Source organism: Rickettsia endosymbiont of Oedothorax gibbosus (assembly GCF_936269705.1).
Taxonomy (GTDB): domain Bacteria; phylum Pseudomonadota; class Alphaproteobacteria; order Rickettsiales; family Rickettsiaceae; genus Tisiphia.
The window spans coordinates 2,165,734-2,223,404 of the sequence record NZ_OW370493.1; the positions used below are offsets into that span (position 1 = coordinate 2,165,734).

Here is a 57,671-nt window from a genome sequence, read left to right on the forward strand (position 1 = left end):
TTTTTGAAAATTTAGATAAAAGATAATTGCTATGAGGCAGCATAAATAAAAATCTTTAAAGGTACGGTAGTGACTCAAGTGAAACATTACTATAATAGTAATAATCTCTGAGAGTCCTATACTGCAAACTACTTTACGCTTACGGTTAGGATTTGGTAATATATATTTATTTTGCTCCGTATCAAAATGCTTGCAAAAATCATCAATTAAGCAGAAAATTTCCGTAAGAGGGATCATAATATATTCTCCAATTTTGTTGTTATTATTCGAGAACTTTATAATCCCTCCCTTCTTACTTTTCAAATATTCTTTCTAACAAACTGGTTTGAAAGAAGGTTTTATTTTTACCATAGCTCACCACCAACAGTTTGTTTATGTTATTACATAATGCTTAGCATTTTGTTTGGTGCTTACGTCAAACTCAGGTTAATACCAATTGCAATAATTAACGCAGTGGTGTAAAATGGGTTTTTAACTGATAAAGGTACTCAAATGGCTAGGTTAATATTACCACAAGGTTTTCATGGTCATGATTTTATAAAAATGATGAAACATGAGCCGCATGGTCGAAATCGTATACGTTTATTGGCGATGTATCACCTTCAATTAGGCAAATCTTTAAAAGCCATATCTGAAATAGTGAAGTCACACTGGAAAACTGTGCAATCATGGCTCAGAAGATTTAGGAATCATGGTTTTGAAGGATTATTTGAATCACAAAGAAGCGGCGCCCCTAGGAAGATTAACACTATACAAGAGTCTGCTCTTTTTGATAAAATCAATACGCTCAGTGAAAGTAAAACTGGTGGGTATATAACTGGAAAGGAGCTACATATCATGTTACTTGAGGAATATGGTGCTAAATGCGCTTTAAAAACAGTCTACAATACTATGCACCGCCTTGGTTTTAGCTGGATTACTTCTCGTTCAATGCATCCAAAGTCAAATCAAGAGACTCAAAATACATATAAAAAAACTTCCCAGACATGTTAACAAAATTATTACCAAAAAATATCGATAGATGTAAAGTTGATATATGGTCTCAGGATGAAACTCGAGTTGGGCAACAAGGTAGCTTAACTCGTATATGGGCTAAGCGTGGCACTAGACCCCGTAAAGTTCGGCAACAGCAATTCATTTCAACATACGTCAATTCGGGATAAGGATATTGTGAACATGTAGATTAAAATCAAATTTTGTTGAAGGTTTATTTTTCTTTAATGAGTAAGCAACAAGAGTAGATAATATATGGACAAAGGCATTTATTGGTGATCTATGTCTAGTATGTTCAAGGTTCATTTTATTTTTTAGATAATCAAAAACTGTTTCAATTAAGTTACGCTTTCGAAGTAAGATTTTTTCTTTCAAATCCATTAATTTATTTTCCATATTCTTCTTAATTCCATGAATCATTTTTAAGCCTCTTTCATATAAATTTAAGAACAAATTTTGCTTAATATAACCTTTATCAGCTGCTATAATTCCAGTTAATCTTTTTGTTAACTCCGGTACTGGAACCCTATCATCTACATTGCCTTTGGTCACTTTTAATGCCATAAACTCCCCTTTATTATTGATTATTACATGTAATTTAAAACCATAAAAATACCCCATAGAGGATTTACTATGTTTGGCTAATCCTTTAAAAACTTTATTGCTATAACGCCTTTTATTGTGACAAGCTTTAATCGTTGTAGAGTCAATAAAATAAATACCTGTTTCCTCACCAAACAACAAATGAATCAACATATTTAGCGGTATGAATAATCGTGCCATTAATTCAACAAATCTATTATAACTCAAGGCTTTGGGAAAATCATCCTTATGCATGCACTCTATATAACTTTTATAGAAAAATTTAAAATTCTTAGCATAGGATGTATGAAACATAATTATTATTGTTAACATTTCACTTAGACTCATGCTACAACAGCGATTTCTTTGCTTATTTGATGGTAATAACTTTCTCTGTTCATACTCCAAATAAATTTTACAAAAATCATCTATAAAACTATATAATTCTGTGATATCTTTTTTCATGCCTGTAGTTTGTTTTTTTGTTTAAAAATATAAATACTGCAGGCACTCCTTTTTGACAATCCTTTTATCTATTACTATTTCATCTATATCTTATCCCGAACTGACGTAACATATATTTATGGAGCTGCTTGCCATGATACAGGAGAAGCTTTTGCATTAATTTTACCATATGCAAACACACAGGCAATGAATAAATTCTTAGAAGAGCTTTCTCGCAGTATTCAAGGCAACCGACATATAGCTTTACTAACGGATAATGCAGGTTGGCACACAGCCAAAAAACTAACTGTGCCAAGCAATATCACTTTGATACCGCTTCCGCCCTATGCACCGGAACTTAATGCAATGGAACAAGTTTGGGAATGGATCAAAAATCATTTCTTGTCTAACCAATGTTATGGTGTATATGAAGATATCGTCACTATGGCTTGTTACGCTTGGAATCAATTTGCTCATAATGTAGATTTAGTAAAATCAATTATGTATAGAGACTGGATAAACACACCGTGTTAATTATTGCAATTGGTATAACATAAATCAATCACAACACTGTCATCATTAGAATGCTTGATAAACTCAAATATGAAATATGATAAAGCGCTATAGAGATTATCAACCTCGTTATATAAATGTTTGTTACCTATACATCTATCAACTTTTTTTATTTTATGTTTTACTTTACTATCACCACTCAAGTTCCTGCCAATTGCACTCAAAGACAAATTCTGACTATATCGCAAGCCTTCTGCAACATCAAGTAACGCATTTAAACGATTATTATGTATAAAAGGACAATGTTCTTTTATTACTTCATTTAATACTGTTTTTACATCCATAACCTACTATCTCCATCATCATTAAATAATGAAGATATTCTATCAATTCTTGCTATTTTGCAACAATTTCGTGGGGATACATCAGATTGCGAGGAGACCGTAAGGTCGACGAAGCAATCCAGAAAAGTAATTAGAAATGGATTGCCACGCCACCTACGGTAGCTCGCAATGACAACTTTTCTACTTTATTTTCTTAAACTAACGCCTATGCGGTTCTTAGAGGACTTGCTCTCAGCAATGGGAGTGGGTTACTCGCCTATATAGTTTTGGTTATGTGGCAAAAATGTTATAAAAATTAGTTGATTTCTTTTTTATTAGCTATTAACCTATAATTTCAATAATTAGTTTTTAGGAAAATTTGATGTCTATAGATATTCTTGTTGTTGATGATGAAGCAGATATTAGAGATTTAGTCTCAGATATTTTAAAAGAAGAAGGATTTACTACTAAGACTGCTGCTAATAGTATTCAGGCTTTTAAAATACTCCAAGAAAGAACTCCAGCAGCAATTATTTTAGATATTTGGTTGCAGGGTAGTGAGCTTGATGGGCTTGGAATTTTGGAGATAGTAAAAAAACGTTATCCACTAATGCCTGTGATAGTTATTAGCGGGCATGGTAATATTGAAACTGCAGTAAATGCTATCAAAATGGGTGCCTATGATTATCTAGAAAAGCCATTTAGTCATGATAAGCTATTGATCTTATTAAAAAGAGCCTGTGAGACAACTAAGTTAAAGCGTGAGAATCTTGAACTAAAATCAAAAGTTATTGATAAAACTGAGCTTATAGGTAACTCTCACATTACAGGCAAACTTAAGTCTGATATTGAAAAAGCCGCTTTGGCAACTAGTAGAGTATTTATTCAAGGGCAAATTGGCAGCGGTAAAGAACTAGCTGCTCGATTAATTCATAAAAAATCAAAAAGGGCTAATACACCTTTTGTAACCTTTAGCCCAGTAGGTATGGAGCCTGACCGTATTCATCAAGAATTATTTAAAGGAATAGATAACCAGGATATTAGACGTCCTTCGATATTAGAAATAGCAAATAATGGCACTCTGTACATAGATGAAATTAGTGGTTTACCAATTTCGGCACAAGTACAATTACTTAAATTTTTGCAAGACCAAATGTTTCATAAGCCAGGAAGTAAAGCAATAAAACTAGATATACGGGTTATTGCTGCAACTTCTAAGATTGTACAAGAAGAGATAAGTAAAGGTGAACTCCTGGAGGATTTATATCATCGATTAAATGTTATTTCCCTAAAAATTCCATCTTTATATGATAGAAAAGATGATATGTCTGCATTAGTGAAGTATTTTGTTAAACAACTTTCTAAGTTTTCTGGTTTAAAAACACGTGAATTTTCTGATGAAACAATTGCAGCTTTTCAAGTTTATAGTTGGCCAGGTAATATAAGGCAATTACGTAATGTAATAGAGTGGACTTTAATTATGAATCCGCTATCTTCAAATAGTAATCAAACGATCAAACCAACTATGATACCACCAGAAATTTTAGTTACTGATTCTAGTTCTGCAAAGCAGGAAGATAATGTTGATATAATGATCATGCCGTTAAGAGAGGCAAGAGAGATTTTTGAAAGGCAGTATTTAGCTGCTCAGATGAATCGATTTAATAATAACATTTCTAAAACCTCAGCCTTTGTAGGTATGGAACGTTCAGCATTACATCGCAAATTGAAATTACTCAATTTACATATTCCTAGTAATAAATTTAATGACGAGGATTTTTATGACAATTATGAATAAAACAACTTTACCAAGCTCGATAGTGGATAACTATCTGTTAATTGCTAAAGTAATAATGGGGGTAGTAGCTCTTTTTGCTGGGGCACAAATTGTTATTCCTATCCAGCCAGTGCTGATATCCATGCAAACTGTGGTAATTAGTATTATTGCTTTTACTTACAGCCCTCGACTTAGTTTTGCTACAGTTTTAGCTTATATTACAATTGGCGTGGTAGGGCTACCAATATTTGCAGAGCTATCAAGTGGATTACATGTTTTGTTTGGTACAACAGGTGGCTATCTGATAGGATTTTTAATTGTAACTCCTGTGATGGGTATACTTAATAGTAAGTTTTCTAAAGAGTTTAATAACAAATTCTTAGGAGTGTTTTTTAGCTGTCTCATTGGTCACATTATAATTTTTTCTTTGGGAGTTGGTTGGTTAGCGACAATTATAGGATTTAAACAAGCTATTTATAGCGGATTTATAATACTTATACCAAGTGGCTTAGTAAAAATCCTAATATTTTCTTCTTTATATTATTACATAAAAGGCAGGAAGAATGTCTTATAAAATATTCAAATGCTTCAAATTATTTGAATATTTTATAGCTAATCTGATTAATATTACTCCAATCCTATGTCATTCCCACGTAGGAGGAAATCTAGACCCCACACTGAAGCAGGATGACATTAGTAACAGGGGTGGTATAGTCAATTCAGGAGAATTGAGTAGCAGAAGCGATGAAGCGACGCCTATAAGTAATAGGCAAGCATTGAGCGACAACATCACCAACTTCTTATCAATTGACTATATCATTTCCTCACTAATAGACATTAGTTTGCTACGGATAAATACTACTCGGATTAGCTATAAGCTAAAATCCTTGATTCTAGCTTCGCTTTTAGTCCTTACCGGATGTTCAGATTCTTCAAGAGATGAAAATGGTTTGTTATCTAATAGTCAAAGTCTCATTATTAGAAATTATATAGCAGAGCAGAATAAAAATAAGCTACCAGTAAATATTAAAAATAAATTTGGTGCAAATCTTAGGGGGTTAAAGTTAGTAGGTGTTAAACTAACAAATGAGGATCTTTCTGGTGTTGACTTAAGTTTTTGCGAAATATCACGGGTAGATTTTTCAGGAACAAATTTTGAGGATGCAATTTTAACAAAATCTATAATTCAAGAAAGTGATCTTTCTAATACTATATTAAAAAATATATCAGCTTATGGTGCAGATTTTCAAGCATCGATGTTTGAGAATACTCATTTGAGAAATAGTAATCTTATTCAATCAAATCTTGAGGACACTGACTTTGTCAAAGCTAATTTAGAAAATATTAATTTTGAAAATGCAAATCTTACTAGAGCTGTATTTGATGAGGCTATGATCAGTAATTCTAATTTTCAAAAAAGTAATTTAGCAAAAGGTAGTTTTAAAAAAGCAGTTATCTCAAATTCTATTTTTTATGGTACAGATTTACGGCAAATATTAGCTAATTACCTCAATATGACTAATTGTTATTGTGAATCTGTGGATCTAACTGGGGTGGACTTTACTGGAGCGGTGATTAGCAATTCAGATTTTACTCATGCTATTATTAATCAAGCTCAATTAAAAAATATAAAGCTTACTAACTCGTTATTTTCTTTCTCTTCCTTTCAGTCTGCAGATTTTGCCAATACAATTATTGAAAGTTGTAATTTTAAGAATAGCAATTTTAACAATGTACAATTAAAGCAAGTACAAATTCAAAATAGTGTGATGGATAATGCTCATTTTAATGACACTAACATAAAGGATTTATCAATAAAAAATTGCAATAGCATTTTGCTTAAGTTAAATAAAATTAATATTGATAATGTTGATATTGAGAATAGTAATCTTACTGGCATATTATTGAATAATAGCTATGTCAAGCAAGCAACTATTATTAATTCTGATTTGACCAATAGTGAATTAATAAACTCTAATTTCTCTGCTACTAAATTTAATACGGTAAATTTTACTAAAGCACTGATACAAAATACTGTTTTAAATGGGATAAAATTTGTTGATAGCCATTTTTATCAGATAGCTATAATAAATTCAGATTTATCAGAAGTCATTTTTGATAGTTCGCCAATCATAAACTCTCAATTAAATAATGTGAGATATAAAGATAATAATTTCATTAATTCAGATTTTAACAGAAATATTGTATTAAATGGGCAGGACTTTTATAAATTTAAATCAGTAAATACTATCTATTCTGTAAAAGATTTAGAACAGGTGAAAGACTTATCAAATATCAATTTACAAGGTTTAAATTTGTCAGGTCTGGCATTTAACCAAACTATTTTCTCAGGCTCTGTTCTTAAAGGTATCGATTTATCTAATGCTATAATCCAGAATTGTATATTACAAAATACTGATCTAACTATGGCAAATCTAAGTAATGCAGATTTTAGCAAATCATCTCTTATTGGGAGCAATTTAGAATCTGCTAAACTTTATAATACAAATTTTAATGATACTGATTTAACAAATGTTAATTTTATTAGAGCTTTTGTTAGTAAAATATCTTTAATTAATGCAAAGCTTGAAGGTACTAAAGGGCTTGAGGATAAAGAGCCGTAGCAAAAATATATAATAACTATAGTCAATTGATGAGAAATTGGTGAACCCTAGTGGATAATTTTCGAACCCAGATTTAGGTAATAATAATCGTTACACAGTGTTCTTATCATAGGTTTGCGTGGTGAGGCATTATTTTATTGTTCCCATCCTCTACACTATAGTACCCTACAATTTTGAGAAGATGAAGAAGAATGGTTGATTTAGAGTGGTGTGAAGTAGTATAAGGTAGGTATTTTTATAACAAAATGCATAATATAATACTTCAAGAATTGATTTTATATATAGACGGAAATAAATCAAGATTAAAATGTTTGTTTGGTATGGTAATTAGTTTGCTGACGGGCAGCTCAATTTATCAAAAAGGTTTAGCACTTGGTATTTTAGGTGATGCTAAAGCGACGTCAAAAACTCATAGAATTTATCGTTTTTTAAAAGATTTTAATTTTGATTATATGAAGGTTGGCTATTTGCTATTAAGCTTTTTTGCTTCAAAAAATTATGTCGTAGCAATGGATAGGACAAGTTGGAAATTTGGTAAATCCGATATTAATATTTTATTTTTAGTAATGGTAATTGGTAAAATATCGGTGCCAATATTCTGGAAGACTTTGTCGCATGGTGGCGGGTGTTCTGCAGAATTTATGAAGGAATTTTTACAGAAATTTATTAATAATTTTGGCGTTGAAAGAATAAAATATTTGCTTGCTGATAGAGAATTTATGAATAAAGAATGGTTAGACTTTCTGATAAATAACCATCTAAAGTTTGTTATTCCATTAAAAATGGATCATAAAATTCGTCTTACAAAAGGTTTAAGAACTTTAACCATTGAAAGAATATTTAGTGATGTTAAAGCCTTAGAGTATAGGGCTTGTAGTGGTATATTATGGAATAGAAAGGTTAATTTTACCGCATATAGAAATGATAAGAGCGAGCTGATGGTTCTGGTGTCTTCAATTGAAATAGAGCAAGATATTTTTGCTTTATATAAATTTCGTTGGAGTGTTAACGACTATTTTTGCACCTAAAAAGCGGTGGTTTTGATATTGAAAAAAGTCACATTGTAAAATTGGATAGATTTGAAAAATTATTAGTGATAACTGCTATTGCTTCAGCTTTAATAGTCAAAAATGGAATAATACAAAATGCCTTAAATCCCATCCGAATAAAACGGTACAAAACCATTGAAAGACAATTGTTTTCATTATTTACCTATGGCTTTGATCATATCAAAAATGCTTTTTATCAATCTACAACAGCCATAACGCAGCTAATATCCACATTATTAATACCTCCCAAACAAAAACTTTTTTCTATCCTAATACCATCTTTACAAAAATTGTAGGGTACTTATATCTTTAAATTATGATATAAGTAATGGTAAGAGGGTGATTTGAGGGGTACTTGATTGAGATAATCGAGCATAGAATAAGTACCCTCTTACAAAGTTTGCTTTGAACAAATTGCAGAAGGTGTTGGAAGTAGCAGCCTTGCACAATAAGACGAAGGAGATTATATCATGAGTAAAATAATAGGTCTAGATGTAAGTGGAAGTGTAATATAGTGAGTTGACATTGTTATAAAAAGGCGATACAATAATGTCATTATTAGCAACTATGAGTAATAGGATGACAACAAGAAGATATAGAATAATATATGAATCGTATGATCATAAGCAACCCACTACAACAATTTCAAGAGTAGAAGTACTTAATGGCGAGCTTAACGAACCAAGTAATTGTCTAGATTTTTCCATAGGTTTGGATAATCAAATTGCTTTAATTCAAGGAGTACAGGATATAGTTTTGCAGGAAAAGATTCAATTAATCCATAAACTAACAAAAGTTACTTGCCCTAAGTGTAAAATTAAAATGCATAAGACTGGTGTAAATAAATCTACTTTTCACGATGTTTTCACTGATCATAACATTGTAATACAGAGATTTAAATGCCATAATTGCGGATATGAAACGCACTCTACCGTCCGCACGTTATTGCAGGGAGTAATTTCTGGTGATTTAAAAAAAATACAAGCTACACTAGGTGCTACACATAGTTTTAGAGAAGGAGAGAAATTATTTGAATTATTTTCTGGTAAAGATCGGCAAATTAATAATCATAATCGTATTAAACAAGTTACAGAATCAGTTGGCAATGCTATTGAAGATATCAATGCTGATGAGAAGGAAATGCTCATTACTGAAGATGCTGTTGAACTAATATTAAATGTAGATGGAGGACATATAAAGACAACAGAGGATCAACGTAGTATGGAGGCTATGGTGGCTGTAGTTTACAAACCAGAATCTATAAAATCAAATAGTCAAGATACCAGGAATTATATTATAAGTAAGAATTGTGCAGCGTCAATTAAGGATGATCGTCAAAAACAAATTATAAGTTCTACTATTATTGCAGCATTGAAACAAGGCTTAAGCCCAAAAACACATATTACCGCACTATGTGATGGGGCGGCAAATTGCTGGAATATAGCAAAGGCACTAGAGCCTTTGTGTGCTAAAATAACTTATATTTTAGATTGGTTTCATTTGGGTATGAAATTTGAGAATATATCGTTACCAAAAAGGCTAAAAGAAGATCTGATGCATATCAAGTGGCATTTATGGAGAGGAGATGTGGAGAAGGCGATGATAAGATTTAAAGAAATATTAGCACTGACAAAAGAAGAACAGCATCATGATAGGATTAAAAAATTATCCCAATATGTTGATAATAATAAAGATAAAATTGTGGATTACTCAACAAGGAAGGATCAAGGGCTGATCTTTACTAGTAATCTTGCTGAATCAACTGTTGAGAGTTTAATCAATCAAAGATGTAAAGGGCAGCAACACATGAGATGGTCTAGAGAGGGGTTAAATCCTATTTTGCAATTAAGATCTATAATCCATAGTAATGATTGGTCTAGCAAATGGAAAACTGCGGTACTAAATGCTGCTTAATAATTCACTATATTACACTTCCAGAGGTATATGGTGGGCGATGGCAGACTCGAACTGCCGACATTCTCGGTGTAAACGAGATGCTCTACCAACTGAGCTAATCGCCCACTTCTTCAGCTTAAGGCAGATATTGCCCCATTTCCTCAGAAAAATCAAGTTATTTCTAAAATTATTTAATTTTTAAATAATAAAAATGTTAACCTGGATATTGCATGAAGGTGGTATTTATAAAAATAAAATGGCAATATCGCTTATAAGTGGTCATGGATATGTTAATTTTCACTTAAATTATGTCTAGATATGCAATTCTTCCTGATTTAAGATAGAATCCCCCCTTACCCCCATTTTTTATTGTACCGGGGACAGTACCATATCAATGGCATTCGGTTAAGCTGTTACCCCTCTTAAATTAAGAACTAACCTTATTAATTTTAGGTTATAGAGAAGCGAGTCCTTACATATTACGTCAATTCGGGATAAGGATATTGTGAACATGTAGATTAAAATCAAATTTTGTTGAAGGTTTATTTTTCTTTAATGAGTAAGCAACAAGAGTAGATAATATATGGACAAAGGCATTTATTGGTGATCTATGTCTAGTATGTTCAAGGTTCATTTTATTTTTTAGATAATCAAAAACTGTTTCAATTAAGTTACGCTTTCGAAGTAAGATTTTTTCTTTCAAATCCATTAATTTATTTTCCATATTCTTCTTAATTCCATGAATCATTTTTAAGCCTCTTTCATATAAATTTAAGAACAAATTTTGCTTAATATAACCTTTATCAGCTGCTATAATTCCAGTTAATCTTTTTGTTAACTCCGGTACTGGAACCCTATCATCTACATTGCCTTTGGTCACTTTTAATGCCATAAACTCCCCTTTATTATTGATTATTACATGTAATTTAAAACCATAAAAATACCCCATAGAGGATTTACTATGTTTGGCTAATCCTTTAAAAACTTTATTGCTATAACGCCTTTTATTGTGACAAGCTTTAATCGTTGTAGAGTCAATAAAATAAATACCTGTTTCCTCACCAAACAACAAATGAATCAACATATTTAGCGGTATGAATAATCGTGCCATTAATTCAACAAATCTATTATAACTCAAGGCTTTGGGAAAATCATCCTTATGCATGCACTCTATATAACTTTTATAGAAAAATTTAAAATTCTTAGCATAGGATGTATGAAACATAATTATTATTGTTAACATTTCACTTAGACTCATGCTACAACAGCGATTTCTTTGCTTATTTGATGGTAATAACTTTCTCTGTTCATACTCCAAATAAATTTTACAAAAATCATCTATAAAACTATATAATTCTGTGATATCTTTTTTCATGCCTGTAGTTTGTTTTTTTGTTTAAAAATATAAATACTGCAGGCACTCCTTTTTGACAATCCTTTTATCTATTACTATTTCATCTATATCTTATCCCGAACTGACGTATAATAGTAATAATCTCTGAGAGTCCTATACTGCAAACTACTTTACGCTTACGGTTAGGATTTGGTAATATATATTTATTTTGCTCCGTATCAAAATGCTTGCAAAAATCATCAATTAAGCAGAAAATCTCCGTAAGAGGGATCATAATATATTCTCCAATTTTGTTGTTATTATTCGAGAACTTTATAATCCCTCCCTTCTTACTTTTCAAATATTCTTTCTAACAAACTGGTTTGAAAGAAGGTTTTATTTTTACCATAGCTCACCACTATAATGGTTCCAATATTTTGGACAGAAAAATAAGAAAAATGAGATAGAATTCTTTAGCAAACAAGGAGAGCTAGAGATGAAAAAACAAGTAAGGCAATATAGTGCTGAGGAGAAAGCCAAAATTGTCATAGAAGCAATTAAGGGAGAGCTAACAATAGCCCAGATAACCAGTAAGTATGGTGTTCATGCAACACAGATAAGTAACTGGAAAAAACAAGGTCTTGAGTTGTTAGTACAAGGTTTTAAGAATAAAACACAGAGTGCTGATCCAAATCAGCAGGGGTTAATCAAGAATCTATATGAGCAAATTGGTCAGTTAAGCGTTGAGTGTGACTGGCTCAAAAAAAAATCTGCATTGTTTGGAATTAAAGGTTAGGTGTAATATGATAGAGCCTAATCATAATAAGTTAACAATTGTACAACAGTGTAAGTTATTGGATATTAGCAGGTCAACCTATTACTATCAACCTACTGGTATTAGTGAACAAGATATCAAGATTATGGCAATAATTGATGAGACCTATACTATGCATCCATATTATGGTATGCGGCGGATGGCTAAATATTTACAAGCCCAAGGTTTTTCGGTAGGTCGTAAAGCTGTTAGACGTTACTACAAGATAATGGGTCTTGAAGCTGTTTATCCTAAAATAAATTTAAGCAAGAGGAATCAAGTGCATAAAATATATCCTTATTTACTAAAAGGATTAGAAATAGTATTGCCAAACCAGGTTTGGAGTGCAGATATAACGTATATAAGACTGAGCCAAGGGTTCGTATATTTAGTAGCTATTATTGACTGGTATAGTCGTTATATTCTAAGTTGGCGAATCTCCATTAGTTTGGAAAGTGAATTTTGTGTAACAGCCCTTGAAGACGCTATAGAAAAATATGGTATGCCAAAAATATTTAATACCAATTGCAATAATTAACGCAGTGGTGTAAAATGGGTTTTTAACTGATAAAGGTACTCAAATGGCTAGGTTAATATTACCACAAGGTTTTCATGGTCATGATTTTATAAAAATGATGAAACATGAGCCGCATGGTCGAAATCGTATACGTTTATTGGCGATGTATCACCTTCAATTAGGCAAATCTTTAAAAGCCATATCTGAAATAGTGAAGTCACACTGGAAAACTGTGCAATCATGGCTCAGAAGATTTAGGAATCATGGTTTTGAAGGATTATTTGAATCACAAAGAAGCGGCGCCCCTAGGAAGATTAACACTATACAAGAGTCTGCTCTTTTTGATAAAATCAATACGCTCAGTGAAAGTAAAACTGGTGGGTATATAACTGGAAAGGAGCTACATATCATGTTACTTGAGGAATATGGTGCTAAATGCGCTTTAAAAACAGTCTACAATACTATGCACCGCCTTGGTTTTAGCTGGATTACTTCTCGTTCAATGCATCCAAAGTCAAATCAAGAGACTCAAAATACATATAAAAAAACTTCCCAGACATGTTAACAAAATTATTACCAAAAAATATCGATAGATGTAAAGTTGATATATGGTCTCAGGATGAAACTCGAGTTGGGCAACAAGGTAGCTTAACTCGTATATGGGCTAAGCGTGGCACTAGACCCCGTAAAGTTCGGCAACAGCAATTCATTTCAACATATATTTATGGAGCTGCTTGCCATGATACAGGAGAAGCTTTTGCATTAATTTTACCATATGCAAACACACAGGCAATGAATAAATTCTTAGAAGAGCTTTCTCGCAGTATTCAAGGCAACCGACATATAGCTTTACTAACGGATAATGCAGGTTGGCACACAGCCAAAAAACTAACTGTGCCAAGCAATATCACTTTGATACCGCTTCCGCCCTATGCACCGGAACTTAATGCAATGGAACAAGTTTGGGAATGGATCAAAAATCATTTCTTGTCTAACCAATGTTATGGTGTATATGAAGATATCGTCACTATGGCTTGTTACGCTTGGAATCAATTTGCTCATAATGTAGATTTAGTAAAATCAATTATGTATAGAGACTGGATAAACACACCGTGTTAATTATTGCAATTGGTATGATATACGGAAAAGCTATACTTTGCAGTAATTTATAAAAGAAGAAGAACCATCTTGGATAAAACTATTTTTTGGGTTATTGTTGTTGGCACTATTATAGTAACTTTGACTCTGATCTCTAATATATTGATGCCATTTTTTATAGCTGGGATAATATCATATATATTACAGCCTATAATCGATAATCTGTCGTTACGATATAAATTATCTAGAACTATAGTAGTTTCAGTAATTTCCTTTCTATTTTTTAGCATTTTTGCTATAGTAATTGTAGTGTTGCTGCCTATCATATATCAACAAACAACTTTGCTAATTAGTAAAATTCCAGCTTATAAAGATTATTTACAAACTGAATTAATACCTGTTATTACGGCAAAATTTTATTCAATAGATCCAGATATTGCTGATAATATAAAAAATTCTATTAGTAACTTTGTTAATGGTATATTTTTGTTGATCACAGGGCTTGCTAATAATATTTGGCATGTTACTATGGTAACAATCAATTTATTTGTGTTGATTTTATTAATACCACTTATATTATTTTATTTTTTACGAGATTGGTTAACAATGTCAGAAAATATAAACCTTTTACTACCTTTGAAAGGTAAAAAGAAAATTCTAAAAATATTATCAGCCATTAATACTTCCTTGTCTTCTTATATAAGGGGACAGCTAAATGTTTGTTTATTATTATCAATCTATTACGGAGTTTCTTTGTCGATTCTTGGTGTGGATTTAGGATTATTGTTAGGGGTTTTATCTGGTTTTTCAATAATTATACCATTTGTTGGCATCTTAATATCCTTTTCTCTTACCATGATTGTTAGTTATTTTGCTTTTGGTATGGTCAGTACCTTATTTTATATAATCATTATTTATTTGGTTGGCACAATAGTTGAAGGATATATTTTATCACCGAAAATTATAGGTGATAAGATCGGTCTACATCCTCTTTGGATAATATTTGCAGTTCTTGCATTAGGTAATATATTTGGTTTTTTGGGTATATTATTTGCTATACCAATTGCCAGTATAGTAAAAGTTTTGTTTTTAGCTGCTATCGATTTTTATAAATCTAGTAAGTTTTATAAGACTTAAAGATGAGAGATTCCCAGCAATATATATTACCATTATTTGGTAATGATCGATATGTTCTAGATAATTTTATTAATTCACCTTCTAATCAAATCGCATACAATTCAATAAAAAACTGGTCGAGAATTTGGGGCAGTAAACCCTATGAGTTTACAATTTTGCTTTATGGTCCTCCTTCTTCTGGTAAAACATATCTTAGTAAAATATGGCAAAATTTGTCGAATGCATTTTTTATAAAAAAAGATTCAGATATACTTAGTGCAGAGCATATTATGAAGTATAATGCTTTTATTATAGAAGATATAGAATTTTGGCAGGAAAGAAATATCCTCCATTGTTTTAATTTAATAAGTGAGTGTCGTAAATATTTGTTGATGACTACAGGAAGCTTAGCTAATAATTTTGCATTACAGGATTTATCATCAAGAGTCAATTCTGTTTTAAGATTAGAAATAAAACAGCCAGATGATGAATTGATGAGCAAATTAATTTTTAAGTATTTTTCTGATCAATCGGTTAAGGTATCTGACTGTGTAATTGAATATTTATTAATTAATTTACCACGGCAATTTGATCAAATAATCAAATTATTGGATGTAATAACGCACTATGCATTAGTTCGTAAGCAAGCTGTTACCATCTCTCTTATCAAACATGCACTTAAATAGGAAGTTGGGGTACTCAAATGATTTGAAGAATTGTTTTTTTGAAAATATAGGGACTCGCATACCATAGCACTATACAATTTTGCAAAAATGCTAAAGGTTGCTTGTTGATTATATGAATATACGTCAATTCGGGATAAGGATATTGTGAACATGTAGATTAAAATCAAATTTTGTTGAAGGTTTATTTTTCTTTAATGAGTAAGCAACAAGAGTAGATAATATATGGACAAAGGCATTTATTGGTGATCTATGTCTAGTATGTTCAAGGTTCATTTTATTTTTTAGATAATCAAAAACTGTTTCAATTAAGTTACGCTTTCGAAGTAAGATTTTTTCTTTCAAATCCATTAATTTATTTTCCATATTCTTCTTAATTCCATGAATCATTTTTAAGCCTCTTTCATATAAATTTAAGAACAAATTTTGCTTAATATAACCTTTATCAGCTGCTATAATTCCAGTTAATCTTTTTGTTAACTCCGGTACTGGAACCCTATCATCTACATTGCCTTTGGTCACTTTTAATGCCATAAACTCCCCTTTATTATTGATTATTACATGTAATTTAAAACCATAAAAATACCCCATAGAGGATTTACTATGTTTGGCTAATCCTTTAAAAACTTTATTGCTATAACGCCTTTTATTGTGACAAGCTTTAATCGTTGTAGAGTCAATAAAATAAATACCTGTTTCCTCACCAAACAACAAATGAATCAACATATTTAGCGGTATGAATAATCGTGCCATTAATTCAACAAATCTATTATAACTCAAGGCTTTGGGAAAATCATCCTTATGCATGCACTCTATATAACTTTTATAGAAAAATTTAAAATTCTTAGCATAGGATGTATGAAACATAATTATTATTGTTAACATTTCACTTAGAATCATGCTACAACAGCGATTTCTTTGCTTATTTGATGGTAATAACTTTCTCTGTTCATACTCCAAATAAATTTTACAAAAATCATCTATAAAACTATATAATTCTGTGATATCTTTTTTCATGCCTGTAGTTTGTTTTTTTGTTTAAAAATATAAATACTGCAGGCACTCCTTTTTGACAATCCTTTTATCTATTACTATTTCATCTATATCTTATCCCGAACTGACGTAATTTAGGTTGCATTTTTAATAAAAAAGTTGCTAAATAAGCAATAATATATTTGATTATCAGATAAATATTGTATATATTCATAAAGCATTTCCTTTTATGATTGGGTTTTTAGGGTTAATAACATTTTTCTTATATTCAACTTATACATATTGACAAGTGGTTGAATTTATATGTAAAATGGTTACGATTCCTAAAGTTTATCTTACTGAAAGAATTTATTAAATTTATTTGGTAAGACAAACAACTTTACTATAAGGGTTTTTTCCTGTCAAGAAAAAAACCGTTTTTCACGGATAAATTTATAAAAGATTATGTTTGATGGGTTGGTTTGAAAATATAAAGGATTTCCTTAATAAAAAAATGAAGGATGAAGGGCTAAAGGTAGGTCAACTAGCTGAGGCTGCAGATGTTCCTGAAACTACTATGAGGAAGATGCTAGATAATCGGCGTCCTGAGATAAAAAACATACTCAAACTAGCTGATTATTTTAAATGCTCTGTCAATGAATTATTGGGTAGAGAGGAATTTGACTCTGGGGGAAAACAACAATATGGTAAACTATCTCCTGAAGAATTAAGTGCTAATTTAAGGAGTTTTATCAATAAGGAGCTAGTCAAAAACGATTTAACTCAGTCTGAGTTAGGGAAAAAACTTGGTCTTAGTGAAGATGCATTACGTCCTTTTTTAAAAGAAGATGATACTCAAAAAATGCTATCTAGTGTTACATTGGTACTTCTTGCCGATTTTTTTAAAGTGTCTATTGATGGGATGATTGGTAGAACACCGAATCTCGCAAGAGAACAGCAGATAGAAAAACCTTTAGATAACATAAAAAACCTAAGTCCTGAAGTTCTAAAAGCCGCTCAACTTATCGGCAAATCTATCAAAAATGATATATCTAAGGTTTCGGCTGATGAAAAAGCTGCACCCCGCCATGTTAGCTCTGTAACTAAGAAACCGCATAGTGAAAGAAGCAGATAATTCTTTTGGGTAAATAGTAGGTTGTTTAATGCAAGAACGTATCCGTAATATTAGAGGACTATTTGCTAAGTATAAAATAGATGGATATATAGTACCATGTAACGATCAATATCTTAATGAGTATGTTCATGAAAGTGCTAAGCGACTGCAATATATAACTAACTTTAGCGGATCAAATGGTATTGCGGTGATTTGCAAAGGTAAGGCGGTATTTTTTACAGATGGTCGTTATCTAGAACAAAGTAAACATGAACTAGATCAAGAAATTTTTAAGATTTTTGATATTAAAGATTTAGCACATTTTCCTTGGGATGACTATTTATGTAATGATGGTATATTGGGATATGATTCGAAACTCTTTACTAATGTTAAGTTACAAACATTTGCTAAAATAAGATCCCGTTTACAGAAGATATCTGATAATTTAATAGACCAAATTTGGTATGATAAACCTGATCAGCCATCATCAAAAATATATATTCATGATGATAAATTTTCTGGTCAATCATATAGTAATAAAATTGCCATATGCCGCAATCTACTAACTAAATATTCCGCCGATACAATGATTGTTACTTCAACAGATTCAATATGCTGGTTATTAAATCTCAGAGCAAGTGACACTCCATATTCACCATTGATGCTCGCTATAGTTCTAATCACTCAAGACCAACTATATTTATTTACTAACCCGAATAGAGCTAATCAAGAAATTATGATTGCTCGCCCTGACATAACTATTTTATCGGAAGAAAAGTTTGCCGGTATATTAGGTCAAGCTAATAAGGTTCTCGTTGATGAAAATTTTGCCTCAAGTTACATTATGGATTTGCTCAATAATAAACTAGTAGAAAAAATTAACGACCCTTGTCAACTATCTAAAGCAATTAAGAATGATATTGAGATTAAACACACAGTTAATTTTCATATTAATGACGCGGTAGCACTATGTGAATTCTTGGCATATTTGTTTGAGCTACCAAATTTACAAGATCAAACTGAGTATGATTTAGGAGAAATATTAACCGAATTTAGATCTAAGCAAGATCAATATGTTACGAATAGTTTCCCAACTATATGTGGTTTTAAGGAAAATGGTGCGATAATTCATTACCGAGCAACAAGCCATCAAGCAAAAAAAATCTTAGGTAAAGGTATATTATTAATTGATTCTGGTGGACAATATAAAGGCTGTACCACTGATGTAACCAGAACCTTTGCTATAGGTGACCCTACCGAGGAACAAAAATTACGTTATACTCAAGTTCTTAAGGGACATATTGCTCTATCGATGATTAAGTTTCCGGTTAATATTACTACAGGAAGCCATTTAGATGTATTAGCTCGACAATTTTTGTGGAGGGACGGGCAAGATTACCCGCATGGTACAGGTCATGGGGTCGGTTGCTTTTTAAATGTCCATGAAGGACCACAAAATATTAATTTACGCAGTAACGTGATTTTACAACCAGGTATGATTGTGTCCAATGAGCCGGGTTACTATAAAATCAACGAATTTGGTATTAGAATAGAAAATTTGATGTATATCAGAAATAGCTTACAGGATGTAAATTATTTAGAGTTTGATACTCTTACTATGGTTCCTTATGCAAAGGAGTTAATAGATTATAAAATGCTAAACGAAGATGAAATACGTTATATAAAACAATATTATCAAAAAATTAAACAACAAGTTTATCCCCTACTGTCAATTAGAGGACAGCAATGGTTAGGCAATCAATTATTTTCATATATAAACTAGGTGACAAAAAAGTTTCTTGCTCTAAATATTGCATCTTGACCTTATTATAATGTAAAATTCTACATATAACGGTTAACATATTTATCTAATAAGGTTTTTATCATTTTTTGATAGGGAATATGATGTTTAGATGCTTGAGACTTAAAAAAATCAACACTTTCTTTACTTAAAGAAGTAGTAATTTTAACGGAATTATCTTTTAGGATTAAATTCTCAGGTGCTGGTAAGAAGTCATTTATTATTTTCACTTCTTTTATTTCACCATCACTATATTTTATTTTCTTTTTCATAAATCTTTTTTCCTTTTCTCCAATAACCCGCACCAAAAATCCTTATGATATAGTCAATTGATGAGAAGTTGGGAACGTTGTCACTCGTCGCTCGCCTATTACTTATAGGCGTCGCTCCATCGCATAAGCGTTAGTTTAAGAAAACAATAATTGAGAAACCGTCATTGCAATCTGATGTATCCCCACGAAATTGTTGCAAAATAGCAAGAATTGATAGAATATCTTCATTATTTAATGATGATGGAGATAGTAGGTTATGGATGTAAAAACAGTATTAAATGAAGTAATAAAAGAACATTGTCCTTTTATACATAATAATCGTTTAAATGCGTTACTTGATGTTGCAGAAGGCTTGCGATATAGTCAGAATTTGTCTTTGAGTGCAATTGGCAGGAACTTGAGTGGTGATAGTAAAGTAAAACATAAAATAAAAAAAGTTGATAGATGTATAGGTAACAAACATTTATATAATGAGGTTGATAATCTCTATAGTGCTTTATCATATTTCATATTTGAGTTTATCAAGCATTCTAATGATGACAGTGTTGTGATTGATTTATGTTATCTTAAAGATGATGGAAGTGTAATATAGTGAGTTGACATTGTTATAAAAAGGCGATACAATAATGTCATTATTAGCAACTATGAGTAATAGGATGACAACAAGAAGATATAGAATAATATATGAATCGTATGATCATAAGCAACCCACTACAACAATTTCAAGAGTAGAAGTACTTAATGGCGAGCTTAACGAACCAAGTAATTGTCTAGATTTTTCCATAGGTTTGGATAATCAAATTGCTTTAATTCAAGGAGTACAGGATATAGTTTTGCAGGAAAAGATTCAATTAATCCATAAACTAACAAAAGTTACTTGCCCTAAGTGTAAAATTAAAATGCATAAGACTGGTGTAAATAAATCTACTTTTCACGATGTTTTCACTGATCATAACATTGTAATACAGAGATTTAAATGCCATAATTGCGGATATGAAACGCACTCTACCGTCCGCACGTTATTGCAGGGAGTAATTTCTGGTGATTTAAAAAAAATACAAGCTACACTAGGTGCTACACATAGTTTTAGAGAAGGAGAGAAATTATTTGAATTATTTTCTGGTAAAGATCGGCAAATTAATAATCATAATCGTATTAAACAAGTTACAGAATCAGTTGGCAATGCTATTGAAGATATCAATGCTGATGAGAAGGAAATGCTCATTACTGAAGATGCTGTTGAACTAATATTAAATGTAGATGGAGGACATATAAAGACAACAGAGGATCAACGTAGTATGGAGGCTATGGTGGCTGTAGTTTACAAACCAGAATCTATAAAATCAAATAGTCAAGATACCAGGAATTATATTATAAGTAAGAATTGTGCAGCGTCAATTAAGGATGATCGTCAAAAACAAATTATAAGTTCTACTATTATTGCAGCATTGAAACAAGGCTTAAGCCCAAAAACACATATTACCGCACTATGTGATGGGGCGGCAAATTGCTGGAATATAGCAAAGGCACTAGAGCCTTTGTGTGCTAAAATAACTTATATTTTAGATTGGTTTCATTTGGGTATGAAATTTGAGAATATATCGTTACCAAAAAGGCTAAAAGAAGATCTGATGCATATCAAGTGGCATTTATGGAGAGGAGATGTGGAGAAGGCGATGATAAGATTTAAAGAAATATTAGCACTGACAAAAGAAGAACAGCATCATGATAGGATTAAAAAATTATCCCAATATGTTGATAATAATAAAGATAAAATTGTGGATTACTCAACAAGGAAGGATCAAGGGCTGATCTTTACTAGTAATCTTGCTGAATCAACTGTTGAGAGTTTAATCAATCAAAGATGTAAAGGGCAGCAACACATGAGATGGTCTAGAGAGGGGTTAAATCCTATTTTGCAATTAAGATCTATAATCCATAGTAATGATTGGTCTAGCAAATGGAAAACTGCGGTACTAAATGCTGCTTAATAATTCACTATATTACACTTCCTTAGCTGGACTGCTTGCCTATGTTTTTAAGCCTAATAAAATTTCTGTAGCTTTTGGAAAATTAAACAATCTCAACCTTCCTCTTACATCAAACTGAGGTTAAAATATAGCAGATTTTTATGTTACACTAATAGCTGTTTACATTATTTTTGCAAGATTGCTTATTTTTTTCATTTGCTTCAATACTCAACATATTTAAAATATGTTTAACTAACATAATTCTTGACTTATTATGTTTAATTAATGAACCTATAATAGGATTGAGTAATTTAGAATGTCGCATTAGATAAGGATCGCACTCAAAATGCACTCCACTTAAAATAGCCCTGCCCCTACCGAGTTTACACATTATAATAGCTGCCTTACAATCTTCATAATTAGCAATAATTTTTGTATTAGCTACATTTTGGGCATCTAAAAAATAGCCTCCTCCATTATAAAAAACCATAGAATCTTCAGAAAGATTAGGAGTATTTAAGATTATCCTAGCGGCTCTTGCTCCTTTATTTGAATTATAGTAATACTTACATAAGGCTGGACCTATAACACCCCCCTGATATATGGCAAGTTCTCGAGTGCTTACTACTTCTATGGGGGAAGATTTAGCAAATTCTAGGTAAGTACCACTATAATATGCTCCTGCACATATTCCGAGAAAACTACCACCTTGCATTAAATAGTTTTGTATATACTTATTGCCTTTGCCGTTAAGATGTTCCGCATAGCATCTATCTTTTCCTCCTGGAATAATAAGTAAACTAGTATTATCAATCCAATCTCCTCTTATAATTTCTTCTGCAGAAATATAACTTATATGATATTTTGTTGAAACATAATGAACAAAACTATTAAAGGTATGATACAAGCTTTCCTTCGATGTACCTAGCCCATTATAGATTCTGATTGATGGTATCATTAAATTTTTTTACTCAAACTAATAGCTATATTACACATTAACTTGATAATTTTATTAATTAGGGGGGCAAATACTACTTCATTACTACCTTGCACTAGAGCTATATCTTTATGCTCCATTTCATCAGACTGAAATTGCTTTATACTATCTAACAATTCTTTTTCTAAATTATTGGCTATATATCCTTCGAGATAATCTATTTGTTTTTGATAATGTTGTTCAATCGCTTCTTCTACACTTTGGGTTAACAACATGGCAGTTTTTGTTCCTATTAATATTGATCCACTACCAAGTACATAACCAATAATATGCCAAAATGGCATTAAGATCGTTGGTCTAACATTACCTTGTAATAACAAGTTAGTAAAGTAGCTTAAATGTACTTCTTCTTGCTGCATCATATGTTTTATTGTAGGATAGGTTTGATGGTTTCTGCAATAATTTAATTGCCCCTCATAAATTCGTTTTGCACCGTATTCTCCGGCGTGATCCACTCTAATAATTTCTTTGATGATATTTCTTGAATTGGTAAAATCGGGTCTTGCCATACGCCCTAGTTCATTTAAATAATGTTATTAAAATTTATTCTATCAAGAAATATAATACAGCAATCTATCAGTTCCTTAAAAGATAAATTTATATTTTATTGACAGTTTAGTGTCATTATTGTATAAGTAAATCTGTTCCTTTGTATTGGATATGAATTTATGAAACGCACATTTCAACCTAGCAATTTAGTAAGAAAAAGAAGGCATGGGTTTAAGGCAAGAATGGCAACTGTTGGTGGTAAAGAGATTTTAAGGAAGCGTCGGGCAAAAGGCAGAAAGAAGTTATCAGCATAGGCAGTGCTTATTTTATCTCTAAAAAATCAAAAAGAATTTGACCTAGTTAATAAGTTAGGCAAAAAGTTCTATAGTCCTTATTTTATCACAGTAATAGCAAAAGATTTTACTAAGCTTCTTACAAAATTAAATGCAAGGAATAATGCTGGTGGCAAGACTACCAATCAAACACGGCTATGTAAGAAATCTAGTGAGATTTTATTGCTTTTTGGCATAAAAGCCGGAAGAAAATTAGGAAAAGCTGTTATTCGCAATAAAATTAAGAGGCGTATCAGGCATTTAGTTAGGCTTCTAAGTAAAGAAACACAAATTAAACCCAATAACTGGGCAATGATAATTATTCCTAAGAAAGGTTTTGATCAAATTGAGTTTACAACCTTACTAAGCGAATTATACAGGATATTTTCAAAGGCATAATAGACTCGTGAGCGTTCACACTACTAACCTAAATTTCTCTATTACTAACCCATTGATAGGCAGTAGGATCACTAAATACTTGTCGTAAAAATTGATTGTTCATAGCATGGCTGGTTTTATAACCAGTGATGTTAGCTATTAGATACCCTCCTGTAGTATATAAATCTCCGAATAGATCAAGAAGTTTATGCCGCACGAATTCATCAGTATATCTAAGTCCATCGTGATTTATTATAATATCTTGATCTATACCTATAGCGTTATCAAGAGATGCCCCACGTGCCAGCCCTTTGCTTTTTAAATATTCAAGTTCATGGATAAATCCAAAAGTTCTAGCATCAGCAATATTATTTTTAAAAGATTCATTTTCTGAGAAGAGTAAATTTTGCTTGCCAATAGCTTTACTAGCAAAATCTATTGTCATATCAACTGTCATACTATGGGCAGGGCTACACACTAACTCGCAATCTTTGTGAATTGCCCTAATTTCTTTTAAGATTTTTAGGTATTTTTTTGGAGCATTTTGTAATTGTCGCCCAGCACATTCTATCATAAAAACAAAAGCTTTACTGCTACCATCCATTATTGGTACTTCAGAACCATCGATTTCAATTATTAAATTATCAATTCCACATCCCCAAAGAGCTGCCATTAAATGCTCTATAGTTGAAACGGAAATATTATGTTCATTTTTTATGGTAGTAGAGAAAGAAGTCTCTGAGACATTCAAACAACTAGCTTGAATAAAATTTATTTCTTGCCGCACATCAGTCCTGACAAAAACAATGCCAGTATTTTCTGCAGCTGGTCTTAAAGTCAACTGAGTAATGCTACCGGAATGAACGCCTACCCCATAACAACTTACAGGGTTTAGTATTGATACTTGCATTGATAAGTTCTACTTCTATTTTAGAAATTCAGGCTATTTTAATACCTTAACAGATTATATGCAAGTTACATTATGTTACAAAATATTACACTTATACTAGGCTCTGTGAACAAAATTTTAATTGTTTAGATTTTGAGTATTTTTAAGCGAAAATTAATAAGATTTTTGCCGGAATAGTTAGTTCTATTTCAAAAAAATCTTATAATTTGCAGCTAAAAAGAGTCGAAATCTAGTAATTTAAATTTTGTTCACAGAGCCTAGATAATCAAGGTTTTTGCAGAGCTTATAAATATAGTCAATTCAGGAGAATTTGGGGCTAGGAGCGATGGAGCGACACCTATAAGTAATTATAGTACCCTACAATTTTGAGAAGATGAAGAAGAATGGTTGATTTAGAGTGGTGTGAAGTAGTATAAGGTAGGTATTTTTATAACAAAATGCATAATATAATACTTCAAGAATTGATTTTATATATAGACGGAAATAAATCAAGATTAAAATGTTTGTTTGGTATGGTAATTAGTTTGCTGACGGGCAGCTCAATTTATCAAAAAGGTTTAGCACTTGGTATTTTAGGTGATGCTAAAGCGACGTCAAAAACTCATAGAATTTGGACCAGTGTTAAGAACAAGCTCTTTTGCCGCCACTTACAGTTCCTAAAAAAATAATGTTTACACTTTTTTATTGTTAGAGCAAAAAATATATTGCAAAATAATTGTAATATGAATAAAATCGAGTAAATCAATACCGACACTGTGATTTCTAGGAACAGATAAAAATGCAATATAATTTATCATTAGAGGATTTAAATTTATGCAAGAAAAAGAAAGGTCAATCAAATCAGTTAACTTTTGCAATAATGTTAGTGTATTTCAAAAAATACATACAATTTCCCTCTAATAAAGCTAACACAGTTTCGATGCAATTATTGTTACAGGTTGCCAAACATTTAGATATTGATCCAACACAAATTATTACATTTGACTGGGATACACGTACTGGAGAAAGGTATCGTCAGGATATCAGACAGTATTTAGGATATCGTGTAGCAAATGCCAAGGATATTACATTAATAATGAATTATCTTGTAGATGACTTGATACCGCGTCATTTCTCAGATTCAGTGCTACTTGAACAAATACGTACATATTTCATCAAAGATAGAATAGAAATTGTTAATACCAAACAATTAGAAAATTACATTTCGTTAGCTAAACAAAAATTTGAACAACAATTTTTTAGAAAAATATTTGATAATTTAAGTCAAGGAAATCTTCTTTTAATAGATCGCATTCTTAGTAAAAATAGTGATGAGGATAATAACATTATAGAATTATCAGAACTTAAAAAAGATATCTCTGGAGCTAAAATTAAGAATATTCAATGTGCCATAAATAAAATCAATTTACTAGGTCAAATCAAATTATCTGACTGCATAATAGAGTCAGTAGACAGAAAATTATTATTAAAATATTATGAACGTGTGATGGTTTTTGCACCTAGCAATATTCTAGATTTTGCCCCGACTATAAAATATGCCACCATGGCAATATTCTGTAGTGTAAGACTGGAGCTATTGTTGGATGCCTTAATAGATACCATGATTAAACTAATTAAAAAGATGCGAGCCGGAGCAGAGAAGCATGTAGACCGTCATATTCTTCAGGAAGTTAAGCGTGTTGACGGAAAGTTTGGTATTCTAGAAAAGTTGGCTATACTAAATGCAAAAAATCCTAAAAGCATTATTGAGGACAAAGTTTATCCGGTAGTGCCTCAGGAGAAGCTGGAAGAAGTAATTGAAGATCTACAACATCGTGGTAGTAAGTGGTATCAGGCTCAGGTGCGAGAAAAAATGCATACCACCTATGCTTATGGCAATAGAGGTAGTCTACTTGCGATAATAAGAATATTACAAATTTCTGAAGATCATATTGATTATCAACCTATCTTAAAGGCAATTCGTTTTATCAACCAATACTGGAATGAATCAGATTTAGCTTACTATATTAATATCCCACCAATCAATAGAGCTATCCCACAGAACTGGTATAGCATGATCTTTAAAATAGAAAAAGGTCAATTGCGAATAAATAAATATAATTATGAACTAGCCATATTAGAACAGATTAAAGAACTTCTTGGTTTTAAAGCTATTTGGGTTAATAAAAGTTACCGTTATAGAGATCCGAATAAGGACTTACCGAAGGACTTTATTGAGAAACGAGAATCATATTATGAGTTACTTGGGTTACCGCTAAAATTCGAGGAGTTCGTAGAAAAATTAAAGACTTCACTTACTAACAGCTTAGATGCATTAAATGCAAATATTCCTAATAATCAGTTTGTAAAGATCCAACAAAGTAAAGTTGGTAACAATATAAAGCTTACTCCCTTAGACTCACAGGATGAACCTGATAATATTATTAAGTTACAGCAAGAAATCAATAATAAGTGGTCAAGTATACACTTAATTGATATTTTAAAAGAGTGCGATCTAAGAATCAATTTTACTAAGGAACTTGAAACTGTTGGTAAAAGCAGCAATATCAATAGTTCTGATCTACAAAGAAGACTATTACTATGTATATTTGGCATTGGTAGCAACACCGGATTAAAAAGAATCAGCATTGCTAATGATAATGTTAATTATAGTGATTTACGTTATGTAAAAAAACGCCATATTAATGCTACAAACATTAGAAATGCTATTCGTACAATGGTTAATAACGTTTTAAAAACACGAAATCCTGATGTTTGGGGAGAGGCTACTACAACAGTGGCCTGTGACTCAACTCATCTGTTTGCTTGGGATCAAAATCTAATGAGCGAATGGCATTTTCGTTATGGTAAGAAAGGAGTAATGATTTATTGGCATGTTGACAAGAAATCATTATGTATTTACTCGCAGTTAAAGGATTGCACCTCATCAGAGGTAGGTAGCATGATAAAAGGCATTATTGACCATGATACGGACATGGACATGAATCGTGTATTTGTCGATACCCATGGACAAAGTGTAATAGGTTTTGCCGTGAGTTATTTACTAGATTTCTCCTTATGCCCGAGACTAAAGGCAATCAATAAGCAAAAATTGTATTACGTTGATTCTAGAGATAGAAATAAATATAAAAATATTTCAGAGATCCTAAAGGGAAGTATAAATTGGGAGTTATTAGAAGATAATTACGATGAGACTGTCAAACATATGGTTGCCCTAAAACTAGGAATAGTTACACCATCCGTATTAATCAAAAGATTTAGTAATAATAATTACGCTCATCCGGTATATAAGGCACTGGTAGAACTAGGCAAAGCCAATAAAACCATATTTTTGTGTAAATATTTATCCTCGGAAGAATTACGTATTGAAGTTAATGAAGGACTAAATATTGTTGAACGCCTTAATAATGTAATGGATTTTATTTTTTACGGTAAACTAGGTCACATTGCAACGAACAATATTGAAGATCAGGAATTATCGGTATTATGTTTACATCTGTTGCAGGTATGTATGGTTTATATCAATACCTTGATTATTCAACAAATATTATCACAGCCACATTGGCAGAACAGGTTTATGCCTGAAGACTATAGAGCATTAACACCGTTATTCTCAGGTCATATAAATCCTTATGGTCTTTTTCCGTTAGATTTTAATAAACGCTTGTTAATCGGGATAACTATTTAATTGCTTATTATGATATTAGAACGTACGCCAGTTAGAGAAAAAGCTAAATATTTTTGCAAACATCTGAAAAAAGAAAAGCCTGATTATAATTACTTAAGAGAATTATTCAGGCATATAAGAAAAAATCTTGATGTAGAAGTAAAGAGTGGTAAGGAAAGGAAGTTGCCGTATGTGCCTACGGAAGAGGAAATAAATAAATATTACAACACGGTATGGAAATCTAGAAATATGAAGCATATAGTAATGATTAAAACATTGCTTTATACCGGGGTGAGAGTTTCTGAGTTAGTAAATATAAAAATATCTGACATAGATTTAGATAATTGTCAGATAAAAGTTGTGCAAGGTAAGGGAAAGAAGGACAGAATAGTTCCGTTTCCTGATAGTTTTAAGGAAATATTAGCTGTTCATCTAGAAAATATGAAAAGAAATGATTCAAAATATTTATTTGAATCAAGTTTGAAGATGGCATATTCTGATCGAGGCATTAGAAAAATATTAATGAACTATACAAAAGAAGCGGGTATTGAGCATTCAATATCTCCTCATACATTAAGACATTTTCTTTTTACTTGGATGAAGAAAAAAGGCGTAGATGACGCATTAATTCAGCCATATTCAGGACATGAGAGTCGTCAATCATTGGAGATGTATTCAAAATTATCACTCGGAGATTGCCAATCTGAGTATGAAAAAAGGATTAAAGATTTTCCAATTTAATTCTAAGTGGCGGCAAAAGAGCTTGTTCTTAACACTAGTCCTATTTATCGTTTTTTAAAAGATTTTAATTTTGATTATATGAAGGTTGGCTATTTGCTATTAAGCTTTTTTGCTTCAAAAAATTATGTCGTAGCAATGGATAGGACAAGTTGGAAATTTGGTAAATCCGATATTAATATTTTATTTTTAGTAATGGTAATTGGTAAAATATCGGTGCCAATATTCTGGAAGACTTTGTCGCATGGTGGCGGGTGTTCTGCAGAATTTATGAAGGAATTTTTACAGAAATTTATTAATAATTTTGGCGTTGAAAGAATAAAATATTTGCTTGCTGATAGAGAATTTATGAATAAAGAATGGTTAGACTTTCTGATAAATAACCATCTAAAGTTTGTTATTCCATTAAAAATGGATCATAAAATTCGTCTTACAAAAGGTTTAAGAACTTTAACCATTGAAAGAATATTTAGTGATGTTAAAGCCTTAGAGTATAGGGCTTGTAGTGGTATATTATGGAATAGAAAGGTTAATTTTACCGCATATAGAAATGATAAGAGCGAGCTGATGGTTCTGGTGTCTTCAATTGAAATAGAGCAAGATATTTTTGCTTTATATAAATTTCGTTGGAGTGTTGAACGACTATTTTTGCACCTAAAAAGCGGTGGTTTTGATATTGAAAAAAGTCACATTGTAAAATTGGATAGATTTGAAAAATTATTAGTGATAACTGCTATTGCTTCAGCTTTAATAGTCAAAAATGGAATAATACAAAATGCCTTAAATCCCATCCGAATAAAACGGTACAAAACCATTGAAAGACAATTGTTTTCATTATTTACCTATGGCTTTGATCATATCAAAAATGCTTTTTATCAATCTACAACAGCCATAACGCAGCTAATATCCACATTATTAATACCTCCCAAACAAAAACTTTTTTCTATCCTAATACCATCTTTACAAAAATTGTAGGGTACTATGATAAGTAATAGGCGAGCATTGAGCGACGACGCCCCCAACTTCTCATCAATTGACTATATACTCTCAAAATTTGCTATTGTAATGTTTTTAATTGGTATTTAATACTAAGATTCAAAACCCCTCCACCAACAACTCCAACATAAATCTTAATATTATTCTTACCATTCCGTAAATGTGGCATCAGATTAAGTTGTGGTAACTTAGTTTTGTCATATATATCAGGAGCTTGCACAAAATCTTCTTTTTCATCAGTTTTAGAAATGTAAACAACACATTTATCAGCTTGATAATTTCTACATTCTATATGCTTAAACTCATACTTAGGAGGACCAGTATAAATAATTTTATCATTGACTTTAATCATTAAGTAATCATCATAATACGAATTAGCCTCACCTATTGTGAAAGAGGTTAGCATATTAGTATTGGGTACATCAATCTCATAATTTGCCCAATGTAATGTATCTGTTAGGTAGGCTGTAGAATTGTATGCACCACCAAGTACCAAGGTACCAACTTTAGTTGAAGTATCATAGCTATTTTTTACAGGAAAATTACTTTTAAAATCGTTTGTATATTTGAAACTAAGACCATTATTCTCTTTACAACCAACCCCCTCAGGTAATGCTTCAAAACCAACGCTTTTAGTAGCTATATTTAATAGGCAATAACGCTGCAGTGGTTTATTTGAATGAATTAATACCCAACCATCCCTGCAAGTACCTTGTGCCAAGTGACCTATTTCTGTATCTGGCTCACTTATGTTATCAGACTTCCATGTTGCATTACCACTAATATCAGTCGGGGTAGAAATTGCTTTGCATTTAGGGGCATCAATTGTGGTACAAAGACCCAATTCTTGGGATATTTTATCTCGAATTGCATTAGTCTTCTGATCGTATATAGGATAGCCCTTTTCCTTAGAGGCAAAATCGTAATGTTGTCCGGTATTTATCGGATATCCTTGTGATGAGGGTGGATAAATTCTATTATCAGTATCTACAGAGACTTTACATACTTCAACACCTTGTTTACGATTATTTACATAACAATGCACTCTATCACATTGATAAATTGTAATACCCTCCACAGTCTCTTTAGATTTACAATTAGTAGTACCTTTACATAGAGGAAGAAAGTTTTGATATTGGGTACTTTTTTCCTTAAATTTTAAGCAATCAATGGTATCTGATTCAAGTAGTTTTGCTAGCACACAATTAGTATTATTTACTCCAGGAATACATTTTTCTATATCTTTTAATTGTAAACAACCATGCGTTGCTCCTTGCAGATATTTACCATTTATATATTCAAGACCTTTCAAATATACCGCATCTGTAATAAGTTTTCCTTCAGTATCGTAAGGAGCCTTGTCGTTTTTGTATTCACCATATATTGTTAAAGGATTCATAGATTTTTTTCCAGAAAATGGCATAGCAGTATATGTAACTGGTGGAGTATTAGAAATATATGCCATGAAGGAAGTAAAATTATATCCTGCTAAATTTATTATTTCTTCTGTCTTTTGTGTCTCAGTTGAATATATCGACAATGGAGTAACAACAGTGCTAGTTAAATCAACCACTTTCCCTTCTTTGTCTAACACTTGGATTGACGCAACAAATTGAGGGGTATAATAGCTATTATTAGGGCAAATCACCTCAGGAATTACCCCACATTTTTGGGTTAAGATTTGGTAGCCATCTGTTACTCTTTTTTCACAGCCAATTAGCTGATCTCCTTCTATTACACAAATAGATTTTGGGTCACGACGAAAACTAGGTTCTAAATCAGTATTTCTAACAATTGATACAGCAAAAGACCGCTTCTTGTCATTATTATCATTGAGCTCAAAGAGTTTTTGTAGGGTTAATAAATTGTTACCATCCTGATTTTGCAACTTGGGAAATTCAATATTAGCATCGATAAACTCGCCAATATTGATCCCCCATATTTCTTGACAGGTAGTTTTATCTTTATCCTCTGCCTTCGTGCTGTTACAATCAGGTAAATCATCAACATAGTAACTACTTGGTGTAGAGTGATGGCCTATTCTTTGTGCGTATACTATCCTGAAGCCATCTTCGCAACCATTTTCAGTAACACTACATTTAAAGTCGATTTTTGTGTCAACACAAGGTTTTGTATCATTAAGAATACATTTTTTTATTGTATCGCGTTGAACAGTAGCAATATGTATTCCTTTGGCTGAAGAAAATGCCCCAAGATTGTTTATTACTACACATTTATCGGTTTTTGTAGGATTTTCTTTATTTTTACAAAGAGGTACCATATTGTCTAAACTAATACGCACGACATTATGAATAAGATTATTCCTTAATTTAGATACCACACATGGCTTGTCTGAAGATTGAACAAATAAATCATTTTTCTTCTTACTGCATACAGATTGGGTAGTGGGGGTAATAATTAATGGGGCTAATTTAGGGCAATATGGTGGCGGGAAAGGACCAAACGGTAATTCAACACAACCAAATTGATAGTTATCAACAGTGCTATTTAGCTTGCCCAATGCTTCTACTATAGTTCCTGCCGCTGTATATATCCATTTTTGCTCTAGAATATATCCTATCCATTTAACCATTTCTTTTATAACATCAAGACCAGGGGTATTTTCAGCACCCATTATATCTAATAACTTACCTAATAGTGCTGACATAGTTAGACTAGACTTAATGTCTATTAAAAATTTTAGAACTTTTGCAAGAGGGTGTAACTCATCTGTTTTATGAAGAGGTTGTCTTACTGGATTCCAATCCAAAACATCGGTGTGAACTCCAGTAGCTGAAACCAGATTTACTAAACCAGGATCACTATATGCACATAACTTTGGTCTATCAAAATTAAATTGTTTTCCATCATCTCCCATGAATAATTCGTCATCTTCTGTAAAACCAACATCATTCAAGTGTTTTCCAAGAGTATAACCAGGATCTGCTGGCGTTCCTTTTCTGTTAAGATGAGTTGGTGCTACTTCCGGGACGGCAATCCTAGCACAAATTCTGAGTAAAGGTAAGGCATAAGCCCCAGGCCATACTACACACTCACCATCCCAATTTAAAGTAGTGGATTGATTCCAGCAGGCAAATGCATTACAACTTTGAGTTCTTATACGAATCTTTGGGGCAAAATAAGAGCTTTCTTTTGTACGTTCTGCACAATGCCGCAGATAAAATCCAATCCAATTCTCAGGAGGATCAAATTGAACCAAGCAATTATCTACATCACGTCCATCCCGTCTATTCCATGGTGGACATAGAGGGTTTGGCTTTATTGTTCTTTTGATTGTTTTATTCCATATTTCATCTATCGTAGTGTAGCCACAATTGCAAGGATTCTTTAGACATTCTCCAACTGCTTCCCAAAATGCACAACTATTGCTTGAGTAAATCAACAAGAAAAATACTAAATAATATTTTTTGAACACCAAATTCCTCTTTCAACTAAATACGATTTAATGCTATATACAAAGGATTAATCCAATTATCAGGGTGTCCTGGATATTGTTGTAATATTTTTTGATATATTTTTAATTCCTCAGCTCTACAGGATAAAATCTTGATAATACCAATTAAGCTTCCTATACTTAATTCCACAGCAATAGATTGATCGTATTGGTTTATTAAGAACATTCTAGAAGTAATTGTAAATTTCGATAACTTCTTTATTTCTGATTCATTTAACCCTAAAATTTGCTCTAAATATTGCAATTTTATTTCTGATGGTAAAATAATTTTAGTGTCTGTTAAGTCTAACCAATTCTGTAACACCCTAGTTTTTATCGATTGCAAATAACTAAAATTAAAATTACTAACCATGATCCCATTATTTTTCATTAATCTATCAGAAATCATTTCTGATATGTTATCAAAATTTTCTGGTCTATACAAGGAATCAAGACTATCTATTACTAATATTTTTGGACTCTTCCCTGTAATAGTTAAATGATAATTAAAAGCATATATTAACCCTACACATAAACTATTATGCTTAGTTAAATTCATTGAGAATGCTTCTAAAAGTTTTCTATCCGTTGGATAAAAACGTTTAATAAAGGATTTTTCAGAAAAAGAATATAAATTAAATCCTATTATATTACCTTCGGATAAAGGAAATTTATCACTATCAAATATACTATCATATAATCCGCCTTCTGCATAATCTGTTAATTTTAGTTTAATTAACTCTCCACCTTCTATTGAAAAATCGATTATTTTTAAAATGGATGAAAAATTACGATCCTTATTATCTAAACTATGAATTTTATCGGCAAAAATTTCTAGAAAAGCTAATTCAATTTCGGTTAGAGGATAAAAAGAATGATTACAAATTATTTTAAGAAATTCAACAATAAAATGTCTTGATTCTAGAGTATCATCTAGTATAAATGGATTTATTAGATTTTTTTCCTTTTCAATCCAATGCCCTTCAATTGATTCAACAAAAATCTTTGAATCATTATTGTTGGAAAGATACAATATTGTTGGCTTATACTTAGTAGCTTCAGAAATCAAAAAATTTGTTAATACGGTCTTGCCAGTATTAGCTGTGCCAAAAATACAAACATTTCCTCTATTATTACTTTTAGCATGAAAATTCATAAAGTAAGGCGTTCCTTTTTCCGTTCTAAGCAAAGTTACCGCTTTACCCCATATGTTATTTTGGCTTCCAGTTGGAAAATTATGTAATGAAGCTAAGGCAGCTGTATTTTCAATAATTGTTGGGGCTAACCTTCTAATACAGGAAAAGTTGCCTGGGAGTTGTGCCCAAAATGTCGATTCTAAGTTTATATCTTCTCGTACATGAACAATTCCAATTTTAGCAAGTTCCCTAGACGCCTGGGCAATTGATTGATCCAATTTGTTCAAGTCTGATCCTATAATAGCAATGGAAATTTGTTGTTTACAAAATTGGTTTGGAATTGAAGCATCAAGATTCATTATCTTATCTATTCCTGTAATCTCAGCAAGCTTAGAGTCTTTACTAACTTGTAAAATATAGGCCTGTTCTTCAAATGCTTTAGATACTTCTTTTTTATCAACGAAATAAAATATTTCTGTTGCTATTAATTCTACAGGTAATTGTAGGAATCCATCAAGGGCATCTGATGATACTTCTTGATATTCCTTTATTGAAATAATGGATGCAAATTTTTTACCATGTTGACTTATTACTTCAATCTTATCATTACCAACTGCATATTGATTAGAGGCTAAAGCATTAGATAAATTGGCAATCGGCACTAAACAATATTCCTCGTTAAGATGGACTATTCTGCGATATAAAAACATCAGATCAGAGTAAGATTCCTCTCTTTCAAATCTTATTCCTAACTTTACTGCACCAAAACCTTGCAAATCCAAAAGTATTGTATCAACAGTACTATTTAGTATTTTAAAAACACTATCTAAGTAGTTATTTTGGTAATTGATAAGTTTATCGAAAGACAAAGAAGTTATTAAAGAGTTTAAGTCTTTAACTTTAATGTTATCAGAATCATAAATTATTGAAATATATAAAGTATTAACAAATTTATCATCCCAGTAATTCTTTTGTTGCCATAGATTGTGAATATTAGCTGGTAACAATTTATTGTACGGAGTTGTGTCATCTAAATTTGTCTTACGCCGTACCGTATGTATCCAGAATGCAAAACTTTTATTATGAACATTTTTCTTGATAGCATTACGCACTACCTCTCGTAAATTGAATAACTTATCACTAATATTTTCTGCATTAATACCATTTATTTGGATAGTTTGGAGTAGTTCCCCATTCTTAGTTAACAGAGTGTTTTCATTATAGTGACAAGCAATTGGAATAAAATTCTCTGCAGAATTATTATACAAATCCTTATCAATTTTCCTCGAATTGCTAGTTATTTTGAACACCAATGATACCTATTAAATAAACATATATTACTTACTCACCTTACGCATAACCCCCATGACAATTTAAAAATTCCAGAAAAATACAAGACGCTATTAGCGAGACCACGCAAGTAGGTCGTGGCAATCCACATTTATTAGATTGCTTCGTCGCTACTAAAGTAGCTTCTCGCAATGACGCCAAGCTATTTTATATGTGACTTTTAAATACCATGCGTAAGGTGACTTACTTATATTCTTTTGTTTTTAACATAACTATCTTAATCTCTCATACTTAACATTTAGCGGTATGTTAACATTTAGTAGCATGAATTCGCTCTAACCCACCCATATAACTCACTAAAACATCTGGAACCGTTATTGAGCCATCTGCATTCTGGTAATTTTCTAGAATTGCAATTATTGTTCTACCAATTGGTAAACCAGAACCATTTAACGTATGAGCAAAAGTAGTGTCGTTGCTACCAAATTCTTTATATCTAGCTTTCATCCTTCTAGCTTGGAAATCTCCACAATTAGAACAGCTTGAAATTTCACGATATAGATTCTGACCTGGCAACCATACTTCCAAATCATAGGTTTTCTGAGCAGTAAACCCCGTATCCCCAGTACAAAGCAACATAACTCTATATGGTAAATCAAGTTTTTTTAGAATAGTCTCAGCAGCATTAGTGATATATTCATGTTCACATTTAGATTCTTCTACAGTAGTTATTGTGACCAATTCAACTTTACCAAATTGATGCATACGTATCATACCTCTAGTATCCTTACCACTGCTCCCAGATTCCGATCTGTAACAGGGGGTATAAGCAACATAACGTATAGGTAATTCTTCTCTAGCTATTATAGTATCAGATACCATATTAACAAGAGGTACTTCGCCTGTTGGAATTAGCCTATAATTATTCACCGTTTCAAACGAATCTTCTGCAAATTTTGGCAATTGACCACTATTATACATAGCAACTGGTCGTACTAAAGATGGAGGAGATAATTCAATAAAACCAAATTCCTCAGTATGAGTATCAATCATAAAATTAATCAATGCCCGCTCTAGCTTTGCTAAATCTCCTTTGAGAGTGACAAATCTACTACCAGACATTTTAGCAGTACGTACAAAATCCATCATCCCTAAACTCTCACCAAGCTCAAAATGCTGCTTAGCTATTACTAGGGATGCCTTGGTGGTAATATCTCCAACTGTTCTAATCAGTTTATTCATACTTCCATCAGTACCGTATGGTACGTCATCCTCAGGAAGATTTGGCAGTACTTCCAGCATATCGTTGAGCTGATGATTACTATTTAACTTTAGAGTCAGTTCTTCTAATTTTTCATTTATATGATCCACATCACGCTTTAGTTCTTCAAATTCCTTACTAGTCTTGCTAGGCATATTACCTAAAGATTTAGATTTTTTCTTTCTTGCATGCTGGAATTGTTGAATGAGATTAGTTAACTGACGCTTGTTTTCGTCTAGTTTAGTAATTTTATCAGACATTGGGGCAATTCCTCTTTTGATAAGTAAATCATCAAATTCCTGTTTATTTTCCCTAATCCATTTTATATCTAACATCTAATTTCCTCGGTTTTCTACAAATTTACACATAATAACTGAAGTTTCATATAATAAAAGCATTGGTATTGCAAGGGCAAATTGGCTAAGTACATCTGGTGGAGTCAAAATACCAGCAATAACAAAAATAATTATTATAGACCATCTTCTCTTGTTCACTAAGTCTTTTGCTGTTAATATTTTTAATAAATTTAATATTAGCATAATAATAGGCAATTGAAAGGCTATACCAAAAGCAATAATTAGCTGAATTACTAAATTTAAATATTCGCTAACTCTAGCTTCTAGAATTAGTGGAATAACGACATTATGATCTTCAAAGCTCAAAAAAAATTGCCATGCACGCGGCATAACAAAGTAAAAAACAAAGACACCCCCACACCAAAACAAAATAGGTGCCATAAAGAGGATAAAAGCCACATATTTTTTCTCATGTGAATATAGTCCAGGTTTTATAAACAAAAAACATTCTATGCTAATAATTGGTATAATCATGATAAAAGAAACAAAAGCCGCAAGTTTTATGTAAGTAAAGAATGCCTCAGTAAGACCAGTATAGATCACTCTTCTTATATTAGCATGACTTAATTCTGCAAGTGGTTCTAATAAAATATTATATATATCACTGCTAAAATAATAACAAATAATAAAACCAATAATGAATGCAGCAAACACTCGTAAAAATCTAGCTTTTAGCTCTAAAAAATGTTCTTTAAAGGTATATGATTTCATAAATTAATATATTGCTGTAAAAGTTTCGCTATCGTAGGTATAGTCAATTGAGGAGAAATTGGTGACGTCATCGCTCAATGCTCACCTATTACTTATAGGCGTCAGTTTAAGAAAATAAAGTAGAAAAGTCGTCGTTGCGAGCCACCGTAGGTGGCGTGGCAATCGATTTTTAATCATTTTTCTGGATTGCTTCGTCGACCTTACGGTCTCCTCGCAATGACGGTTTTTCAATTATTGTTTTCTTAAACTAACGCTTATGCGTCGCTCCATCGCTCCTGCTATCCAATCCTCCTGTATTGACTATAGCCTCCTGGGAGACCGCCTACAATAACTAAAGTAACTCAATGATAGGTAAGCCACTAGTTTGACTAGTGAGACCATCAAGGCTTGGCCTTTAGATTTAGTATAAAATAAAAAGTTATCATATATAACTTCTTTGGCTTGACGGTCAAAGGAGAAAATATATGACAACATACGAAAGTTTAAATCATTCTAAATGGGATTGCAAATATCATATTGTGTTTATTCCAAAGTGTCGTAAAAAAGAATTGTACGGGAAGGTTAGAAAATATCTTGGGAACGTATTCCATGAGTTAGCTTTTCAACGTGGGAGCAAGATCATAGAGGGGCATATGGTACAAGATCATGTGCATATGCTCATCAAGATTCCTCCTAAATATTCTGTAGCTGAAGTAATAGGCTATATCAAGGGGAAAAGTGCTATAGCCGTTGCTAGGCAGTTTGGTGGACGAAAACGTAATTTTAATGGAGAAAAGTTGTGGGCTAGAGGTTATGCGGTCTCAACTGTAGGATTTGAAGAGAATCAGATCAAACACTACATTAAGAATCAAGAGCAACTTGATAGTTTAGGCTCTGACGAATCAGGAGAATTTTAATTAACAATGGCAGCCCTTTGGGCTGCTCATAACCGTCAAGCCCCTCGCTTTGCGAGGGCGTTCTGACTCTATATTTGGCTCTTTTTGGTTGCAAAAAATATAATTAATTAGTCATCTTTTTCTAATTCTTGCGACAATACTTCATCAAGTTCTTGCCTGAGTTCTTCAGGAAGTTTTTCTACTTTATCAAGATATTCATTAGATTGTGACTTTTTTAAGACATTTGTAGTATCAATAATCTCTGATTTTATGGGTAATTTAATGGATTCTAAACTATTTTGTGGTAGAGTTTTTATAAAATTCTTACTTAACTGATCTAGATAGGGAGTAGTCGTGGATTCTTTAAGCCATTCTGGGTATTTATCAATGGTAGTATTTTGCATAACATCTTTTAGCGTTTTTGCTTGTAGATAACTGCCAGAAAAGAAAATTGTTAGGACTAGAAATAGGAATAAACAAATAATCATACCTCTAAATACGCCAACGCCTAGACCCAGAGTTCTATCAACGACCCCGCCACTTATAAAGGCAATCATCAAAAGAAATTTATGGGTTAAGAAAGAGCATACACTCCAAGATATAATATAGGAGATACTCCCAGAGCTAATTACCAACGCAATATGGTTAATAAAATATCGACTAATGACCTCATTAATATATGAAGATAAGTAATAGGCAAGAATAATTGAAAATATAAAGCCAAGTAAGCTAATAGTAACTTTTGCTAATCCCCTATAAGCTCCGAGCATTGAGGAAGCAGTAATAATTGCCAGTATTGTTATATCAAACCAAGTAAACATTAGACTTTTTAAAAAATTACTTTAGGTTTAGAACAGGTATAGAGTATATTTAATTAGACTTCCTGGATAAGTCAATCGAAAGTCTTTTAAAAATTTTATTGAATAGGTATAATTTAACACTGAATAGGTATAATTTAACACTATATGTATCTAAAAGCTAGTATATTAATATAATAATAGACTAAATAAATTTAACAATACAATAAATATTATGAATGAAAACAATAAAATTTTTGATAATTTGTCTGGTAAGGTTTTGATAGCTACTCCTTATATGCTTGATGGTATATTTAATAAATCACTTGTTTATATGCTATCTCATACAGCAGAGGGAGCGATTGGCTTAATTTTCAATAATTTAGTGAATCATATAGAAATAAAATCGTTCTTTAAAATATCTGATGATCAGGTAGGTAATATTATGATGCCTATCTATTTGGGAGGAGCAGTTGAGCATGATCGTGGTTTTTTCTTACATTCTGATGACTATAATGAGAATTTATTATTGAAGTTTCAAAATCATTTAGCAGTTAGTTCTAATCCTCAAATCCCTCATGATATTGCTTCTGGTAATGGTCCTAAAAATAGTTTATTTATTATTGGCTATACTTCTTGGAAAGCAGGGCAGCTTGAATCAGAGATTAAGGATAATTTGTGGATAATAACAGATTGTGATAAAGATTTTATTTTTTCTGGTCGTCCAGAGCATAAGTGGCATAATGCCTTGCAAAATCTTGGTATCAAAGAATCGCACTTTACTTCACGAATGGGTAATGCTTAATATTAAAAACCAATAGCCTTGAAGCAATAAGTTCTTCAAATTATTATAATAACCTGAGTTTGACGTAAGCACCAAACAAAATGCTAAGCATTATGTAATAACATAAACAAACTGTTGGTGGTGAGCTATGGTAAAAATAAAACCTTCTTTCAAACTAGTGTGTTAGGAGAAAGAATATTTGAAAAGTAAGAAGGGAGGGATTATAAAGTTCTCGAATAATAACAACAAAATTGGAGAATATATTATGATCCCTCTTACGGAGATTTTCTGCTTAATTGATGATTTTTGCAAGCATTTTGATACGGAGCAAAATAAATATATATTACCAAATCCTAACCGTAAGCGTAAAGTAGTTTGCAGTATAGGACTCTCAGAGATTATTACTATTATAGTAATGTTTCACTTGAGTCACTACCGTACCTTTAAAGATTTTTATTTATGCTGCCTATGTCAAAGTTATAGAAAGGAATTTCCAAAACTTGTGAGCTATAGTCGTTTTGTTCAGTTAATGCCAATGAGCTTCATGCCCATGGTATTACTGCTAAAAAGCCTATCAGGAAAACAAACTGGTCAATATTATATCGACTCTACTAAACTTCCTGCTTGCCATAATTTAAGAATTAATAGACATAAAGTATTCAAAGACATAGCAAAAAGAGGTAAGACTTCCACTGGGTGGTTCTTTGGTTGTAAGCTACATATTGTCATTAACAGTTGCGGAGAGATTATGAGTTTTTCTTTAACTCCAGGAAATGTTGATGATAGAGCAGTGGTAGAAAATTTAGTAGATAAATTACAAGGCTGGCTTTTTGGTGATCGTGGGTATATCAGTAAAAAACTCACTCAATCCCTTGCTAATCAAGGTTTAGAACTAATAACAAAAATTAAAAGTAATATGAAAGAAAGAATAATAGATCCTATTAAAAAGCGGTTTTTAAATAAAAGGTATATTATTGAAACCATTAACGATCAACTAAAAAACCTTTGTCATATAGACCATACAAGCCATAGATCTGTTATGAATTTTCAAACTAACGTACGTCAGTTCGGGATAAGATATAGATGAAATAGTAATAGATAAAAGGATTGTCAAAAAGGAGTGCCTGCAGTATTTATATTTTTAAACAAAAAAACAAACTACAGGCATGAAAAAAGATATCACAGAATTATATAGTTTTATAGATGATTTTTGTAAAATTTATTTGGAGTATGAACAGAGAAAGTTATTACCATCAAATAAGCAAAGAAATCGCTGTTGTAGCATGAGTCTAAGTGAAATGTTAACAATAATAATTATGTTTCATACATCCTATGCTAAGAATTTTAAATTTTTCTATAAAAGTTATATAGAGTGCATGCATAAGGATGATTTTCCCAAAGCCTTGAGTTATAATAGATTTGTTGAATTAATGGCACGATTATTCATACCGCTAAATATGTTGATTCATTTGTTGTTTGGTGAGGAAACAGGTATTTATTTTATTGACTCTACAACGATTAAAGCTTGTCACAATAAAAGGCGTTATAGCAATAAAGTTTTTAAAGGATTAGCCAAACATAGTAAATCCTCTATGGGGTATTTTTATGGTTTTAAATTACATGTAATAATCAATAATAAAGGGGAGTTTATGGCATTAAAAGTGACCAAAGGCAATGTAGATGATAGGGTTCCAGTACCGGAGTTAACAAAAAGATTAACTGGAATTATAGCAGCTGATAAAGGTTATATTAAGCAAAATTTGTTCTTAAATTTATATGAAAGAGGCTTAAAAATGATTCATGGAATTAAGAAGAATATGGAAAATAAATTAATGGATTTGAAAGAAAAAATCTTACTTCGAAAGCGTAACTTAATTGAAACAGTTTTTGATTATCTAAAAAATAAAATGAACCTTGAACATACTAGACATAGATCACCAATAAATGCCTTTGTCCATATATTATCTACTCTTGTTGCTTACTCATTAAAGAAAAATAAACCTTCAACAAAATTTGATTTTAATCTACATGTTCACAATATCCTTATCCCGAATTGACGTAACACGTCAGTTCGGGATAAGATATAGATGAAATAGTAATAGATAAAAGGATTGTCAAAAAGGAGTGCCTGCAGTATTTATATTTTTAAACAAAAAAACAAACTACAGGCATGAAAAAAGATATCACAGAATTATATAGTTTTATAGATGATTTTTGTAAAATTTATTTGGAGTATGAACAGAGAAAGTTATTACCATCAAATAAGCAAAGAAATCGCTGTTGTAGCATGAGTCTAAGTGAAATGTTAACAATAATAATTATGTTTCATACATCCTATGCTAAGAATTTTAAATTTTTCTATAAAAGTTATATAGAGTGCATGCATAAGGATGATTTTCCCAAAGCCTTGAGTTATAATAGATTTGTTGAATTAATGGCACGATTATTCATACCGCTAAATATGTTGATTCATTTGTTGTTTGGTGAGGAAACAGGTATTTATTTTATTGACTCTACAACGATTAAAGCTTGTCACAATAAAAGGCGTTATAGCAATAAAGTTTTTAAAGGATTAGCCAAACATAGTAAATCCTCTATGGGGTATTTTTATGGTTTTAAATTACATGTAATAATCAATAATAAAGGGGAGTTTATGGCATTAAAAGTGACCAAAGGCAATGTAGATGATAGGGTTCCAGTACCGGAGTTAACAAAAAGATTAACTGGAATTATAGCAGCTGATAAAGGTTATATTAAGCAAAATTTGTTCTTAAATTTATATGAAAGAGGCTTAAAAATGATTCATGGAATTAAGAAGAATATGGAAAATAAATTAATGGATTTGAAAGAAAAAATCTTACTTCGAAAGCGTAACTTAATTGAAACAGTTTTTGATTATCTAAAAAATAAAATGAACCTTGAACATACTAGACATAGATCACCAATAAATGCCTTTGTCCATATATTATCTACTCTTGTTGCTTACTCATTAAAGAAAAATAAACCTTCAACAAAATTTGATTTTAATCTACATGTTCACAATATCCTTATCCCGAATTGACGTGTAACGTATTAGCTGGACTGCTTGCCTATGTTTTTAAGCCTAATAAAATTTCTGTAGCTTTTGGAAAATTAAATAATCTCAACCTTCCTCTTACATCAAACTGAGGTTATAATAGCTTATAGGAGGAGACTTTGACGTGGATTGTTTTTTGTATAGTGATTGTAGGTTTATTAATCTATGATCTTGGTTTTGCTAACAAAGAAAATAAGGTATTAACCTTTCGCCAAACCATTTATTTTAGCCTTTTTTACTTAATTATAGCATGCCTCTTTGGTGTTTTTATTTTCTTTGATATGGGAAGAGAGAAAGCCCAAGAATATTACACTTGTTTTTTTATAGAAAAAGCCATGTCATTGGATAATATTTTTATTATTTTAATGATTTTCCAGTTTTTTTCTATTCCCTTGATCTATCAACATCGAATATTGTTTTTGGGAATTCTAGGTGTCATAGTGTCTAGAGCTATAATTATATATTTAGGGGTCATTGTTATCTCAAAATTTTCTTGGTTATTATATGTTTTTGCAATTATTCTTATAACTACAGGTATAAAAACTTTTTATCTATCAAATAAAAATTTAAAAGTGCAAGAATCGTCTATTTATAGAATTCTACAAAAATACTTTAGCATTACCCCCAAAATCTCGGGTTACAAATTTTTTGTTAAAACTAGCAAAGGTATCAGCATTACTCCTCTTTTTGCATCATTAATAATAATAGAAGTTATGGATATTGTGTTTGCCATTGATAGTATACCAGCAATATTTGCTATCACTAAGGATCCTTATATAATTTATACTTCTAATATTTTTGCCATATTAGGTCTGCGTGCCTTATTCTTATGCTTAGCTAATGTTGTTAAGCAATTTAGTTATATAAAATATTCGCTAGCATTAATATTAATATTTATTGGTATAAAAATATTCGCTGAACATGTTATTGATATTCCATCTTATACTACACTGGCTATGACAATTATTCTTTTGTCTCTTGGCATTATTATCTCTATTATTAAGAAAAGGCGTATGTAATTAACTTAACAATTATACAATCAATGAAGCAACTATGGTTTATTAATATTGTAAAGAATAAAATTAATAATATTATATCCCTTTAAATGCGGAGATTTATAGGCAATGCTAAAATCTTGTTTATTTTCCACTGGCATAAAATATATTTTTATGCTAGAAGTTTGAAATTGTTGTATCGATTTATTCGAAATTTAATTTATGTTATGAGGTTCTAACTATGGATGAAAATATTGCACAAAATACTGTCGATCAAGATACTATCGAACAAGATATTATTGAAATCGTTGCTAATACATTAAAAGTAAAAAAAGATTTAATCACCCCTGAATCTAGATTTGTTGAGGATCTCAAAGCAGATAGTTTAGATATAGTTGAATTAATGATGGCAATAGAAGCAAAGTATAAATGCGATATACCAGATGATGATGCTAGTAAAATTCTAACCGTTGCTGACCTTATACAATATGTAATACATCATAAAAAAAATTAATCATAAGCTATAATTATGTCAACTAGAAGAGTCGTTATAACCGGTATCGGACTAGTCACTCCACTGGGAGTTGGGGTGAAACCCTCTTGGAATGGTATCATAGAGGGGCGTAGCGGTATTAAGGCAATTACCGGATTTGATACTTCTAACCTTGCTTGTAAAATAGCTGGTATTGTGGATCATTCAACTGATAGCGGCTTTAATCCGGAAAAATCTATTGATCCTCGTAATGTACATAAGATGGATTTATTCATTCAATATGGTATCGCAGCAGCTACTGAAGCAATCGAGGATAGTGGGTGGCAAGTACAAGATGAATTATCAGGAGATAGAACAGGTTTAATACTCGGTTCAGGAATCGGCGGACTTAAGATGATCGAAGAGACGTCAGTAAAGTTTCATAAAGAAAATAATGGCAAAGTTAGCCCATTTTTTATCCCAGCCTCATTAATTAATCTCCTTTCAGGTCATGTTTCCACTAAATACGGATTTACTGGACCAAATCAAGCAGTAGCAACAGCATGCTCCACTGGGGCTCATGCCATAGGAGATGCTATGCGGATGATTCAATATGGTAATGTGGATGTTATGATTGCTGGCGGAGCCGAAGCTCCGGTTACTCCGGTTGGAGTGGCGGGATTCGTTGCTGCAAGGGCGTTATCTACTAAATATAATTCTACACCTGAAACTGCATCAAGACCTTGGGATCAAGAACGTGATGGCTTTATAATGGGGGAAGGAGCTGGAGTTGTAGTACTGGAAGAATATGAGCATGCTATTAGTAGAAATGCTAAGATTTATGCTGAAATTGTTGGATATGGTTCTACTGGAGATGCTTATCATATGACTTCTCCTCACCCTGATGGAAGAGGTGCTTATAAAGCTATGTTTAATGCTCTTAAAGATGCAAAAATTGATGCAAGTATTATTGATTATATCAATGCCCACGGGACTTCTACCCAGGTTGGTGATACTATTGAGTTACTAGCTGTCCAAAGATTATTTTTGGATACCAACCCGAAGGTTCTTATGTCGTCAACGAAATCATCTATCGGTCATTTGCTCGGAGCAACTGGTAGCGTAGAGTTAATATACTCAATTCTTGCCATACAGGATCAAATTGCTCCACCAACTCTAAATTTACATAAACCGATACCAGAAGTAAAAATAGACTTAGTTCCTTTAGAAGCTAGAAAGGCAAAAATTAATTACGTACTTTCTAACTCATTTGGCTTTGGTGGAACTAATGCAAGTTTAATAGTTAAGAAAATATAATAAACTATATTCAATGGCAGCATCCTTAAATTTTATAACTTCTACTTTATTATTTCTCCAAAATATGTTATAGTCAATGTTGTGTTATCGTCTGTAGTATAGTGAGTTTGCAAAAGAACTAATAGTTAATTCAGTTGACTATAATCTAAGTTTTTATAATGGATAAGGAGTAAGCATGTCAACATCATCTGAATTTAAAGTAGGAGAAAGAATTGTATATCCATCTCATGGAGTTGGAGAGATAATAAATGTAGAACAGCAAGTCATAGCTGGTACTGATATTAGAGTTTATGTAATATCGTTTCCCCAAGACAAAATGATTCTAAAAGTACCTGTAAATAGAGCAACTATTTCGGGTCTCAGAAAACTTGTTAGCAAAACTGACCTGACTATAATATACTCAACACTTCAGGGTAAAGCTAAGCAAGGTAATAGGATGTGGAGTAGAAGAGCACAAGAATATGAAAGTAAAATAAATTCTGGCAATATAGTAGCTGTGGCAGAAGTGGTGCGAGATCTCTACAAAAACGTTGATAGTGATAGGTCTTATAGCGAAAGAACAATTTATGAATCAGCATTAAATAGACTCGCTGGGGAACTTGCTATTCTTGAAAACATAAATCCTGATGAGGCAATTAATAAATTAATTGAAGTATTGAAGGATAAACTCGCTGCATAACGATATAGTCAAATGATGAGAAGTTGGGGACGTCGTCACTCGTCGCTCCTAGCCCCAAATTCTCCTGAATTGACTATATATCCGAGTCACAACATCTATCTTTAAACGCAAAATTTGTCATATATGAACGAGTGAATTTGTCAACAAAGAAATAGAGCCACAAAGGAAGCGGTCATATATTCGGCATCGAGTGCCATAATGGTTTCTGCATTCTTATAAATATCCTTGAGTAACCTCTCATTCCCACGGCTTCTAGAGCCTCGACATACTTACGGATTTTGTTCAGAATACTTATTCATTAACTCTTTAACTTTCGTTCTCTTTATTGTTGCTAATCTTTACTCGCAATATTTATCAATTACCAATTTTTATTTAGTTGACATAGTTTTTTCTTTTTTCCAACTAAACTAATTTGCAGCATACTCGCTACCATTGGTGACTACTGCATAAGCAATCCTTGCTAACTTATTTGCTAAACCAACACATATAATATTATATGATTTATTTTCAGCAAATTTCTTCACTGCCCACTGCACTAGTTTATCTTTCGATTCCTTACCACTTTTTGCTCTTATTGCTATTGTCCTTGCGGCTTGAATCAACATAGTTCTGGCATATCTATCTCCCTGTTTGGTAATCCCTCCTAAAACTATCTTATCTCCTGAGCTATGTTGCTTTGGTACCAAACCAAGCGAAGCAGCAAAATCCCTCGGGGTTGGATAACTTTCCATTGGGGCTACACTCAAACAACTAGCATTGATTGCTCCAATGCCAAAAATTGTCTGCAACCTAGTAGCTTTCTCACTTTGCTTATTATTGCTGATAATCAGCTTTTCTAAAGTTTTCTCTTTGTCACATAAATCCTCAATTTCTTTACATTCTAAAAGTAAAATTGACCGTATCCCAGAATTTATATAACCTTTACTATACGCTAACTCTACCTCCAGCCTACATGATTTGCAAAATTTATTTTTACTTAATTTTGTATTATAGCCATATTCACATAAACTTGATATTGTAGAATTAGTTTTTTGCACACGATCTCTGATCGTATTACTTCTAATTTTATGCAAAAATTTTATATCTTGTTCCTCTTTGCTTTTTGGCAGCACAGTTTTTAATTCTGGATCACGAGCCGCTTTGCATATTGCTAACGCATCGTTATAATCATTTTTCTGTTTCGATGTAGCATAAACTTTTACATCTTTTGTTTTCATTAGTTTGACTTGCAAACCAAGCTTAGCAATTTCCTGTGACCAATAATTAGCTCCTCCACATGCTTCCATAGCTACCAATGAACTTTTATCGAGATTGCTTAAATAGGCTATTAACTCATCTCTTGTAACTTTTTGATAACCTATTTTTTTGCCATTTTGATCGACTTGCACCAAGTGCATACTATTTTTTGCTAAATCTATTCCTATTATAGTATTTTTTATGCTATTATTTATCATGGTATGGACCTATTAATTAAATTATTATTTAATTTGGAGCAGCTGAAAACTATTTTTCAGCTGACTCCGTACAAGTAAAGCATATTTCGCTTCACTCGTCCATACCATCATTCCCGCGTAGGCGGGAATCTATAATACCTCAGGGTATTTTTAGATCCCTGCTTTCGCAGGGATGACAACCATGATCCTATATTTTATTCAAATCTGCAAAAAAACTTGATTATCGCCTATAAGTAATAGGCAAGCATTGAGCGACGACGTCCCCAACCTCTCCTGAATTATCTATACCATTATAATTTATTTTGGCTTCTTATATCGGCAATTATTTTTTGCAATTGTTCCATATCCATCATTCCTGCAATTAATTTACCATTAATAATATAGGCGGGAACTCCCTGTATTTTTAAACCTTTTGCTAATTTAACATTTTTGTCAAGAAGCTTGTGTATCTCCCCCTTATTAATTTCTTCTGTGATTACTTCAACATTTAAATCATTTGCGAGAAGCGATTTTTCTACAGATTCTTTGGTGATAGGTTTTAGCTCCATTAAACCGTTATGAATATCCTGAAACTTATCAGGAGCGGTCTTATAAACAGCTAAAGCAATAGCTACTGCATAATTAGACGCCTCACCAAGAAGTGGATATAGTTGCAAAACGACTTTAACGCTCGTATCTGATTTAATTAACTGATTAATAAAATAACTACCTTTTTTACAATAACCACAATTATAATCATAAAAAGCAGCAATGATTATATCCCCATTCGGATTACCAAGTACTGGAGATGCAGGAGAACTCTCTATTTCAGATTTATTATCTCTGATATATTCACCAGTTTTTATTTCCATTTCTTGCATTTTACGTCGTTGAAGACCTTCTATTGACTGAATTATTACTTCAGGATTATTTAGTAAATATTCTTTTACAATTTTTTCAGTTTTCTCTATGTTTTCTTTTTTATCTAATGAGTACTGATCTGCAGCATTAATCGAAACCGTAGCAGAGACAGCATTAGGAGTCTTCATAGTTTTATAAGCAAATAATGCTATTAGGACAACAACGATAATCAATAATATTTTACTAATAACATTATGCATAATTCTTTTCTATTAAATATAGGTTCCTTACCTCATTCCAGCATTCTAGTTGCTTTTCCATAATTTTCAAGCATTTTAGTTATTTGCCGATAATTTACTTTACCTATTGGTAGAATCGGTATTTCTTTAACATGGATAATCTCTGGCAAATATTTTGTTAATTCAGTATTTTGTCTCGGATATGCTGAATTTTTATGCATCATTTCTATAAAATTTTCCCTATTTATAGTCTGACTGGTGGTAAAGAGAAAAATTTGTCTGTCTTTATTACCATCATCAGAACAAATAGCCACATGTCTACTATCAACATCAATCATATTAGCTAATTCCTCTATTAATACCAACGAGACTACTTCTTCTATTGCAACAAATTGTTGAACACGACCTAATAAGGTAAGATAACCATCTTTATCAATTTTTGCAACATCCCCAGTATCATACCAGCCCAGACCCAAATTTTCTGATGATGTCGGATGAATAACTCCAGGATTATTAGAGTGCATATAGCCAAGCATGATATTTGGTCCCTTAATAAATAGTTGCCCCCCCTCTTCTATTCCGTTAATTGGTTTAATATAATATTCTATTTTAGGCATCAAACGACCTACACTTCCACCACGATAATGCATGGGAGTATTACACGCTATTATTGGAGCTGTTTCAGACGCCCCATATCCTTCAAAAATTCTTATACCAAATTTATCGAGCCATAATTGCCTTGTTTCTTTCCTAAGTTTCTCACTACTGGCAAACACGTATCTTATAGAATAAAAATCATAAGGATGAGCACAGATGGCATAATTATGTAAAAATACATCTGTACCAAATATAATCGTTGCTCCGATATCATATATTACCTCAGGAACACTCCGATAATGCAAAGGAGAAGGATAAAGAAAGGCTGGTATACCGTTAAGCGTCATCATTATTGTGCCGGATAAACCAAAACAGTGAAATAATGGTAAAGCCATAAAGGCAAAATCATCTAGACTAAAATGTAACTTAGCTAGAACCTGGCATCTATTAGCTTGCAGGTTTCTATGCGACAATACTACAGCCTTAGGAGAAGCTGAAAAGCCTGAAGTAAATACGACAACTGACGGATCATTGTCATCATAACTAGCACACATATTGCTATAATAACTCTGTGGGAAAAAGCTAGCTATCATAGCCTTAATTCTTAAATATAAAGTAACTCTTGTTGTTAAATCTTCAAGATAAATGACTTTTATATTAACTTCTAAGATCTTTGCCAACATTTCTTGCAACCCAGTTTTTTCAACAAATTGTTTTGAAGTATAGACGGTTTTCACTGACGTTGTTTTGCACGATGCCACTACATTGCTAACATCACTCATATAATCAATCATGACCGGTCGACGGGAACAGGCTTGCATAGCATAAAAAGTAACAATCGTTTCAACCATGTTAGGTAGCATAATACCTATATACTCAGCTACTTCTGTATCCTGTTTTATTAAATTTGCTAAAGTAAAAGATTGTAATATTAATTGACGATAGGTAACAGACTTATCATCAATATCTTGTATTATTTTTTTGTTAAAACCATAAGCTTTTGCTGTTTCAAGGAGAGACTGAAATATAGTATTCTGGTAATCAGAGCTTTCAAATATCATATCAGTCATAATATCATAAAGAGCCTGACCTATATATTTACGCTTTTCCCTATTATCCATATTCTGATTAGCAGGAGACTTTACTGGTGGTAAAATAGTGATAGTAACCTTAGGAAATATCCGTGTTTTTAGTATATTTTTAAGTTTAGAAAAATTAGTAAACTGTGTACCATCTATTCTTACAGGTAAAATTGTTGCATCAGCTTTTTCAGCGATCATGCCAGGTCCTTCATATATCTTCATTAAGGAACCAGTAATACTTATTCTTCCTTCGGGAAAGATAGCAACTTTTTTATCTTTTTGTACTTCCCTAATCAAACTCTTTATAGCCATTGCATTAGCGGGATCAACTGGTAGAGTTTTTGCCATCGTTAAAAACGGTTTTACCCACCACACTTTAGCCATATTTGTATTAATGGCAAAAGTCATTTCTTCAGGTAAATAAGTTGCCAGTAATGCAGGATCAAGATATGAAATATGATTGGCGATAACTACTGATCTTTTGCCAGCTTTATAAAAATTTTCAATACCTTTTACTTCCACTCTGTACATACAATCAAAAATAAATTTTAAAATAGCTCGGTTAACAGCAAAAGGTACTATTTTTACTTCAGGAATTAATTGATAAATATAATAAGCTACCACTATGTTAAGTATGCTAATAAATAATATAACCGATGGTATCGAATATTCCCAATAGAATAACAATGAAAGTATTGCAGTAGACCCAGCCATAAATATAGCATTAGCAAAATTATTTATAGCAATTATTCTACTACGATGAGCTGAGGAGCTAAGATATTGTAATACTGCAAAAAGCGGAACAATATATAACCCCGCAATAGCAGCTATAAAAAATAAATCTATAATAATCCGCCAATTATGCTTTTTAGATAAAAAGACAAATATACTCTTTAATTGCTCCGGTTCATAATGAACTGCACTAATTCGACTGGCAAAAAATAAATCAATACCAAATATACTGACACCAATCGCTGAAACAAAAACATATTTCGTGGTAATTTCATTCCCCAAAATCTTACTACACCAAAAAGAACCAACCCCTACTCCAATTGAAAATGTGGCAAGAAACAAATTAGCAACATTTTCATCTGCTCCAAAAGTATTTTTAGCAAGAGCTGGAATTTGGGCAAGTATTGCCGCACTGATAAACCAAAACCAAGATATACCAAAAATTGCTAAATATACTTGCTTTTTAGATTTGGCATATTTAATCATTTCTATATTTTCGCGAAATAAATTTAATTTTATTTTAATTTCATAATTAGAATTATTTGATTTTGGCATAAAATAACTAGCAATAACGCCAATTACAGCAATCATTATCAGAATAGTGATTATTAAATTGCCACTTATAGTGTAGTATCCTCCAATAATAGTACCAACTAAAATAGAAATAAATGTTCCAGCCTCAACGAATCCATTAGCTCCCAATAACTCATTTCGGTATAAATGGTCTGGCAAAACACTATATTTGATTGGTCCAAAAAATGCCGAATGTATACCCATAAACAATATAGATAAAAACAGTATTAATAAACTATTATCAAAAAATCCATAAGTAGCAAAAAGCACTATGGTTAGTTCAAATAATTTAATGATTTTAACTAAAGTTGATCGCTCATACCTATCAGCTACTTGCCCTGCAATACTTGCAAATATTACAAAAGGTAATACAAAGATAGTATTAGCAGCGAGTACAAGTAATTGGGCTGATTCCACCAATTGACTAGATAGTTTATAGGTAATTAATATAATTAACGCATTCTTTAGTATATTATCATTCATACAACCACAAAATTGTACTATGAAGATAGGCAAAAAACGCGTATCTCGAAATAAATATAACCGATTTGATGACATGCTTTCTCCAAAGACATTATAATGGCGGTATAGTATGCAATTCCTTGCTTTATGTCAAATAATCTAATTCAAACCATCTATTATATAGTCAATTCAGGGGAATTGGGTAGCAGGAACGATGGAGCGACGCCTATAAGTAATAGGCGAGCGACGAGTGACGACGTCACCAACTTCCCCTGAATTGACTATATTACATGATGCCTTTTCCCATGGTAGCTAAAGGGTGAATAGAGGCAAGATGGTTAAATATTTTTTCCTTAGTAACTGCCTCATCATATCTTGACTGTATACTAATCCAAAAACTATCTGATAAACTGAAATACTTTGCCAATAACAGAGCAGTTTCAGTACTAATATTTCTTTGTTTGTTTACAATCTCTGTTATTCTATTAATTGGTACTTCAATATCTTTAGCTAATCTATAAGCCGAAATACCAAAAGGTTCCAGGAATTCAGTCTTAAGTATTTCGCCAGGGTGTACCGGATTAATTTTATACATATAAGTTACCTTTTATTTATGATAATCAATTATTTCTACTTCGTAAGCATCACCATTGTTCCAAACAAAGCATATTCTCCATTTATCATTAATTCTAATACTATACTTATTAGCTCTGTCACCTTGCAATTTCTCTAATCTATTTGCAGGGGGTATCATTAAATCATCTAAGATATTTGCTGCATCAATCATTGCAAGCTTAATAAGGGCCTTTTTTGATATTTCAAAGAATTGCTTATCACAAATATGTTCCTCAAATAATATATTTGTCTTTTTACACTTAAAGCTTCTTATCATAGAAGATCATATTTACAGTTATCATTATATAATATATAAATACTTACGTCAAACATAAGTATTAATTAGACAGGCTATTTAAACTAAGTTAGCTCTAAAGCGGCTTCTTCTAGCGTATTAATTTGATCTCGTATTTTTGCTGCCTGTTCAAATTCCAAATTACTAGCTTTTGAGTACATTTCTTTTTTTAATTTATTGATATGAGCTTTTAATTTCACTGGATTATCCAATAATATATGAGCTTGTTTTTTATTACCTAACTTACTATCCAGTTTTTCTAATTTAATTAGTGCATGGATATGATTATTAATTGTTTGGGGTATTATAGAATGCTGTCTATTATATTCTTCTTGAATTTTTCTTCTCCTATATGTCTCGCTTACTGCCTTGTCAATAGAGTTGGTAATACGATCTGCATAGAGTATTACCCTTCCTTGACTATTCCTTGCAGCCCTACCAATAGTTTGAATTAACGAAACTTCCGAGCGTAAAAAGCCTTCTTTATCAGCATCGAGTATGGCAACAAGTCCACATTCCGGAATATCTAGACCTTCTCGCAATAGATTAACACCAACAATAATATCTATAGTACCTTGGCGTAAATCTTTGATAATTTCAATACGCTCAAGAGTATGAATATTAGAGTGCAAATATGATACTTTATACCCTAGTTCTTGAAGATAATTTGTTAAATCTTCTGACATTTTTTTAGTTAATGTTATCACTAAAATACGAAATCCTTTCTTTATTGTCGATTGAATTTCGCTTAGCAAATCTTCAACTTGGTTAGTTGCTGGTTTTATAATACATTCTGGGTCAAGTAACCCTGTGGGTCTGATGATTTGCTCAACCATAACCCCTGCTGTTTCGTCCAATTCAAAAGGTCCCGGTGTAGCCGAAACAAAAACCGTTTGAGGTCTAAAATCTTGCCATTCCTCAAATTTTAATGGTCTATTATCTAAGGCTGACGGAAGACGAAACCCATGTTCCACTAGTACGGTTTTTCTAGCCCTATCACCATTATACATTGCTCTAATTTGTGGAACAGATACGTGACTTTCATCAACAAATAATAAAGCATCTTTAGGTAAATATTCAAATAGGGTTGATGGTGGCTGTCCATTTGCTTTACCAGTTAGAAACCGAGAATAATTTTCAATACCTTTACAACTGCCAGTCTCCATCATCATTTCCATATCATATTGGGTACGTTGATTTAACCTTTGAGCTTCTACTAACTTACCATGTGTATTAAAAAATTCTAAACGTCGTTGTAACTCCTCTTCAATTTGTGATATGGCGTTTTGTACTACTTCTTTAGGTGTTACAAAGTGCGATTTAGCATAAATCACAGCTTGCTCCAATTTAGCTAATTTTTCACCTGTAAGCGGATCAAATTCGCTGATATATTCCAGTTTATTATCAAAAAATGACAATCGCCAAGCTTTGTCGTTATAATGTACTGGGAATATATCAATATTATCACCTTTTACCCTAAACGCACCACGCTCAAATCCCACATCATTACGCTTATATTGTAAGCTTACTAGGTCACTGAGCAATTTATCTCTAGCATAAATTTCTCCAGACTTAAGGCTTATAGTCATCTGATAATAAAGACCCGGTGAACCAAGACCATAAATACAAGAAACAGAAGATACAACAATTACATCCCTACGTTCTAAAAGAGACCTAGTAGCAGAGTGTCTTAATAAATCTATCTGTTCATTTATCGAAGAATCTTTTTCTATATAAGTATCGGTTTTTGCAATATATGCTTCGGGTTGGAAATAATCATAATATGATACAAAATATTCAACGGCATTATTTGGAAAAATTGCCTTCATTTCTGAATAGATTTGGGCAGCCAACGTTTTATTATGAGCCATAATAAGTGACGGTCGACCGGTTCTCTCAATAACATTTGCCATAGTAAAGGTTTTACCGGAACCAGTAATGCCAAAAAGTATTTGTGAAGGCAATCCCGATTCAAGCCCCTTAATGACTTCATTAATTGCTTTTGGCTGATCGCCAGCTGGACTATATTTAGATACTATCGAAAAATTATTTATCATTAATTTGTAACTTGCTAATTTGTTATTATATGTAGATAATAGTTTTATAACCAATTAAATAGGATAACTTTTATGAAAAGTATATTTGTCACGGTCATTATTTATACATTAACACATTGCCCCTATTGCACTAAGGCCAAAAAGCTACTTAATCAAAAAAATATATCTTACGAAGAAATAATCGTAGATAATTATAATGAGAGGCAAAGATTAGAGCTACAGCATAAAGCTAGTGGACAACTTACATTACCACAAATATTCATTAATGGTAAGCATATTGGTGGGTGCGACGCTCTTTATGAACTTGAAAAAGCAGGTAAACTAGATGAATTAGTGAAATAATACCAAATTTTATTGCTTCAATGCTACTAAACTAGCTCCTCGCAATGACGCCAAGCTATTTTCTATATAACTTTTAAATGCTATGCGTAAGGTGAGTTAAATATACTTGACTTACAAGTGATAATAAATTACTTTAGCACAGATTATATGGCGGATATAGCTCAGTTGGTTAGAGCATCAGATTGTGGATCTGAGGGTCGCGGGTTCAAGTCCCGTTATTCGCCCCAGTATAGTCAACTCAGGAGAATTTGGACTGCGACGAGTAACGACGTCACCAACTTCTCATCAATTGACTATAGTAGTATATTTATTTTTCTATATTAAGCTTATCACTTCTCCCCCTCTCCTAATTCTTTATGATATAATTTATAATATTCGGCTTTATTTTCTATAAGCTGTGCGTGAGTTCCTTGCTCAGATATCATACCAGATTTCATAACAACTATGTGATCAACATCCTTAATACTCGATAAACGATGGGTTATAATTAAGGTAGTCTTACCTTTACGAAGATTTACTAAAGAATTTAAAATTAATCGCTCAGAATTTTGGTCTAACGAACTTGTTGCCTCATCCCAAACTAAAATTGCTGCTGGCTTCAAAAATGCTCTAGCTATCGCTAAACGTTGACGCTGCCCACCTGAAAGCGTTGAACCTTGATTACCAATCATCGTATCATAACCGGATGGGAGCTGTGAAATAAACTCATCAGCATCAGCATATTTTGCCGCAGTAATAATTTCACTGCGAGTAGCATCTGGGTTACCATAAGCAATATTTTC

The 57,671-nt window shown here is 32.0% G+C and carries 54 protein-coding genes, 2 tRNA genes and 5 pseudogenes (1 of these 61 running past the window's edge); 38 read left to right on the forward strand and 23 right to left on the reverse strand.

Going from position 1 to position 57,671, the window contains the following annotated elements:
• Window positions 1-33: 33 nt before the first annotated feature.
• A pseudogene (locus tag NBW66_RS11900) lies at window positions 34-237 on the reverse strand (IS982 family transposase); the annotation flags it as partial.
• Window positions 238-492: 255 nt separating this feature from the next.
• Between NBW66_RS11900 and NBW66_RS11905 the strand changes: the two are divergent.
• A complete protein-coding gene (locus NBW66_RS11905) occupies window positions 493-993 on the forward strand; it encodes a helix-turn-helix domain-containing protein (RefSeq protein ID WP_250310542.1) in 501 nt (166 codons plus the stop codon).
• Complete coding sequence (locus NBW66_RS11910) at window positions 987-1,163, forward strand: hypothetical protein (RefSeq protein ID WP_250311111.1); 177 nt, start codon at window positions 987-989, stop codon at window positions 1,161-1,163. Before NBW66_RS11905 ends, NBW66_RS11910 begins: the two co-directional genes overlap by 7 nt.
• Here the strand turns inward: NBW66_RS11910 and NBW66_RS11915 are convergent.
• Window positions 1,150-2,040 (reverse strand): IS982 family transposase, encoded by an 891-nt coding sequence (locus NBW66_RS11915; RefSeq protein WP_250310582.1) that lies wholly within the window; start codon window positions 2,038-2,040, stop codon window positions 1,150-1,152. The genes NBW66_RS11910 and NBW66_RS11915 overlap by 14 nt on opposite strands.
• A gap of 87 nt (window positions 2,041-2,127) precedes the next feature.
• On the opposite strand from NBW66_RS11915, the gene NBW66_RS11920 reads away from it, so the two are divergent.
• The gene (locus NBW66_RS11920) at window positions 2,128-2,553 is read left to right on the forward strand and encodes an IS630 family transposase (protein ID WP_284346766.1); all 426 of its coding nucleotides are present in this window, start codon (window positions 2,128-2,130) and stop codon (window positions 2,551-2,553) included.
• Here the strand turns inward: NBW66_RS11920 and NBW66_RS11925 are convergent.
• Window positions 2,550-2,876, reverse strand: a complete 327-nt coding sequence (locus NBW66_RS11925) for a hypothetical protein (RefSeq protein WP_250311112.1) — start codon at window positions 2,874-2,876, stop codon at window positions 2,550-2,552. The genes NBW66_RS11920 and NBW66_RS11925 overlap by 4 nt on opposite strands.
• 358 nt (window positions 2,877-3,234) lie before the next feature.
• On the opposite strand from NBW66_RS11925, the gene NBW66_RS11930 reads away from it, so the two are divergent.
• From NBW66_RS11930 to NBW66_RS11955, 6 genes are all read left to right on the forward strand, one after another.
• The gene (locus tag NBW66_RS11930; protein ID WP_250311113.1) at window positions 3,235-4,653 is read left to right on the forward strand and encodes a sigma-54-dependent transcriptional regulator; all 1,419 of its coding nucleotides are present in this window, start codon (window positions 3,235-3,237) and stop codon (window positions 4,651-4,653) included.
• Window positions 4,637-5,206 carry a biotin transporter BioY gene (locus tag NBW66_RS11935; protein ID WP_250311114.1) on the forward strand — a complete coding sequence of 190 codons (570 nt, stop codon included), beginning with the start codon at window positions 4,637-4,639 and terminating at the stop codon, window positions 5,204-5,206. Before NBW66_RS11930 ends, NBW66_RS11935 begins: the two co-directional genes overlap by 17 nt.
• Window positions 5,196-7,256 (forward strand): pentapeptide repeat-containing protein, encoded by a 2,061-nt coding sequence (locus NBW66_RS11940; protein WP_250311115.1) that lies wholly within the window; start codon window positions 5,196-5,198, stop codon window positions 7,254-7,256. Before NBW66_RS11935 ends, NBW66_RS11940 begins: the two co-directional genes overlap by 11 nt.
• A 245-nt stretch (window positions 7,257-7,501) precedes the next feature.
• Window positions 7,502-8,284, forward strand: coding sequence for a transposase (locus NBW66_RS11945; protein ID WP_250311116.1), 783 nt, complete (start codon window positions 7,502-7,504; stop codon window positions 8,282-8,284).
• A complete protein-coding gene (locus tag NBW66_RS11950; RefSeq protein WP_250310575.1) occupies window positions 8,275-8,601 on the forward strand; it encodes a hypothetical protein in 327 nt (108 codons plus the stop codon). The genes NBW66_RS11945 and NBW66_RS11950 overlap by 10 nt, the downstream gene beginning before the upstream one ends.
• A gap of 253 nt (window positions 8,602-8,854) precedes the next feature.
• A complete protein-coding gene (locus tag NBW66_RS11955) occupies window positions 8,855-10,219 on the forward strand; it encodes a UPF0236 family transposase-like protein (RefSeq protein ID WP_250311117.1) in 1,365 nt (454 codons plus the stop codon).
• A gap of 31 nt (window positions 10,220-10,250) precedes the next feature.
• Here the strand turns inward: NBW66_RS11955 and NBW66_RS11960 are convergent.
• The 3 genes and pseudogenes from NBW66_RS11960 to NBW66_RS11970 all read right to left on the reverse strand — a co-directional run.
• Window positions 10,251-10,326, reverse strand: a tRNA-Val gene (locus NBW66_RS11960).
• 359 nt (window positions 10,327-10,685) lie between these two features.
• The gene (locus NBW66_RS11965) at window positions 10,686-11,576 is read right to left on the reverse strand and encodes an IS982 family transposase (RefSeq protein WP_250310582.1); all 891 of its coding nucleotides are present in this window, start codon (window positions 11,574-11,576) and stop codon (window positions 10,686-10,688) included.
• Window positions 11,577-11,661: 85 nt separating this feature from the next.
• A pseudogene (locus NBW66_RS11970) lies at window positions 11,662-11,829 on the reverse strand (IS982 family transposase); the annotation flags it as partial.
• A 201-nt stretch (window positions 11,830-12,030) separates the two neighbouring features.
• On the opposite strand from NBW66_RS11970, the gene NBW66_RS11975 reads away from it, so the two are divergent.
• The 6 genes from NBW66_RS11975 (at window position 12,031) to NBW66_RS12000 (ending at window position 15,765) form a co-directional block, all read left to right on the forward strand.
• Window positions 12,031-12,330 (forward strand): transposase, encoded by a 300-nt coding sequence (locus NBW66_RS11975; protein WP_094649795.1) that lies wholly within the window; start codon window positions 12,031-12,033, stop codon window positions 12,328-12,330.
• A gap of 7 nt (window positions 12,331-12,337) precedes the next feature.
• A complete protein-coding gene (locus NBW66_RS11980; protein ID WP_250311119.1) occupies window positions 12,338-12,886 on the forward strand; it encodes a DDE-type integrase/transposase/recombinase in 549 nt (182 codons plus the stop codon).
• A gap of 43 nt (window positions 12,887-12,929) precedes the next feature.
• On the forward strand, window positions 12,930-13,430 hold the full coding sequence (locus NBW66_RS11985) for a helix-turn-helix domain-containing protein (protein WP_250310542.1): 501 nt from the start codon (window positions 12,930-12,932) through the stop codon (window positions 13,428-13,430).
• Window positions 13,424-13,984, forward strand: coding sequence for an IS630 family transposase (locus tag NBW66_RS11990; protein WP_250310543.1), 561 nt, complete (start codon window positions 13,424-13,426; stop codon window positions 13,982-13,984). Before NBW66_RS11985 ends, NBW66_RS11990 begins: the two co-directional genes overlap by 7 nt.
• Window positions 13,985-14,053: 69 nt before the next feature.
• Window positions 14,054-15,100 (forward strand): AI-2E family transporter, encoded by a 1,047-nt coding sequence (locus tag NBW66_RS11995; RefSeq protein WP_250311120.1) that lies wholly within the window; start codon window positions 14,054-14,056, stop codon window positions 15,098-15,100.
• Window positions 15,101-15,102: 2 nt separating this feature from the next.
• Window positions 15,103-15,765: a P-loop NTPase family protein gene (locus NBW66_RS12000; RefSeq protein ID WP_250311121.1), complete on the forward strand. Its 663-nt coding sequence runs from the start codon at window positions 15,103-15,105 to the stop codon at window positions 15,763-15,765.
• A 123-nt stretch (window positions 15,766-15,888) separates the two neighbouring features.
• Here the strand turns inward: NBW66_RS12000 and NBW66_RS12005 are convergent, their stop codons facing one another.
• Complete coding sequence (locus NBW66_RS12005) at window positions 15,889-16,779, reverse strand: IS982 family transposase (protein ID WP_250311122.1); 891 nt, start codon at window positions 16,777-16,779, stop codon at window positions 15,889-15,891.
• A gap of 427 nt (window positions 16,780-17,206) precedes the next feature.
• Here NBW66_RS12005 and NBW66_RS12010 point away from each other — a divergent pair, with 427 nt between their 5' ends.
• Window positions 17,207-17,869, forward strand: a complete 663-nt coding sequence (locus NBW66_RS12010; protein WP_250311123.1) for a helix-turn-helix domain-containing protein — start codon at window positions 17,207-17,209, stop codon at window positions 17,867-17,869.
• Window positions 17,870-17,897: 28 nt separating this feature from the next.
• A complete protein-coding gene (locus NBW66_RS12015) occupies window positions 17,898-19,631 on the forward strand; it encodes an aminopeptidase P family protein (protein ID WP_250311124.1) in 1,734 nt (577 codons plus the stop codon).
• A gap of 59 nt (window positions 19,632-19,690) precedes the next feature.
• Here NBW66_RS12015 and NBW66_RS12020 read toward each other — a convergent pair whose 3' ends face one another.
• The gene (locus NBW66_RS12020) at window positions 19,691-19,921 is read right to left on the reverse strand and encodes a CopG family transcriptional regulator (protein ID WP_250311125.1); all 231 of its coding nucleotides are present in this window, start codon (window positions 19,919-19,921) and stop codon (window positions 19,691-19,693) included.
• A gap of 256 nt (window positions 19,922-20,177) precedes the next feature.
• On the opposite strand from NBW66_RS12020, the gene NBW66_RS12025 reads away from it, so the two are divergent.
• The 3 genes and pseudogenes from NBW66_RS12025 to NBW66_RS14685 form a co-directional block, all read left to right on the forward strand.
• On the forward strand, window positions 20,178-20,513 hold the full coding sequence (locus tag NBW66_RS12025; protein ID WP_250311126.1) for a hypothetical protein: 336 nt from the start codon (window positions 20,178-20,180) through the stop codon (window positions 20,511-20,513).
• 34 nt (window positions 20,514-20,547) lie between these two features.
• Entirely contained in the window at window positions 20,548-21,912 is a 1,365-nt protein-coding gene (locus NBW66_RS12030; RefSeq protein ID WP_250311117.1) for a UPF0236 family transposase-like protein, read from the forward strand.
• Window positions 21,913-21,934: 22 nt separating this feature from the next.
• A pseudogene (locus tag NBW66_RS14685) lies at window positions 21,935-22,030 on the forward strand (IS982 family transposase); the annotation flags it as partial.
• A 30-nt stretch (window positions 22,031-22,060) separates the two neighbouring features.
• On the opposite strand, the gene NBW66_RS12035 reads toward NBW66_RS14685, so the two are convergent.
• Both NBW66_RS12035 and NBW66_RS12040 read right to left on the reverse strand, forming a co-directional pair.
• A complete protein-coding gene (locus NBW66_RS12035; protein ID WP_250311127.1) occupies window positions 22,061-22,849 on the reverse strand; it encodes a BPL-N domain-containing protein in 789 nt (262 codons plus the stop codon).
• On the reverse strand, window positions 22,849-23,397 hold the full coding sequence (locus tag NBW66_RS12040; RefSeq protein ID WP_250311128.1) for a demethoxyubiquinone hydroxylase family protein: 549 nt from the start codon (window positions 23,395-23,397) through the stop codon (window positions 22,849-22,851). Before NBW66_RS12040 ends, NBW66_RS12035 begins: the two co-directional genes overlap by 1 nt.
• Window positions 23,398-23,556: 159 nt before the next feature.
• Between NBW66_RS12040 and rpmH the strand changes: the two genes are divergently transcribed.
• Window positions 23,557-23,691: a 50S ribosomal protein L34 gene (rpmH, locus tag NBW66_RS12045; RefSeq protein ID WP_250311129.1), complete on the forward strand. Its 135-nt coding sequence runs from the start codon at window positions 23,557-23,559 to the stop codon at window positions 23,689-23,691.
• A gap of 3 nt (window positions 23,692-23,694) precedes the next feature.
• On the forward strand, window positions 23,695-24,108 hold the full coding sequence (rnpA, locus tag NBW66_RS12050; protein WP_250311130.1) for a ribonuclease P protein component: 414 nt from the start codon (window positions 23,695-23,697) through the stop codon (window positions 24,106-24,108).
• A 28-nt stretch (window positions 24,109-24,136) separates the two neighbouring features.
• Here the strand turns inward: rnpA and lpxC are convergent, their stop codons facing one another.
• The gene (lpxC, locus tag NBW66_RS12055) at window positions 24,137-24,997 is read right to left on the reverse strand and encodes a UDP-3-O-acyl-N-acetylglucosamine deacetylase (RefSeq protein WP_250311131.1); all 861 of its coding nucleotides are present in this window, start codon (window positions 24,995-24,997) and stop codon (window positions 24,137-24,139) included.
• 437 nt (window positions 24,998-25,434) lie between these two features.
• Between lpxC and NBW66_RS12060 the strand changes: the two genes are divergently transcribed.
• The 4 genes from NBW66_RS12060 (at window position 25,435) to NBW66_RS12075 (ending at window position 30,377) form a co-directional block, all read left to right on the forward strand.
• Window positions 25,435-25,665, forward strand: coding sequence for a hypothetical protein (locus tag NBW66_RS12060; RefSeq protein ID WP_250311132.1), 231 nt, complete (start codon window positions 25,435-25,437; stop codon window positions 25,663-25,665).
• Window positions 25,666-25,775: 110 nt separating this feature from the next.
• Window positions 25,776-28,685, forward strand: a complete 2,910-nt coding sequence (locus NBW66_RS12065; protein WP_250311133.1) for a Tn3 family transposase — start codon at window positions 25,776-25,778, stop codon at window positions 28,683-28,685.
• A 9-nt stretch (window positions 28,686-28,694) separates the two neighbouring features.
• The gene (locus NBW66_RS12070) at window positions 28,695-29,405 is read left to right on the forward strand and encodes a tyrosine-type recombinase/integrase (protein WP_250310731.1); all 711 of its coding nucleotides are present in this window, start codon (window positions 28,695-28,697) and stop codon (window positions 29,403-29,405) included.
• Window positions 29,406-29,411: 6 nt separating this feature from the next.
• Complete coding sequence (locus NBW66_RS12075) at window positions 29,412-30,377, forward strand: transposase (protein WP_250311134.1); 966 nt, start codon at window positions 29,412-29,414, stop codon at window positions 30,375-30,377.
• 82 nt (window positions 30,378-30,459) lie between these two features.
• Here the strand turns inward: NBW66_RS12075 and NBW66_RS12080 are convergent, their stop codons facing one another.
• The 4 genes and pseudogenes from NBW66_RS12080 to tatC all read right to left on the reverse strand — a co-directional run bounded on the left by NBW66_RS12080 (window position 30,460) and on the right by tatC (window position 38,606).
• Window positions 30,460-33,834, reverse strand: coding sequence for a hypothetical protein (locus NBW66_RS12080; protein WP_250311135.1), 3,375 nt, complete (start codon window positions 33,832-33,834; stop codon window positions 30,460-30,462).
• Between the two features lie 16 nt (window positions 33,835-33,850).
• Entirely contained in the window at window positions 33,851-36,289 is a 2,439-nt protein-coding gene (locus NBW66_RS12085) for a VirB4 family type IV secretion/conjugal transfer ATPase (protein WP_250312196.1), read from the reverse strand.
• Between the two features lie 298 nt (window positions 36,290-36,587).
• Window positions 36,588-37,874 (reverse strand): serine--tRNA ligase, encoded by a 1,287-nt coding sequence (gene serS / locus NBW66_RS12090; protein ID WP_250311136.1) that lies wholly within the window; start codon window positions 37,872-37,874, stop codon window positions 36,588-36,590.
• Window positions 37,852-38,606 (reverse strand): annotated as a pseudogene (gene tatC / locus NBW66_RS12095) (twin-arginine translocase subunit TatC). The gene serS and the pseudogene tatC overlap by 23 nt, the downstream one beginning before the upstream one ends.
• 464 nt (window positions 38,607-39,070) lie before the next feature.
• Here tatC and tnpA point away from each other — a divergent pair.
• Complete coding sequence (tnpA, locus tag NBW66_RS12100) at window positions 39,071-39,502, forward strand: IS200/IS605 family transposase (RefSeq protein ID WP_250310729.1); 432 nt, start codon at window positions 39,071-39,073, stop codon at window positions 39,500-39,502.
• 107 nt (window positions 39,503-39,609) lie between these two features.
• Here tnpA and NBW66_RS12105 read toward each other — a convergent pair whose 3' ends face one another.
• A complete protein-coding gene (locus NBW66_RS12105) occupies window positions 39,610-40,302 on the reverse strand; it encodes a CvpA family protein (RefSeq protein WP_250311137.1) in 693 nt (230 codons plus the stop codon).
• 211 nt (window positions 40,303-40,513) lie between these two features.
• On the opposite strand from NBW66_RS12105, the gene NBW66_RS12110 reads away from it, so the two are divergent.
• From NBW66_RS12110 to NBW66_RS12145, 8 genes and pseudogenes are all read left to right on the forward strand, one after another.
• The gene (locus NBW66_RS12110; protein ID WP_250311138.1) at window positions 40,514-41,083 is read left to right on the forward strand and encodes a YqgE/AlgH family protein; all 570 of its coding nucleotides are present in this window, start codon (window positions 40,514-40,516) and stop codon (window positions 41,081-41,083) included.
• Window positions 41,084-41,327: 244 nt separating this feature from the next.
• A pseudogene (locus tag NBW66_RS12115) lies at window positions 41,328-42,122 on the forward strand (IS982 family transposase); the annotation flags it as partial.
• A gap of 106 nt (window positions 42,123-42,228) precedes the next feature.
• Complete coding sequence (locus tag NBW66_RS12120) at window positions 42,229-43,119, forward strand: IS982 family transposase (protein ID WP_250310582.1); 891 nt, start codon at window positions 42,229-42,231, stop codon at window positions 43,117-43,119.
• A 113-nt stretch (window positions 43,120-43,232) separates the two neighbouring features.
• Window positions 43,233-44,123: an IS982 family transposase gene (locus NBW66_RS12125; protein WP_250310582.1), complete on the forward strand. Its 891-nt coding sequence runs from the start codon at window positions 43,233-43,235 to the stop codon at window positions 44,121-44,123.
• Between the two features lie 134 nt (window positions 44,124-44,257).
• Window positions 44,258-45,157: a TerC/Alx family metal homeostasis membrane protein gene (locus tag NBW66_RS12130; RefSeq protein WP_250311140.1), complete on the forward strand. Its 900-nt coding sequence runs from the start codon at window positions 44,258-44,260 to the stop codon at window positions 45,155-45,157.
• A 217-nt stretch (window positions 45,158-45,374) separates the two neighbouring features.
• Window positions 45,375-45,647 carry an acyl carrier protein gene (gene acpP, locus NBW66_RS12135; protein ID WP_094648866.1) on the forward strand — a complete coding sequence of 91 codons (273 nt, stop codon included), beginning with the start codon at window positions 45,375-45,377 and terminating at the stop codon, window positions 45,645-45,647.
• A gap of 15 nt (window positions 45,648-45,662) precedes the next feature.
• A complete protein-coding gene (fabF, locus tag NBW66_RS12140; RefSeq protein WP_250311141.1) occupies window positions 45,663-46,922 on the forward strand; it encodes a beta-ketoacyl-ACP synthase II in 1,260 nt (419 codons plus the stop codon).
• Between the two features lie 175 nt (window positions 46,923-47,097).
• A complete protein-coding gene (locus NBW66_RS12145; RefSeq protein WP_094648864.1) occupies window positions 47,098-47,601 on the forward strand; it encodes a CarD family transcriptional regulator in 504 nt (167 codons plus the stop codon).
• A gap of 407 nt (window positions 47,602-48,008) precedes the next feature.
• Here the strand turns inward: NBW66_RS12145 and NBW66_RS12150 are convergent, their stop codons facing one another.
• From NBW66_RS12150 to NBW66_RS12160, 3 genes are all read right to left on the reverse strand, one after another.
• Window positions 48,009-49,055, reverse strand: coding sequence for an IS110 family RNA-guided transposase (locus NBW66_RS12150; protein ID WP_250311142.1), 1,047 nt, complete (start codon window positions 49,053-49,055; stop codon window positions 48,009-48,011).
• Window positions 49,056-49,345: 290 nt separating this feature from the next.
• The gene (locus tag NBW66_RS12155) at window positions 49,346-50,155 is read right to left on the reverse strand and encodes a DsbA family protein (RefSeq protein ID WP_250311143.1); all 810 of its coding nucleotides are present in this window, start codon (window positions 50,153-50,155) and stop codon (window positions 49,346-49,348) included.
• A gap of 32 nt (window positions 50,156-50,187) precedes the next feature.
• Complete coding sequence (locus tag NBW66_RS12160) at window positions 50,188-53,676, reverse strand: acyl-[ACP]--phospholipid O-acyltransferase (protein WP_250311144.1); 3,489 nt, start codon at window positions 53,674-53,676, stop codon at window positions 50,188-50,190.
• A gap of 51 nt (window positions 53,677-53,727) precedes the next feature.
• On the opposite strand from NBW66_RS12160, the gene NBW66_RS12165 reads away from it, so the two are divergent.
• Window positions 53,728-53,856, forward strand: coding sequence for a palindromic element RPE2 domain-containing protein (locus NBW66_RS12165; RefSeq protein WP_250311145.1), 129 nt, complete (start codon window positions 53,728-53,730; stop codon window positions 53,854-53,856).
• A 10-nt stretch (window positions 53,857-53,866) separates the two neighbouring features.
• Here the strand turns inward: NBW66_RS12165 and NBW66_RS12170 are convergent, their stop codons facing one another.
• The 3 genes from NBW66_RS12170 to uvrB form a co-directional block, all read right to left on the reverse strand.
• Window positions 53,867-54,175, reverse strand: coding sequence for a HigA family addiction module antitoxin (locus tag NBW66_RS12170; RefSeq protein ID WP_250311146.1), 309 nt, complete (start codon window positions 54,173-54,175; stop codon window positions 53,867-53,869).
• A gap of 12 nt (window positions 54,176-54,187) precedes the next feature.
• The gene (locus tag NBW66_RS12175) at window positions 54,188-54,472 is read right to left on the reverse strand and encodes a type II toxin-antitoxin system RelE/ParE family toxin (protein ID WP_250311147.1); all 285 of its coding nucleotides are present in this window, start codon (window positions 54,470-54,472) and stop codon (window positions 54,188-54,190) included.
• Between the two features lie 83 nt (window positions 54,473-54,555).
• Window positions 54,556-56,544: an excinuclease ABC subunit UvrB gene (uvrB, locus tag NBW66_RS12180; RefSeq protein WP_250312197.1), complete on the reverse strand. Its 1,989-nt coding sequence runs from the start codon at window positions 56,542-56,544 to the stop codon at window positions 54,556-54,558.
• A 75-nt stretch (window positions 56,545-56,619) separates the two neighbouring features.
• On the opposite strand from uvrB, the gene grxC reads away from it, so the two are divergent.
• The gene (grxC, locus tag NBW66_RS12185) at window positions 56,620-56,889 is read left to right on the forward strand and encodes a glutaredoxin 3 (protein ID WP_250311148.1); all 270 of its coding nucleotides are present in this window, start codon (window positions 56,620-56,622) and stop codon (window positions 56,887-56,889) included.
• A gap of 150 nt (window positions 56,890-57,039) precedes the next feature.
• A tRNA-His gene (locus NBW66_RS12190) sits at window positions 57,040-57,116 on the forward strand.
• A gap of 102 nt (window positions 57,117-57,218) precedes the next feature.
• Here NBW66_RS12190 and NBW66_RS12195 read toward each other — a convergent pair.
• Window positions 57,219-57,671: the end of an ABC transporter ATP-binding protein gene (locus NBW66_RS12195; RefSeq protein ID WP_250311149.1), read on the reverse strand. 1,320 nt of this gene lie beyond the right edge of the window; only the last 453 of its 1,773 coding nucleotides appear in the window; its start codon lies off the right edge, out of view; it ends in the stop codon at window positions 57,219-57,221.

Coding starts and splice junctions, on each gene's coding strand:
- NBW66_RS12160 (WP_250311144.1), bottom strand. CDS start 53,676: ATGTCATCAAATCGGTTATATTTATTTCGAGATACGCGTTTTTTGCCT.
- NBW66_RS11940 (WP_250311115.1), top strand. CDS start 5,196: ATGTCTTATAAAATATTCAAATGCTTCAAATTATTTGAATATTTTATA.
- NBW66_RS11980 (WP_250311119.1), top strand. CDS start 12,338: ATGATAGAGCCTAATCATAATAAGTTAACAATTGTACAACAGTGTAAG.
- NBW66_RS12155 (WP_250311143.1), bottom strand. CDS start 50,155: ATGCATAATGTTATTAGTAAAATATTATTGATTATCGTTGTTGTCCTA.
- NBW66_RS11965 (WP_250310582.1), bottom strand. CDS start 11,576: ATGAAAAAAGATATCACAGAATTATATAGTTTTATAGATGATTTTTGT.
- acpP (WP_094648866.1), top strand. CDS start 45,375: ATGGATGAAAATATTGCACAAAATACTGTCGATCAAGATACTATCGAA.
- fabF (WP_250311141.1), top strand. CDS start 45,663: ATGTCAACTAGAAGAGTCGTTATAACCGGTATCGGACTAGTCACTCCA.
- rpmH (WP_250311129.1), top strand. CDS start 23,557: ATGAAACGCACATTTCAACCTAGCAATTTAGTAAGAAAAAGAAGGCAT.
- NBW66_RS12150 (WP_250311142.1), bottom strand. CDS start 49,055: ATGATAAATAATAGCATAAAAAATACTATAATAGGAATAGATTTAGCA.
- NBW66_RS12015 (WP_250311124.1), top strand. CDS start 17,898: ATGCAAGAACGTATCCGTAATATTAGAGGACTATTTGCTAAGTATAAA.
- NBW66_RS12060 (WP_250311132.1), top strand. CDS start 25,435: ATGCATAATATAATACTTCAAGAATTGATTTTATATATAGACGGAAAT.
- NBW66_RS12030 (WP_250311117.1), top strand. CDS start 20,548: ATGTCATTATTAGCAACTATGAGTAATAGGATGACAACAAGAAGATAT.
- NBW66_RS12070 (WP_250310731.1), top strand. CDS start 28,695: ATGATATTAGAACGTACGCCAGTTAGAGAAAAAGCTAAATATTTTTGC.
- NBW66_RS12025 (WP_250311126.1), top strand. CDS start 20,178: ATGGATGTAAAAACAGTATTAAATGAAGTAATAAAAGAACATTGTCCT.
- NBW66_RS12120 (WP_250310582.1), top strand. CDS start 42,229: ATGAAAAAAGATATCACAGAATTATATAGTTTTATAGATGATTTTTGT.
- NBW66_RS12020 (WP_250311125.1), bottom strand. CDS start 19,921: ATGAAAAAGAAAATAAAATATAGTGATGGTGAAATAAAAGAAGTGAAA.
- NBW66_RS11985 (WP_250310542.1), top strand. CDS start 12,930: ATGGCTAGGTTAATATTACCACAAGGTTTTCATGGTCATGATTTTATA.
- tnpA (WP_250310729.1), top strand. CDS start 39,071: ATGACAACATACGAAAGTTTAAATCATTCTAAATGGGATTGCAAATAT.
- NBW66_RS12000 (WP_250311121.1), top strand. CDS start 15,103: ATGAGAGATTCCCAGCAATATATATTACCATTATTTGGTAATGATCGA.
- NBW66_RS11905 (WP_250310542.1), top strand. CDS start 493: ATGGCTAGGTTAATATTACCACAAGGTTTTCATGGTCATGATTTTATA.
- lpxC (WP_250311131.1), bottom strand. CDS start 24,997: ATGCAAGTATCAATACTAAACCCTGTAAGTTGTTATGGGGTAGGCGTT.
- NBW66_RS11945 (WP_250311116.1), top strand. CDS start 7,502: ATGCATAATATAATACTTCAAGAATTGATTTTATATATAGACGGAAAT.
- NBW66_RS12035 (WP_250311127.1), bottom strand. CDS start 22,849: ATGATACCATCAATCAGAATCTATAATGGGCTAGGTACATCGAAGGAA.
- NBW66_RS12005 (WP_250311122.1), bottom strand. CDS start 16,779: ATGAAAAAAGATATCACAGAATTATATAGTTTTATAGATGATTTTTGT.
- NBW66_RS12175 (WP_250311147.1), bottom strand. CDS start 54,472: ATGATAAGAAGCTTTAAGTGTAAAAAGACAAATATATTATTTGAGGAA.
- NBW66_RS12105 (WP_250311137.1), bottom strand. CDS start 40,302: ATGTTTACTTGGTTTGATATAACAATACTGGCAATTATTACTGCTTCC.
- grxC (WP_250311148.1), top strand. CDS start 56,620: ATGAAAAGTATATTTGTCACGGTCATTATTTATACATTAACACATTGC.
- NBW66_RS11910 (WP_250311111.1), top strand. CDS start 987: ATGTTAACAAAATTATTACCAAAAAATATCGATAGATGTAAAGTTGAT.
- NBW66_RS11915 (WP_250310582.1), bottom strand. CDS start 2,040: ATGAAAAAAGATATCACAGAATTATATAGTTTTATAGATGATTTTTGT.
- NBW66_RS12065 (WP_250311133.1), top strand. CDS start 25,776: ATGCAATATAATTTATCATTAGAGGATTTAAATTTATGCAAGAAAAAG.
- NBW66_RS12010 (WP_250311123.1), top strand. CDS start 17,207: ATGGGTTGGTTTGAAAATATAAAGGATTTCCTTAATAAAAAAATGAAG.
- NBW66_RS12040 (WP_250311128.1), bottom strand. CDS start 23,397: ATGGCAAGACCCGATTTTACCAATTCAAGAAATATCATCAAAGAAATT.
- NBW66_RS12170 (WP_250311146.1), bottom strand. CDS start 54,175: ATGTATAAAATTAATCCGGTACACCCTGGCGAAATACTTAAGACTGAA.
- NBW66_RS11955 (WP_250311117.1), top strand. CDS start 8,855: ATGTCATTATTAGCAACTATGAGTAATAGGATGACAACAAGAAGATAT.
- serS (WP_250311136.1), bottom strand. CDS start 37,874: ATGTTAGATATAAAATGGATTAGGGAAAATAAACAGGAATTTGATGAT.
- NBW66_RS11925 (WP_250311112.1), bottom strand. CDS start 2,876: ATGGATGTAAAAACAGTATTAAATGAAGTAATAAAAGAACATTGTCCT.
- NBW66_RS12145 (WP_094648864.1), top strand. CDS start 47,098: ATGTCAACATCATCTGAATTTAAAGTAGGAGAAAGAATTGTATATCCA.
- NBW66_RS11935 (WP_250311114.1), top strand. CDS start 4,637: ATGACAATTATGAATAAAACAACTTTACCAAGCTCGATAGTGGATAAC.
- NBW66_RS11975 (WP_094649795.1), top strand. CDS start 12,031: ATGAAAAAACAAGTAAGGCAATATAGTGCTGAGGAGAAAGCCAAAATT.
- NBW66_RS11990 (WP_250310543.1), top strand. CDS start 13,424: ATGTTAACAAAATTATTACCAAAAAATATCGATAGATGTAAAGTTGAT.
- NBW66_RS12165 (WP_250311145.1), top strand. CDS start 53,728: ATGTCAAATAATCTAATTCAAACCATCTATTATATAGTCAATTCAGGG.
- NBW66_RS12110 (WP_250311138.1), top strand. CDS start 40,514: ATGAATGAAAACAATAAAATTTTTGATAATTTGTCTGGTAAGGTTTTG.
- NBW66_RS12125 (WP_250310582.1), top strand. CDS start 43,233: ATGAAAAAAGATATCACAGAATTATATAGTTTTATAGATGATTTTTGT.